The following is a 56,403-nucleotide window of genomic DNA, read 5'->3' as shown; positions in this document are numbered from 1 at the left end:
ATTCTTGCGACTTTAACCTTAGCAGCAGGTCTGTTACCAGCTGCTGTAGCTTACATAGGTAAGTTAATTGTCGATGCAGTTGTAGAGACGCAAAATTTCGCATCTCTAGATAATGTCAACAATTCTCATTTTTGGCCATTATTTAGAAGTGCGCGATCGCTAATTATCTGCTCATTTGGTCAGTAGAATCCCTGTCCTGGTGCGTTGACTTCTATCGGGGGAATGTATGAACTTTTTCCACCACCAAGACACTAAGACACTAAGTCGAATCCCAAAATTTTCACAGAATTAAAGATACAAGGTTGGAATGGCGATCGCTTTTAACACAATGCTCACGATGAACATAACTGTAATTGAGTTGCTGGTAAGTTGTACTAAACGTTTGACTATACAATCATTAATTACTACTTAAGAAGTATAAGAAGAGTAGTTGTGTTTGCTAGTTTTTTCGCAAAACCGAAATCCTTATATCCAATGAAGCAGCAAAATAAATTTAGGATTGTTTCTTAAGAAAGATGCTTTTTAAAGTATAAAATGAGCAAGCTTAAGTCATAACAGTAACTTCAATACAGGCAATGTTTTAGTGCTGTCTCATAAAGTAAAGATCTAATTTTTAACTGCTATGACTAATAATATGTCACCCAACAATGTCTGTAAATCTACTAGAAATCATCAAACTGTAGAAATTTCTCTGTTACTCGCAAACCTCAAAAATAATATTTGGTTTTGGGGTATTTTTTCTTGGATGTTTGGAGTCACCGATAGAGGTGTGGCTGCGTTTGCTGATGGTTATTTATCTCCGGTAGAGATTCTACAAATATGTGCAATCTCTTTTTTATTCTTGAGTTGGTTGTTTTTAAAGCCAGATGAAAGCTTGAATGATGATGAAGGTGTTTGTTCAAGTTATCAAACTGACTTAAGTCATTATCGCCATGAGGCATTATCCACAGTTAGAGATAGAATGCTTGAGTTGCAAAGGCAACATATGATCAGTCAGGCGTATACTCTACCTTTTCCCTATCTCTGCCAAATCTATCATCTGTTAAATTTAAAACATTTGGAAACTGTTCACAGCTTCAGTTTGAGTAATTTAAAGGTCGTTGATGTTAATTATGTTCAGGCTACAAACAATGGTGGAGTGCTAAAGTTTCAAACCGTATTAGCTGTATCAGGTGTCAATATTTTAAGAATTTGGAGACAGCCAATAGTTGAAGTAGATTTAATATTGCATACACCGTTTACTGTGGAATTGAGCATTCCAGTTTATAATAATAAAAGAATAATTGTTATGTTCAATGCTCTTCCCTTAAGTAGTAATGCCCATAAGTTTTTCGTAGATATTTACAGTGATCTAGGGTGGCCCAAGCCTGTAATGCAAATTATCTTACATTTTGCCTCTTGTCTGACACTGTATGAAGATTTACCCTATCTACGTGCACTTGCGAAAAGAAATATAGACCGTTTAATCAGCTTAAATAGGATTTCCCAACACGAAACAATGTGGCTATTTAGAAGATTCGTTGAATTGTATGGTTCGAGCATAGAACCGGCTGATAAATTAAAACTATTGAGTAGCCAAGAAGATAAATAAATAATCGTGCGATCGCGTTTTATCTGACAGGGTTAGACAGAGATGGGGGGATGGGATGATAGGGGATGGGGAGTGTGAGGAGTATGAGGAGTGTGAGGGGTATGAGGAGTAAGTATTAAACAACCGACCACTAACCACTAACAAACAACCAACAACTAACCACTATAGATACAATCGGAATGCAAGCAGAAATTGGTAAAGTTCTGCATTCTGGAGCGATCGCTAATGAAATTTATTTCCGAACCGTCGATACCTGTAAAAATTCAAAAGATGAAAGAACGGGTGCACTGGGGTAATGCAAGTATTGTCCAGCGCGGAATTGATCAAACTTGCATGGTGATCGATGATGGCAATTCGGATAATCCAGAATTTTCGTTTATGGTTATCGGCGATAGTGGGACAAAATCATATTACCAACACCACCCCCAGCGCCAAGTTGCAGAACTGATGCTACCGCACCAAGAGGAATGTAGTTTTGTCTTGCATACGGGTGATGTAATTTATATTGTTGGTTCCCACGAGTATTACCCCCGAAATTTTATCGAACCTTACCGGGAGTTTATCAAGGGTGGACAAAACTACAAGCGTATTCTCTACGATCGCATGGTTTTTAAAACTCCGATTCTACCAGTTCTGGGTAATCATGATTACTATGATGTACCGTTGATGTATCGGCTTCTAGCAGGAAGTACGTTACCACTACGCCGCTTGTTCCGCTACAAAGATATTGAAATTGGTTGGCATGGTTCCTATCAAGGAGATGCCTATGCACGGGCATTTTTGGATTATCTCAAAGCGTTCCATTCTAGAGAACAGTTAGAATTTCACCTCGACGAACACTACACCGCCAAAACAGACACGGGACGGTGTTTGCGCTACGAACCCGGACGTTTTACTCGTCTACCCAACCGTTATTACACTTTTCGCTACGGCGGGATTGACTTTTTCGCCCTTGACTCGAATACTTTTAACGCCCCATCACCGCTACCTGCAACTAAAGAAGGAGAAAGCAGTCGCCGTCAACTAGAGAAGCGCCGCCACGAGATTGAAAACGAAGAAATCCAAATTTTGGAAGCGTGCGATCGCCTCAACCCAGATAATCCTGAAGAAGCGGAAAGACTCGACGCCCTCAAAGCCAAGTTATATCAAATTGATGAAGTCAAAATAGACATCGAAAAACAACTCACATCTCACCACGAACCAGCCACCGACTTTGAACAATTGGAATGGTTTAAGCAAAGGCTAATTGCATCTTGGCATAGCCAAGAGGTACGGGGACGAGTAGTTTATTTTCACCATCCCCCCTATGTCACCGAGGCGAGTAAATGGCATCAAGCCCAAACTTTAGCAGTGCGTCGGCGTTTGCGTTGGGTATTTGATAGTGTGGCACAAACTCTTGGTTCGGCAACTCAGGGACGTCCCATTGTCGATTTAATTTTAAATGGTCATGCTCATTGCCTGGAATATCTCCGCACTGCCGACACTGGCTATGCTGACTCTCACCTCAATTGTATAGTCTGCGGTGGAAGTGGTCGTCGTCCCCGTCGTCAGCGAGAGGAAGGGACAGAGTTAATGGAGACTTTTGAGTATCTAGAAGGAAGTCCTATTCGTAAAATTGCGGATTCACTTTTATTTGTTGGTCGCAATGGATACGATATTTTCAAGCGGCTGCCATACTCATGTGTGCGAATTGACGTTAGAGGTGGCACTCCACCCAAGTTTGTTGTCAAACCACTGGTTGCTGAATGGTTTCAAGGAGAGTGGTTTAACAAGGTAATGGAACCATTTGAGATTTAACTAGAACACATGTTTATCTTCGAGGGCTAGAGTCCTTCAAAAAGCCAACTAAAATCTTGATGTTGGCGTGGCAAAAATCAAGTTTGGAAAAACGAACACCGATGAACACAGATGCACACTGATAATTCATCTGTGTACCCTGCGGGAAGCTGCGCTTGGGCGCGTCTACATCGGTGTGCATCTGTGTTCGTTATTATTAAATTTGGACACAGCCGCATTCATAACACATGCATCATCAACGAAAGTATAGTTTTTTATTTTTTATACTCCTTGCTTTAGTAATATTTTGGAGTTACTTACTTAGGCCTATAAATATAGCGATCGCAACTACGGTATCTTCTTCTGTTTACGAACAACGGCAATTACATAATCCAGATGGTATCGGTAAGTACTACATGGGTAGGGAAATCGCGAAAGTCATGGGACATACGGGTGCAGCTTGGCTAGAACGTCCCAGTCGCGAGACGGAAGAAAAGCCGAGTAAAATACTAGACGCCCTCCACCTCAAATCTACTGATGTAGTTGCCGATATTGGCGCGGGTACAGGTTATTTGAGTTTTCGCATTGCTCCCAAAGTACCACAGGGAAAAGTGCTAGCTGTAGATATTCAGCCAGAGATGCTGGATATTATCAATTTTTTCAAGCAGGAGCTAAATGTTACTAATGTGGAAGCAGTATTAGCAACTCCTACTAATCCCAACTTACCACCCGCAAGTGTTGATTTAGCTTTGATGGTGGATGCGTATCACGAATTTGAATATCCACGGGAAGTAATGCAAGCTATTGTGAAAGCGTTGAAACCTGACGGTAGGGTAGTGTTAGTTGAGTACCGGGGTGAAAATCCTTTGATTATGATTAAAGGCTTGCACAAAATGACTCAAAAGCAGGTGAAAAAAGAAATGCAAGCTGTTGGTTTGGTGTGGCGGGAGACTAAAAATTTGTTACCGCAGCAGCATTTGATGGTGTTTGCTAAGGGATGATATATTTTTTATCGAACACAGATGCACACAGATGGACACTGATGGATTTTTTGTGTGCTTTTTTGGTTGGAGAAGATGAATATATTTTTTTGTGATACCCGTTATTTGCCAGTTGCATCCTTCAAGAAGTCGGGGTTCTTGTTGTTAAGATGCAAGCATGTGTAACGCTGTCTTGTTTAAAACTGATATTTTTGTCATTATCATCTTTGATGTAACAAGAATCACCATTAAGGATAATTCATGAGAGTTTTGTGCACTCGTCCCAGAAGCGAAAACGAACCAGAACATATCAATGATATTGCTGATGAAATTCTCACGACAGAGCCTATAAAACAGCAATATCGACTTGTAAAAATTAACCCACCCCTCTATTTAGGGAACAAATTTTTCACCCTTGTCTCCCCACACTTTCCCATTCCCGTTCCTAAGACTCAATCTCCGCTAATTCTAACCACCGTTCTGTCGCTTGATCAATCGCTTGCTTGAGTGCTTCCACCTGTTCATACAACTTTTGCACCTGCGTATAATTCCCTGCGGGAACATTCGCCATTGCTTTTTCTGCTTCTGCTTTCTCGGCTTCTAATTGAGCAATTTTATCTTCCAACTGCTCAAACTCCCGCCTTTCCCAAGTTGATAAACGCTTTTTCTTAGCTGCTTCTTTGGCTTGACTCTCCGCTGGCTGTGTCTGTTGATTTTTTGGCTTTTCCTTTGGATTGATAGTAGCTTGTTGCTTTTCTTCTTCGGCTTTTTTGTAATCGAGGTAGACTGAGTAATTACCAGGATACTGGCGAATCACTCCCCCCTCTTCCAAAGCAAAGATAGTATCTACAGTCCGATCTAAAAAATAGCGATCGTGAGATACCACAATTACACAACCGTTAAAATCCTCTAAATATTCTTCTAGTACCGCCAAAGTCTGGACATCTAAATCATTAGTCGGTTCATCTAAAATCAAAACATTCGGCGCACTCATCAACACACGCAATAAGAACAACCGCCGTTTTTCCCCACCAGAAAGTTTATGAATAGGTGCATACTGCTGATTCCCCGGAAATAAAAATCTTTCCAACATTTGGGAAGCAGTGATTTTAGTACCGTCGGCTATTTTGACGTATTCCCCTTCTTCCTTAATATAATCAATCACGCGCTGATTTTCATTTAAAGCAGTCAGCAATTCTTCAGAATGCTGATCAAAATAGCCAATATGAATCGTCGCACCAATATCTACACTACCTGCATCTGGCTGCACCCGCCCAGTAATAATATCCATTAAAGTAGATTTACCCGCACCGTTACCACCAATAATACCAATCCGGTCTTCAGGACTAAATTCGTAGGTGAAATCTTTAATCAAAGTGTGATCGCCATACCCCTTTGAGATATTATTCAGTTTAATCACCTTCTTACCAATGCGACGGCTGGCTGTAGCAATATCTACTTTACCTTGAGCTTGTTTAAACTCCGTCGCTTGCATATCACGAATACGATCTATTCTCGCTTTTTGCTTTGTACTTCTAGCTTTTGGTCCCCTTTTCAGCCATTCCAACTCTCGCCGCAATATCCCTTGAAATTTACGCTGACTACTAACAGCACTTTCTTCTGCTTCGGCTTTCTTTTCCAGGTAGTATGAATAGTTGCCAGAATAGGTGTAAATATCACCTCTATCTATCTCAATAATCCGATTCGTGACCCGATCCAAAAAATAGCGATCGTGAGTTATCAATAAAAGTGCGCCACGATAACGGTGCAAATAACTTTGTAACCACTCCACCGAATTTGCATCTAGATGGTTTGTTGGTTCATCCATTAATAACAAATCTGGTTCTGATAACAAAGCTGTGGCTAAAGCAATACGCTTACGATAACCTCCAGATAAAGTCCCAACAGTAGCATTAAAATCCGTAATCCCTAATTTAGAAAGAATAATTTTAGCGTTGGTTTCCAACTCCCAAGCACCAGTCGCATCCATACGCTGCATCACCACCGAAAGACGCGACATGAGCTGATTATCTTCTGGATAGTGAGCCAGCTTATCAGATATTTCTTCATACTCACGCACCAAAGCCATATTTTCACCACTGTCAGCAAAAACTTGCTCTAAAACAGTGTGATTCTCATCTAAATCTGGCTGTTGGGGTAAATAAATAATCTTCGCACCAGAATTAACTAAAATTTGCCCTCCATCAATCGGTTCTAATCCAGCAATCATTTTTAATAGAGTTGATTTACCAGAACCATTAGTGCCAATTAAACCGACTTTATCATTAGCATCTAAACTAAAACTGGCATTCCTAAGAATCTCTTTAATACCAAAATCCTTTTGAACTGATTGTAGTGTGACTAAACTCATAATTTTTATTTCATAAACTTGGTGTCTTGGCGTCTTGGTGGTTAATAAAATTTTACTTAAACCACTAAGACACTAAGACACAAAGACAACTTGACTATTAAACAAATAAATCCAAGGGTAAATGACCGTACATCTCATTAATTCCCTCTGAAGAATATGATTGACAAGATACCAACACCCCGCGATGATGGCCAAAATAAGTATCAATATGACACACGCCATTTTTGCCGTTTAATTTGATATAAACAGACCCATCAATTTTAGGTAAATTTCTTGGTGGTTCATATCCTAACGCGAGGGAATAGGTTTTCATTGCCAGTATTCCTTCTTCTTCAGTGTCAGCGCAAATCCCTAAAATTTGATAATCAGATAATTTGGCAATTAAAAGTAAAGCCTCACGAATTAAAGATTTTTCTGATGGTTTGACTTGTGGTGCTATGTCTACACAGTTAAATTTATTGAGAACTTTTTTAGCTTCAGCAACTGTGAAATTAGTTTGATTTCTACTTGACATATATCGGTTTATTATCTGTGTTGATGTGCGCTTTCTTTGTAGGGAATTACCCTCTTGCCCAAGACAAGTTAAGGCTTAATCTTGTATATTACTCACATTGAAAAGGAAAGGAACACTATTTTGTGAGTCTTTACCAATTAACAGAACTTTCGGCATTTGAGCGCCGCTGTTCTTCCAAGTTTCAATTGCTTTTTTTTGCAAAACTAATTGCCCTCCTGGAGCTTTTAAAGTTTGCGCTAAAAGTCTTTGAGCTTCTGATTTGCCTTTAGCACGATTAATTTCTGCCTGTGCTTATTGTGCTATGTAAACAGCTTTTTCGCTCTTTGTTTAGCAATTTGTTTTTCCTCTAGTGTTATTGCAAATTCCGGAGAAAAAGTTAAGTTAACCACGCCAGTATCCAAAACTATTATTCCATATTTTTCTGAGCGTTGACCTAATGCAGTGTCAAAATCATCCTTAAGTTAGTTTCTTCTGGTAATAGACCAGAACAACAATTGCGATCGCTCACCGTCTTTCTAATATCCGCTATGCTGATCGTATCTACGTTATGGAATACGGACGATTTCTTGAGTCTGGAACTGATGAACAACTGTTAGAGCAAAACGAAGTTTATACAAGTCTCTGGTGTGTACAATCGGGTTTGAAGTAACCTAAAATCCAATATATCCAAAATCCAAAATTGACATGATATTCGGTACTACCCAACCAGAATCACCTAACAACCAATGGCGTCGCCAACTAGATCAATTTGTCAAAGTACATCAGCTAGAATTAGCAGCACTAGCTTGGGGTTTGTGGTTAGAAAATGGTGACACTCAGGGTACTATTGGTATTGATCTACAGCCTCAACCGCGATTTGTGTATTGTCCCAAAGAGGCGATCGAAAAATTAAATGAGAGTGTGGAAAATAGACTCCAGGAAGTCTTGGGAATCATAGAACATTATCAACCAGAAGTTGAAGTTGTCATGGTTGCTATTGGCAAAGAGCAAATCAAGCTGATCCATTATGAGCCACAACCAGCACCACCAGAATGTTTTGCAGAAGTCGGGAAAGATGTGGATAGTTTATTGAATATGTTGGAACAGGGTTTAAGTGAAGAATTGCAAGGGTAGAAGGGGTGATGGGGTGTGTGAAAAGTATAGAATAACCACTAACTACTAACTACTAACCGCGATTTTTCTTTGTGTCTTGGTGGTGAATCACGTTTGTTTTGAACTACCATATTCGTAATCAAAAATAAGCCCCTACAATCTTTATGAATGTAGGGGCTTATTTTTATTTGGTGGCGGGAAGTGGATTTGAACCACTGACCTTCGGGTTATGAGCCCGACGAGCTACCAGGCTGCTCTATCCCGCGTCGCTCCTTCTTCTCTACTATAACAGCAAAGACTAAAAATTGGCAACTATAAAAGTGATAATTCTCCAATGACTTCTAGACGCTTGTATTTACCGAGGTTCATAAACTTTTCTGATAAGGCTTGGGCAACGCTAGGACTAATCCAACCCATCTGCTGAAGCAAGTGAATGGCAGCAGCATATTTTGCCCGTTTGGCTCCATCTATAACTTTTATTGCCAGTCCCATACCTTCACCGAGTCTGCCTATACACTGCACTCCTTCCGCACCGGATTTACTTACGAGTTCTCCTGGAGTTAAACGCATCAGTTCGGTGTCAAATTCTCCATCTCCTGCCACCATCGTGGGATGATGAGTCATGGCTCGGACTATCCGCTCCATATCCAAATTACTGCGAGAAGCTAGCAGAGCATACAAATACCCCATTTGCGCCAGCTGCATGAGATATGTGGGTGCGCCGCAGTCATCATGAGCGCTGATAAATTCTTCAGCTGGCATTTTTAGCAATTCTGCTATTTTGGTAATAATCAGCTGCTGTACAGGGTGTTTGCGCTGTAAGTAGTTGTTTAAAGACCAATTACACTGTTGACATACGGCTAACATTCCGGCGTGTTTCCCAGAGCAGTTATATTCTAGGGGGCTACGCTTGCCTTCAGGAGTTGGACATTGCAATGCTGAGGGATCAATATCAGCCCGCCAGAGAATATTAAATACCTGACGGACTTGCTGAATTGTGCCTTTGTGGGAACTAGTGATGATTGCTAAGTCGCGATCGCTCAAATCATAGCGCTCTAGTGTCCCTGTAGTGGTGACAGCCAGAGCTTGAAATGGTTTGAGGGCAGAACGGACAAAGGTGGCGGTTTCAGCATTGCCAGCAACCGACAGCACCCGTCCCCGTTCGTCGCATACGACTGCTTGGACTATATGCTTTGATTCTATAATGCCTTCGCGCAGTAATCTAACTTCTAATGTGGCGGCTTGGGTTCGTTTTCCCATTGTCATGGGTAGTTATCTATGGTGATTTTGTTATATGTCATCATTTTGTTGGTAGTTGTTTGTTGTGTGTTGTTTTTTCTAACAACTAGCAACTATCAACCACCAACCAATGACTATTTAAATTAAGTGCCAAACTATCGTACCAACAACGAAGAACACAGCCAAGCCAGCGAAGGTAATTTGTAACCGTTTGATGATTGGTTTAATTTCATAGGTGACAATTAAGCGATCGCGATTGAGTACTTCTAACGGTTTTGTCCAGGTTTGACCGTCGTACCAGCCTGATTCTTCATAAAATATAATGGGACTGGCAAGGCGATCGCGCACATAAGACCAACCCAAATATAACCGTAACAGTACCAGTACGACACCAATACTTCCTCCGGCAGCACCACAGAGAACAAACTGGAGCGTGTACTTGTGTGGAGTAAAGCTTGCTGCTGCTACTGGAGCTGCGAGTACACAAGATAAACCCCATATCCAAGCTATTTTTCTGATGTAGTCACGCCAGTTTAAGGTGCAATCACTAAATAACCAAGAAGATTTCAACTCTTCGTACTCATTCAGTGGTTGTTGCTCAGTAGGAACCGGGCAGTTTGAGACTGAAGACTTGATCATGTTGATTTACCCCCCACCATCGTTGGATGTTGGAAACTCGACACGTTCTGCATGACCCCAAAAGGCTTCTAAATTATAAAACTCACGCTCTTTTGGCATCATAATGTGGACGATGACATCGCCGTAGTCTAGCACTACCCAAGTCCCTTCTGCTTTTCCTTCTACCCGTAAGGGACGTTTTTGCCACTCTTGTTGTACTTGATCTTCTACTGCTTCGGCGATCGCCCTGACTTGCACCCTGGAATAGCCGGTCATGAATGCAAAGTAGTCTGCTAGATAAGATACATCTGCTACTCTCAGTATTAAAATATCACCTGCTTTCCGGTCTGATGCTGCTTCAGCAATGGTTGCGACTACATTTTCACTGGTGTCATTAGTGTCAATTTGTGGGCTTGTGAGCGCACTTTTTTGGACAGTAAGTGATTGTAATGGAAAGTTGGCTTGGAAATAATCAGACATTAAACCTCAGCTGCTTCTTTGTTTATTGGCAAATTTTTACAATTACTGACAAATGAGCATTGAACTGCAACTGTATGAGCTGGTTTTTTTGAATACTAACAAAAAAAACGGCGGTCTATACAGTTGTTGTTATCACTGGCTGTTTAGTTTTCGACTTTTGTAAAAACCAATTGCGAGTGGCGACCGCGCGTGGATGAATCAGACTAGGACTTTCTAGCAAGAATTTGATTGTGTAATCGCAGGTTAACCAAACAGCCCGTTCGAGATTTGCAAAACTTGTTTTTCTTAAAGCTTGTAATTCAGCAGAGTCACCCCGTCCCGGCTCGAGAGTATCTGCTAAAAATACGATACAAGAGAGTGGACTCATGCCTGGTCTACCCAAAGTGTGATTGGCGATCGCTTGTAATACTTCTTCATCTTGTACACCAAAACTCTCTCTGGCGATGATGGCGCTGACATCTGCATGTAACAGATGGGGTGATGCTACCATCACCTCGTCTATTTCCAACCCAGCCAACTCTGCCATCTGCAAAAGTTTTTTGGATGGAAAATATTTTGCCAAATCATGCATTAGCCCAGCTGTGGCAGCTTTTTCTCTATCTAATTGATAATGTTGAGCTAATTCCACCGCCATCTGTTCGACTCTGAGAATGTGATTAATCCGTGAACTCGGAACGTTCTCAGCTAACCAGGCTAAGACTTTTTGGCGCATAATTCCTTGACACCTGAATCAGAATTGTGGCAATCAGACGAAGACTTGTGATCATATTGTAGCGAATCACGCCAGCCTCCACTTTCAGCACCAATAAGGCTAAGTGGCGCGCTATAAAAATAGACAAAAATAAATTGTCTGCAAAACTTGCTTACAGCAAAAAAATTATGTTATACTAGCGAAAGTGCGGACGTATAGCTCAGTTGGTTAGAGCGCTACGTTGACATCGTAGAGGTCACTGGTTCGAATCCAGTTACGTCCATATATTGTTTAGACATCCTCCCACTTACATAAGAAGTGGACTTACTGTAAATATTGGCGCGACTGCCTTAAGATGGTGCATTAATAGACCGCATGAGGCAAGAAAGAACACACAGATAAAAGAAGAGATTGATTTATTGCACTATTTTTGCTGTGTCGTTTCACTACGCATTCCTCACTTCTCCCAGCAATCAGAGATATTGTTTTCATTAACCCATATCTCAAGTTTTTACACAATTCATCTTGACTTTGATTCTTGAAAACTCTAAAGTTTTAACAAAAACAATTGCAATAAATTCGCATAATTACTGATAAAAATTCCTGGTGGAGAAAGATAATGAGACTCATGACAAAGGGTGTTTTGGGTGTAAGTGTCGCATCTGTTGCCCTTGCAGGTATGATTGCCAGTACATTTGGAGAGAAATCAGCGATCGCCAATCTAATTCCTGACCAAAAAGAGCAAACCTTACTTGCCCAAGGAAAAACCAATGAATTAGTGGTTATTTTTCCTAGTCGCTCTGACTCTACAGATTTGCAAAATAAAGCTAATGCCGTAGCTGCGTTTTTATCTAAACAATTAGGAGTTCCGGTCAAAGCACAGATCGGTGATGACACCGCAGCAGTAGAAGCTTTAAGAGCTAATCGTGCTGATATAGCTTTCTTGAGTAGCCGTCCAGCGTTGAAAGCAGAACAATTGGCAAATGCTCGGTTGTATTTAGCGGAAGTCCGCCCCACTTATTCAGGGAAATATACGTATAACTCCGTATTTGTTGTTCCCAAAAATAGCCCGCTGAAAACACAGTCTACAGCTAAAGCCACTTTGACACAATTGCGCGGCAAAAGAATGGCTTTCACTTCCCCCACTTCTGGCTCTGGGTTTATTTTCCCAACTGCTGAACTTGTGAAACAGGGACTTGTACCAAACCGCGATCGCTTAAATGATTTCTTCGGACAAGTTACCTACGGTGGTAACTACAGCAAAGCAATACAAGCTGTATTACGTGGTCAAGCGGATGTGGCTGCTGTCTCAGAGTATGCTCTTAACCCCCCCATATATTACAGAAGCAGAAAAGAATCAACTGCGAATTTTGCACAAAATCCCCGGTGTTCCTGCTCACGGCGTCGCTATTGATGATGATGTTCCCGTCGCTACCCGCAACAAAATCATCAATGCTATGCTGTTGTTGAATCAGCCACAAAACAACCAGTTGCTGCGTAATTTATATAACTCGACAGAATTGGTCAAAATTGACCACAACCAACACCTAGCACCTCTGCGTAATGCCCTGCAACTAGCAGGAATTCAACCGTAACAGAGTTAGTAGTTAGTAGTGAGTGGTTAGTAGTTTACTACTCCCCCCTCCCCACCTCCCCACCTCCTTCAACATGTCTCCTGCCATTGAGTGTCACAACTTAAAAACAGCATATTCACCATCATTACAACGTCCCATCCTAAATGGGATTAGTTGTCAGATTCATCATGGTGAGTTTGTGGCTTTGCTAGGACTTAATGGTGCGGGTAAGTCTACATTGCTGCGATCGCTTGTTGGACTAGTACCATTAGAACGAGGAAACATAAATATCAATGGTGTACAAGTTAATCCCCGCACTCTACCGCAAATCCGGCAGGATATTGGGATGTTATTTCAAGGTGGGGGGCTAATTCGTCAACTTCCGGCGATTGATAATGTTTTGTGTGGCAAGCTTGGTACACGTACAACTTGGCAAACATTATTTGGCTTTCCCAAACATGATCGCCGTCAAGCTTTGGAGATATTAGAACAGCTCGGTTTAAGAGCGCAAGCCTATCAAAAAACTAGTCAACTTAGCGGTGGACAACAACAACGGATAGCGATCGCTCGGGCTTTAATTCAATCTCCCCAGATACTCCTAGCCGATGAACCGATTACAGGTTTAGATGTCATGGCCTGTAAACAGGTGATGGATACTTTATCTCAATTACATTCCCAACAAGGCATAACCATTGTCACAGTTTTGCATGATTTGGGCATAGCAGCAGAATATGCCCAACGAGCGATCGTTTTGGATGCTGGACGTATTGTTTATGACGGTGTTTGTGAAAATTTGCAAGCCCAGTTTTCTGGGATGAGAGGGTAGGAGAGGAAGGAAGTAAGAGTTACATCTGTACTTGAAAATGGGTGTAGGGGTGTAGGAGAAGTCAAATTTTCATGTTTGGTTGTGTACCAACATTCGTGAATAGCTGATTTGAATTGAGACTATGGACGAGATTATTTTTTAGAAATCGAACACCGATAAACACAGATGAACACGGATGAACACAGACAGATTAACCGTTGGTGGCTGAGTGGTTGATGATGAAGAATTTTGCAAGTTTCCGGAAGCGTTTTGCTTGGCTGAGTCGCCTACTGATATTCTGCCTGGTGGTAGCAATTTATGCTTGGGCATTACAGGGTTTGAAGGTAGATTTTGAACTCCTCAAGAATAGTTGGCCTTACATTACTGATTTTATTTCCAGATTATTTCCACCAGATCCAGCTGTATTAGATATTGCTATTCAAGCATTAGTTGAAACAATACAGATGTCTTTGTGGGGAACTACTTTAGGGGCTATTCTTTCTTTACCAATTGCGATCGCTAGCGCCCGTAATGTCGCCCCTGTTTGGTTGCAATGGTTGGCTAATTTCCTCCAAAATATAGTGCGTTCGGTTCCTTCGATTATTTTGGGCTTAATTTTTGTCGCAGCAACTGGATTGGGCGCACCTGCTGGGACTTTGGCTTTAAGTATCTATACAATTGGCTATCTGGCAAAGTTTTATCAACAAGCGATCGAAGCAGTGGACTCTCGTTCTATAGAATTTTTGCAAGTAACGGGAGCATCAAGATTACAAGTAGCGCAATACGGCATTTTACCCCAAGTCTTGCCCTTGGGTTTAGGGTATACATTGTGGATGTTTGAGTACAATATCCGCGCTGCTTCTGTGTTAGGTGTCGTGGGAGCAGGGGGTATTGGCTTTCAGTTGAAAAGTTATATAGATGGCTTTGAATACAACAAAGCAACAACGATGATGTTGGTGTTGTTGGTAGTTGTTACTGTTATAGATTTGTTAAGTAGTCAGTTACGTAAACGCCTTGATTCAATGTAGATAGTAGTTGGTGGTTGGTTGTTGATTGTTGGTTGTGTGAGCGCTCCCAAAGGTCAGAGTCGGTAAATGGGAATTTATCGAGTGATCGCACAGCCATTCCTAGTAACAAACGTAAAATTTGAGGTTCAAAACCCGAACATTCTCGCTTCAAGTCTAAACCTTCTCATTTTCAACCTCAAAGTTCTCACTTCATACCCGAACATTCTCATTTCAAATTATTTTCCTATTCCCTGATCCCCTAATAGAAGTGTCAAATTATCGGAACACTAACTGAAATCACTGAATCTGTGGTTACTATTGGTTACGATTATTTGGATTTCATTATATAAATTGGCTCAGGTGTAAATGTTTGTCGGCTTTCGTAAAAATAATATTATTGTTTCTGTGGGTGTCAGCCTCACTTTACTGCTGATTGGTTGTAATGACAGCAAAGCCTCTCAATGTCAGCGACTAATCAAGACTGTGAATGACGGAAATTCTTTAGTAGAGATAAATAAGGGTACTCAGGTTGCAACAAGCTTAAAACTGGCTAAGGATTTGCAAGCAGCCACCGAAAAAATTGAGCAACTAAATTTACAAGACCCTAAACTGAAAGAATACCAAACTCGGTTTGTCAAAGTATTTACAACACTTAGTCAAAATATCAACAAAGCAGGTAAAGCACTTAACACTGCAAAGTCAGCAGAAGCTTCAACATCTGGTAGAAAACAAATACAAACAGCAAGAAGTGAAATTGACAATGCGCTGAAAGCAGCTGAGATTGCTGCTAAACAATTAGATGTGTTAGGGACACAGGTAAATAAATATTGTAGTCAGCCTGAATAAGGAACTTCTAAATAAAAATATCTAATTGCAGGGGCCAACATTGAGCCGCGTCAAGCAAAGAACGGTACAAGTAAACGCCCGGATTTAGTACAGCGTACTCGCACGCCAGATGTGCTGTTCCAAGCTCATTCAGCTACCTTGGGTTTGCAATTTTACAACGGACAAACTTTTCCTGAAAAATATCGCAATGGCGCTTTTGTTGCGTTTCGTGGTTCTTGGAATCGCGATCGCAGCACTAGTTACAAAGTTGTTTTTGTTCCCTTTAATACTCAAGGGCGACCTCGGTGAGTTCCCCGATCCCCGATTAGAACCATCCCTCTTGTTCCAGGGTTTCAATCAGCTGCAAACCTCGCGGGTCGCCTACTCCCAAAAGCGCTGCTTTAGAATCTTCCCGGACTCCTAAATCTTTGTCTTCGGCAAAAGCTTGAATTAAAGCATCAATGGCAGTGGCATAGACTATATTAGAAGGTAGTTCGCGACATAACTGTCCGATCGCCCAAGCACTGTTACTCCGTACTGGTGCTACAGGGTCTTGTACCAAAGCTTCAATTAATGGTGGTATTGCTCCAACCACAGCTTCATAACCAATTTGTGCCATCTGGGCTAAAGAACTCGCAGCCCATAATCTAACTGCGGAAATATCAGTTCTCAGGGCATTTGCTAGGGGTGCTAAACAACGGCGATCGCGGCAATTACCCAATGCCCAAACTACGCCTTTGCGTACATAGCCATTCCAATCTCGGCCTAATTGGTTAATTAACGGTTCTACAGCATCGGGACTAGGGTTGCGTCCGAGTCCATAGGCAGCACTGACCCGCACTAGGGGACAAGTATCAGTGAGCAAGCGAATTAAATGGGGAGTGGCACGTGCATCTTCAATGTCACAGAAAGCACGTGCTGCCAGCATTCTTTGCTGTGGTTGGGGATGCTCTAGTAGCGGTAGCATTTCCTCTGGATCGGGTTTTGGCACTTCTGACTCTGCGGTCAGGGGCCCTATTTTATCTAGAGGACTTTCTAGCTCCACTTCAGCATCAAGTAGGCTGAGGTCGTCTTCGTCATACATACATCAAAAGTACCATTCCCTAATACCACTTACCAATTAATTCAATATTTAAAATTGAAAGTTCAAAAAAATTAGAATTATAAAAGTTTCTTGAGCCACAAAGACTGAGTTTGATAACCCAAGCCACTATAAAGATTTAATGCAGCTTGGTTAGATTGAAACACCTGCAACCCCATTTGCCGATCACCTCTGTTTCTTGCCCAGTCCTCTGCATATCGCATCAAAGCTGTAGCAATACCCCGTCGCCGGTGTTTTGGTACAACATACAGTAAAAAGATGTGAGCATGGCGATCGCCTGTAACTTGGTCAATAGCGTTTCCCATCCAGAGACAGGCTATTGGATGATTGGGTGGTGTGGTGAAATCTTCCCCATCTCCCAATCTTCCCATCTCCCCATCTTCTTCGACCCACCACAAAGGAGTTTGGCTAGAGAAGTATTGTTCTACTGTTTGTGCGAGATGAGAAAAATCTTGGTTAGGAAACATTTCTTGGTAAGTCAATTGCATGAACTTAACAAGTAATGCCCGATCTAGACTGGAGCCATGGCGGATACAGTAACCTGGTAGCAGTTCCACAATTAAAACTTTAGTAGTTGCTCCTATGACAATGAGTTAGGAGAAATTGAAGGAGTAGAGAAAGATACGGAGAAATTATTCTCTTTGTTAGCAAACGTCTCCCCATCACCCCGCCTTCCTGTCTCCCCATTTTCCTCAATGGGTGCAGGTGCTGCCATGTCCGCAGGTAAAAATATACGGGCACTGACTGCCACTAGCGCAATTAAAAATAGCAATACTACGAGTAGGGGGGCAATGTATTGACGAAATATAGCCATTTTTTTAGATATGAAGTTTGACTGAAGATTTATGAAGTTAACATGATTTATTCTAGCGATGTTCCTGATAACTGTTCACTGATTTCATCTGCGATCGCGTTCCAAGTCAGCGATCGCTCTTTCCCAATACCAGCTTTCTGGCATTCCTGGATAATTCTGTCTTGCTTGTGCAACAAGGCGTTCTGCTGCGGCTATGTCGCCGTCTAACATTGCAATTAGCTTGTTTTGGAGACGGCTGTCAGCACCGCGTGGAGTCGTTGGTCTGAGTGTGGGTTGGGTTGTTGACTCGGTTGCAGGTTGGGTTGCAGGCTGTGGTCTATTGCCTTTGATTTGGTTAGACTGCCTACGCAATTCCCAAAATAAAACGTAATAAAGCGTACCAAAAATTACAATTAAACTGAATGTCCCCAAAAAAGTCAGGAGATTAAGTGCAAGAAATCCTAAAACTAACTGGGAAAGCACATAGCCAAGTAGGAGTCCTGTAAATAACAGGATTGTTGTGGCAATAATAATGATTAGTTTTTGCCCCATAAATCTTCTTCCTCATCATCTAGTCCTGGTCTGGGCATTGCTATGGGTTGAGGGTTCCAAGGAGCGAAAACAGGCAACAGAAGTAACCCTGGCACGGCGGCAATGATAGTAATTATGAAAAATGTAGGCCAACCTGTGCTTTTGGCGATCGCGCCAGCTGGGGCTGCCAAAATATCCCGGCTGACAGCCATTAAGCTGGAAAGCAATGCATACTGAGTGGCGGAAAATCGCTGGTTACAAAGACTCATTAAAAAAGCAACAAAGGCAGCTGTTCCCAGTCCACCACAAAAGTTTTCGATGTTAATAGTCAATACTAATAATTGGTAATTTTGAGAAAACTGCGGTTGGGCCAGTATAAAGTAAGCAATGTTACTTAAGGCTTGCAACGCACCAAATACCCATAGGGAACGATTGATACCTATTCTGCTTAAAACAGCACCACCAACAAGGGCGCCCACAATAGTAGCAATTAATCCCATTCCTACCTGTATGGCTCCAATATCAGTTTTAGTGAAGCCAATAGTAAGTAAAAAGGGTGTCGCCATATTACTCAATAAAGCATCACCAAGTTTATATAAGGTAATAAACACCAAAATCAATAAGCCTTGGATTACTCCTTGGCGCTGAAAAAATTCCCCAAATGGTAAAACGACGGCTTCAGCCAAAGAAGCTGGCGGGCTAATTTGTCGTGGTTCTGGCGCAATTAAGACACCAAAAATTCCAAGCACCATTATTCCTGCCATGAACAAATACACTGAAGACCAAGGCATTCGATCAGCCAGTATTAATCCTAAAGAACCAGCAACTAATAGCGCAATACGATAACCTAAAATAAAAACTGCCGCTCCAGCCCCCATTTCTAATTTTGTCAAAACATCCGTACGGTAGGCATCAGCAGCAATATCTTGAGTCGCACTCAAAAAAGCGATGATTATAGCGTTGATGGCTAAAAGCTGTAAGGCTTGTTTGGGTTGTTGAAAAGCCATAAAGGCGATCGCTACTATCAAAGCGATTTGCGTCACAATCAACCAACCCCGCCGCCGACCGAAAAATGGAGGTGTAAACCGATCTAGAAACGGCGACCAAAGAAACTTCAATGAGTAGGGCAGACTAGCGAGGCTAAACCAGCCGATCGCTGCTAAATCAACCTGTTCTTGAGTCATCCAGGCTTTGAGGTTATTCCCAATTAATAATAAGGGCAAACCTGAGGCAAAACCTAGCAATAACAAAGCCGCCATTTTGCGGCTTACAAATAACTTCAGCAGAGATTGGATTTGTCGCACAATATTTTAAGTTCCTTGTATGACTTAATCAGGAATCAGAATTACATCAAGGTTTTTTGGCAATTCTTTAGTTGATTTTGATTAGCGAACACAGATGCACACCGATGTAGACGCCCCTAAGGGCGGCTTCGGTGCAGGGTACACAGATAGATTATCGGTGTTCGATTTTAAAAACAGGATTTTTATCATAGTTTTAATTCACATTAGGCGTGAATTTAATTTACTTTTAATAATGAGAATTTAAGGATAAAATTTTGTATTTCTTTATTGTTAACTATGACTTGTGTACATCTGTGTTTATCCTGATCAGGCATTGAAATATATTGCCATAACTCGTGTGTAATTTCGTGCCAATTTGGCGCGAGGAACATCGCGTCTGTACAATAGTGGTTAGTGGTGAGTTATTGGTTATTAATGATCAATGATCATTTGTCAGTATTTCTTCTCCCCACACTCCACGCCAGTCGCTCTTTGTTGGAAACCAACAAGACCGCGCTGGCTCCCCCACTCCCCACACTCCTCACACTTACTCCATCCCCAATTGATAAACCTGATGTCCTCTAATTTCTACTCCATGTTCAGCAAGGCATTTTGTCCAACCATCGCGAGTACCAATATTACTTTTGTCTTTGAGTAATCCTAATTCAACTTCTTTTTGAGTGAGTTGATAAAATTCTTCATATAGATAATAATTAGGAGTCACAAATGTTTCTTTGCGGTGGAGTATGGGTGGATTGGCTCTGTTGGCATAGTCTCTGTGAGTGATGTATAAAGTTTTTAAATCAATCACAACACTTGCTTTTAAGGCTGGATGAGGGTCAGTATCAAATTCTGGGTAAAGCAAATAAGAAATTTGCGATTTCTCAGTATCAAATTTGATCAGCGTTGCATCATCAACACGTCCGATTGTACGACTAGCACAACCTTCATAAATTCGCAGCAAAGCATCCATTTCACACAAAGCAGACACATGAACGTATAAAGCGCCACGAGTACGTTTACCAATTTTACTTTTTTCACAAGCAGCTTTTACTACCCCTGGTTTTCCTAAGCTAAACAGCTTGGCGTCAGCAACTTCACAAGCTTCTTCGTAGGAACCAAAAAAAGCCTTGATATCATGACGCATTTCTGGGGCTAGCTTGTGCCATGAGGGACGACCCTCAAAATGAGTCAAAGCCAGGTAAACTTGAATATCAAGAGAACGACGGTAAGCGATCGCATCCCATTCTTCCTCATTGGTAGCTTGCAAAACCACCGCAAAAGCCCGGCGGAAGTTACCAAATTCTTTGAGTAATTCCTGTTCGTTTTCCAATTCACCTTTGACTGGTAGTCTCCCACGCTTGGTATAAAAATTCATCAACGGCTGAAGCATTTCTTGGTAGTCTTCAAACCGCTTGGTGGGGATGCGGACTCTGGGTGTGGAGGTTTTGGAAAAGAAGCGTAGGGCTTTATATGCTTCTTTTTCAGCTTCATCTTGAAACACAAAGTAAATGCCCAGTGCTACAGGCACAGCATCGACGTTCAGTGTTTCATCAATGTATTTTTTTAACTCATCTTGCTGGTAATATTTCTGAAATGTGTTGTGGCGAGTGACAACGCCGTCGCCATAAGGTATGAGATTGCGACTAGGAGCGTTAACTAGGACTTGAGCAGCAACAATTAATACTTTCCGGGTAAGTGACCAAGCTTCTGCGAGGGCTTGACGACGTTCCTCGGGGTCTTCAATCACATTGAGGACATAACCTAAATTGACAATATCAGCAGGAATGCGATCGCGATCGGGAAAATAGTAAGGATCCCAACCTGCACTAGTGTAGCCTAAATTTGCCAGGCGATCGACATCACCACCATAGCCACAGCCATAGTCAAAAAACGTGGTATCTTTGTTGAGGATTGACCACTCTATTGCCAATCGCACAGGGCGAGACAAGTCAATACGAAAAATTGCTGCTCTGTGACGTTCAATTTCTACGTAGCTCTCGGACATAAGAGCAAATAGGAGTTTGGTAATTGGTAATTGGTAATTGGTAATTGGTTAGAGTTTTCCCATTACCTATTACCCATTACCGATTACCATATGCTTTCAATTCTTCGTCGCTAATTCAATCAAATCTTCAATTTTCTTGATATTTGGATCACCAGCTAAATATCCAATACCACGATGTAAATGCAGACGGAACTGTGTAGCCAGGGTTTCTTTGTCAGTACCTAAACCGTCATTGTAGCAACGTTGTTTTAGTGCTAGCAGCAAAATATCAGACATTTCCCCACCAAACACGCGCCAACTCATTTCGAGGTTACTATCTTGGGGAATTGGTACTGGAGAAGGTGCAGTTGGTTCGGCGAGGGAACGACAAAACGCCCAGCGACATAGGATATTCCATTGGTCGATTTTTGTCAGACGTTTGAGTTTGGTGAGTTGGTCTTTGGCTGTTTGAGATAATTTGATGCGTTCGATAGGGGTTTCCATAATATTTTGATTAGTCTGCACAAGGCGACTTTGCTTGTGTTATTGCGAATTATATTCGTCTACAAGATTGTATATTGTTGGCTAGTGGTTCAGCTGTCAAAACTTGTGTGTTGTTGGTTATTGTTAGTTGGTGGTTAGTAGTTAGTGGTTAGTAATTATTCCCCTACTCCCCACACTCCCCAATCTCCGATCGCTTTCATTACCAAAAATAACCCGGTTGTACAGTCGTCTGACGTGTAGATGAGTCGTATTTGAGAAGATACTCACGCGCGATCGCTTCGTTTTTTCTCAGTGTTTCTACTTCTTTTTTGCCAATTTCTGTATCGGTGGAAAGTAAAATTACTTGATGGGAAGCACAGGGAAAATAACGTTCAACTAAGTTACTGCGGTGCGAAGAATCTAATCTTCCCAGTGGTGTATCAATCGCGACTGGTAAACGACGACCAGAGATTCGTGCTAGTCCCCACAGAAAAGCGATCGCCAAAAGTTGTTTTTCCCCTGCGGAAAGCCGATGCTTGGGAACTGGTTTACCTTGTAAGTCATACAAAGATAAGCTAAAAGTATTGGTATCAATGGCGATGCGATGCACTAAATCTGATTTGTGCAGCAGATAGCGAAAACATTCAGTGACTTCATTTTCTAATTTATTCAATTTTCTCAAAGTCAAGCGTTCCCGGAATAACTTCAGCGTTTCTTGAACTCTGGCAGAAGCGGTAATAATATGTTCTCTATTCTTGCGATCGATAGTTTGTTCTGTATATTCTTTTAAGTTCTTTTTAGCCTTTTCAATACCTGCTTCTAATTCAACCAAACGACGACGCGCTGTTTCGCAATTAGCTTTAGCTTCAGTCACTTGTTTTTGGGCTTTTTGCATAGTATCACGCAGGCGATCGTATGCTTCTGGTGATGCTGCTGTCTGTATTTGTCTTTCAATAGTGAGAATTTCTTCTTCTTTATTTTTCAGAGAAGCTAGTAGTTGTTTAGCAGAGATTTTAGCATTGTGTAAGTAATAAATCACATTACCCAGTTGACTTAAAGCTTCATCATCAGCTAATAACCAAGGTTGTTCTGGAAGAGCAGATGAATTTCGCCTGTATTCATCTTCTTCTAAAAATACTTTGATTTTATTTAAACTTTCTTTAGCAATATCTAACTTTCCAATTAAATCCAATAAACGTTGATCTCGCTCTAACAAAATATCTTGTACTATTTGTGCTTGGCGTGCGTGAAATTCTTTTTCTCCTTGTGTTTGTACCTGCGTGAGTAACGGTTGAATTAACACAAGTGGTAAAACATTGCTAGCCAATTGAGTCATTTTTTGGCGAATTTGCTCAGCTTCTGCTGTTTTTTCTTGTTTTTGTTTATCTAAATAGCTTCTTTCTGCCGCAATTTTTCCTCCTTCAGAAATAAATTTATTCTCAGCTTCTTGATATTGCTGTTCAAATAATTTTAATTCTTCTTGTAAATTTGCATAACTTAATTTATTAACTTCAAACTCTTCTTGTATCTGCTTTAACTCATTTTCAATATCTTCTAAATTTGCCAAATCATCTTTTTCGGCAATTTCCTTGCGTTTACGATTGACTAAAATTTCTATATCAACTGCTAAACGTTCAGCCAATTCTAATCCTAAAAGAGCGCGAATTGCATCTACTACAAGAGATGGTGGTACTTCTTGTTCTGCTAGCTCTTTAACTTGTTCTCCATCAAATAGAAATAAATTAGAAATTCCTAAAGGCAAAATATTTTCAATATAATCATCCCAAGTATTAACTAAAGCCTCAATAGACCATGTATCATCATCCCCAAAAATTCCTAAAGAATCTTTGCCCTCTTTAGGATTTTTTTCCCAAGCTCTGACGATTTTATATTTGACTGGTTTATCATTTTCAATATGTTCAAAAACTAATTCAACACGAGTTTGTTCATGAGGTGAAGCCTTACTATTAACGCACTGAGTCAAAAAATCAGCATAACTTAAATTTCCACGAGTAGAACATTCAGCACGATGTCCATAAAGTGCAAGGCGAATGGCGTCCATGAGTGTAGTTTTACCGCCTCCATTCATTCCGCCTAAAAGAAGAATTGGACGAGTACAATCGTTCAGTTTTGGGTCAAGTTTTATTACCTGACGCCCATTGTAGGGGCCAAAATTTTGCAGAACAAGTTCCAGAAAAATCATAGCGATATTTTATATTTAATTCTCATACAAATAAGTAAATTCACGTTGGATTTAGATCCCCGACTGGGGATCTAGGCGGTAATTTTTACTTCTGTTGATCTCAAGAGGTTGTTTCCCTATTTTGAAACTTCATACTCGCCCAAGTCTTAGGTTTAGCAGCAGAAGACGCATCTGTTATTTCTTCTTTTACAACATCACCCAAAGTTAGCTGCTTCACCTTCGCCACATCACCTTGATTAACTGCTGCTTTTAAATCTCTTTTCAAGTAAGCATTTTTAACTGCTTCCTCAAGGGAGCGAGAACTAGTTTCAAAACATTTCTCTAGCGCATCGTATATTCCTGTGCGGCGGGCTTTTTTACGAAATTGACGTTCTGTATCTAATAATTTTGCCATTAATTCTAAGTGCATGGCGTCACCTTCACAGATTTCTTCTAGCACTGCCCATTCATCACTACCCAAGAGACTATAATCAGCACCAGGGCGTGGGTCTTGAAATTCTTCTCCTGTCACTTCTTTATATATGCGGGGTAAACTATCATCAAATTCGTGTCTTTCTTCTAGCCAAATGCGACGAATTTCGCTCATCTCTTCTAGGGTAATTAAAGTGATATCGCGCATGTTTTCTGGCGCTGTGCTACGGAGTTGTTGTTGAAGCCTCAGGAGTTTTCTGAGCCAGTCTTCCCGTGCTTCTTTAATATATGGACCAGGAATAGGTTCTACCGAAATTGTTTCATCTAAGTTACGTTCATAAAGTTGCACATCACCATTTCTACGGCGAAAATCTCGACGATCGCGGTTTATTGGTGCATCTAATTCTTTACGGAAATCAAGTAGAGGTTGTAACCACTCTTTTTCTTCATCATTTTGAATCATTGCAGCCATTGATTTATCCTGGCTTACCAGCGTACAGACCCAGCAACCAAAACGAGAAGCTCCACAACTAGGTGTAGATGTATCAACAACTAAGGGACATTCATTATCAGCGCTAGCACCTCTGTACATTGCAAATAAATCCTTGTTACTGCATCCCCAAGGATTTTCCCACTGCATTAGATAAAGCCAAACTTCATCATTTCGCCAATCTTCAATAGGGCTATAAACTAGAGAATTTGGCAAGTTCATGTTCGGACTGAGGTGATCGCGTACTCGTTTTGCTTCCCACTGTTTCATCCTATAAGCACGTTTTGTACTTTCAGCTTTGCGAGTACCTAAAACCAGAATAGCTTCACCGTTATCGCGGATCACATCACGAATAAAGCGGTTAGATGGCTTAATTTTCAGACGTTCTGTACACCAACGGAATTTTCCTTTTGGTGCTGGATAACCTTTACCGATTAAACCTACCCAGAATGTTTCTTTAAATTCTGGCTGTAATAAATGTGGTTCAAATGGCAAGTTTTGTTCTTGAGTAGCCAATTTCATCTGTTTGAGGGAATTGCGCACCCAAAGAGAAACATAAGGATTTTCTACTAGCGTGTCTGTTGTAATAACGTGAATGGTCTTTGTTCGCTTGGAGGGTGGAAGGGCTGCGATCGCATTCCAAACAAGTTGCAGTACGCACGAACTATCTTTTCCACCTGAATAGCCCACAACCCAGGGTATTTCGTCTAAGCAATACAATTGCTGTATTTCAGTGGTGAGAGCTTGGACATCTTCTACCAATTCTGCTACAGTACGCGGTTGCTGACTTTTGTTTTCTGGCTGTTGTGCGATGACCATTTCTCCTTTCCTCTGAACTCCACCTTCAATATCTCCCCACCAGCGAGCAGGTAAAAACCTTTAAGGTTTTTAAAAACTTTATCAGTAAATCCAATTTTTGTACAAAAATAATCTGGACTATTATTTAAGGTGTTAAAAATTAACATGAATACAAATGCAGCTAAGCTGACTGCTGACATCAAAAATGGAGATATCGAACTAGATAATAAAGATAAACAAGCACTAGCAATTCTGCTAGAAAAATTCACAAATCAGAAAAACTATATTCTAGTTCAAAAAACCGAAATGGGTGGTAACGAAGCTTATATAGGCTCTGTTACCTTAGAATGGTTTGCACAGCGGGTTCACTTTGCTTCTGCTTTACCACTGCTGCAACAAAAATATAATCCTCACACAGATAATATTGAAATTGATGCTGAGAGTATTGACGAAATTCAACAGCGTCCTCTTGATTGGTCGCGTCAATTACCTCTAGCTCAGTATCTAGCATCTCGTAAAAATCATAAGTTTCCTCCGGTACTGGTGGTAATTAATCAACCTTGGGTGGATAATCCCAAGGCTACCGAATGGAATAATCACGCGATCGCTCTAAAATCTACCACAGTTTTTACACCATTAGATCAAGAAGGTAATGTTGGTCTGCTTAGTATTGCTGAGAAAGATGTCACCATTTATGCACTGGACGGTCAACATCGACTCATGGGGGTACAGGGGTTAATGGAGTTGCTACAAACTGGTAAACTTCAACGTTACAAGAAAGATAAAACTCCTGACGACACTTGTATTACAGTAGATGATTTAATAGAGCAGTACAATGTTCAGCCAGCTGATCTGCAAAGTTTACCCAAAGAAAAAATCGGTATTGAGTTTATCTGTGCGGTTGAGAAAGGAGAAACTCGCGAACAAGCAAGACGACGGGTGAGATCGATCTTTGTTCATGTCAATTTGATGGCTGCACCTTTGACTAAAGGTCAACTAGCACAGTTGAATGAAGATGATGGTTTTTCGATTGTTGCAAGAAAAATTGCTGTGATCCATCCGCTTTTGGAACAGCGTGAGGGTCGAAAACCTCGTGTAAATTGGAACAGTGCTACAGTTGCAGCTAAATCAACAGTTTTGACAACACTACAAGCTCTTACAGATATGTCTGAGCGATATTTAGGGCAAAAATTTCCCCATTGGAAACCCTTAGACAAAGGTTTGATTCCTATTCGTCCAGAGGACGAGGAACTTGAGAAGGGACTACAGGAGTTTCACAAGCTGTTTGATTATTTAGCAAGCCTACCCAGTTATAAGATTTTAGAAGATGAAGATACACCAGCTTTGCGACGCTTCAGCTTTGAAAAGGATGGAGGCGAAGGAAATATGCTTTTCCGTCCTGTTGCTCAAGTAGCTTTAGCACAAGCTTTGGGTATCCTGGTTTTCCGAAAAGGATTCAACCTGGAAGATATTTTTAAAAAGCTACGAAAATTTGACCAGCAAGGCGGTTTTAGTGGGATGGAATATCCGCAATCTCTGTGGTATGGCGTTTTGTACGATCCAAATAAAAAGCGAGTGCAGGTGGCTGGAAGGGATTTGGCGGCGAAGTTATTGATTTATATTTTGGGTGGAATTCAAGATCAGATGGAACTTGCTGGACTTCGTAAGGATTTGGCTAATGCTAGAACAATTGAGAATAAAACTGTGGGTTTCGATGGTAAGTTTGTTGAACCCAAGGCTGTAGGACTTCCAAGGATTATATCTTAAATCTAATTAGTGATGGCTTAAACCACTGGCAAATGCTTCGGCTACAGTAATTTGAATAGCCCTACTGCTGTTATGGATGCAGTTAGAATTGGAAAAGCCGGATTAGGATGGATATAAATATTTGTTGTTTAGCAGAAATAAAATTAAGGCAGGAATTTGCTTAAATCAAATTCCTCGTCTTGCTGCTCGTTATTTATTCGTTCATAACTCAGCAATAATAAAATTCTTTCTGAATAGTCTACTGCTCCACGTAACTCACTTTGTAGAATTTCTAATCCTCCATTCGCATATTCTTCAAAAATATGGTTGCGTTGAGCTTCGTATTCTTCTTCATTAGTTGATAGGATTTTGATGTCTTGAGTTTCGGTAACTCCTAGTAATTTAATTACCCAATCATTACCAAAATACTCTAGTCTGATTGGTGACGGTTCTCTTTTAGAAATTTCGCCTAAAGGTACTCGCTTTTTATGCTTTGCACCCAAAGCAGCAGCAAACACAACTACATCAGCAAAGGTTTGAAAAGGTCCCGTACCACCATCTGCCGATGTTAAAGCCTTTACCAATTCAGCTTTATCTTTTGCAACTCTAATTCTCCCAGTTTCAGCCATTGTTTTGATATCTAGTTTGTTGCAATTTTAACTGAAATACAAATAGAATGCGATATCAAACCCCGCCAGCAGCAAACAATGGTGACTGTTTACGGGAAGAGACAAGCAGGACAGGGGAGAGAGTGTAGGCTGTATAGGCGTAACTTCGTATTACTTATCATTCAAATCTCTCTGCATTCCCGTGTCCCTACCTCCCTTGCATTTGCGCATCTCTACATTTTTTTTGACAAAGGCTTGACTGGTGATGATTTATATAGTATATATGTACTATAAGAATTTACTCTTGCATAAAAATCTACCAAAAATAAAAACTGTTTTGCCAATAGGAGAGCAAATTATAGATGAAGCTATCGAAACTGGACTTGGGTAATGTAGTAGCGATCGCTCACTCTCAGGGACATTTACAGTTATTACTTGATTTAGGTAATGAGTTAGAGTTTATAGAAATTCCTGCACCAGTCGCAGCCTTTGAAGGACTGCAACATTTAAACGAAATCGTTGCGGAAGCGAAAGATTTGCCTGCATATGAGCAATCAATTCCAATGTTGCCAATGAATTCATCAATGGCGAATGCTATAGGCTATGACAGCGACAGAAATATTTTACAGATTGAGTTTCACAACGGTGCTGTATATCAATATTCAGACATAGACCAAGATACTTGGCAAGATTTGCATCAAGCTGATTCTATTGGTAAATTTTTCAATGAAAATGTGAGAGGTAAATATCAGTATGAACGTATAGATGATGATTATTGCTGATCATTACCTCATTTAAATGTTCCTGGTGCTTCTGGCTAATTGCTGATAGTGAATTACTGTTGGCGATTAGCCTTTACTTTTTTTAATGTTAGTAGTTGATATTTCAATACTCACAACTTCCTCAAATTCTTTCTTTAAATTTAAGATCAAAACCTATCTATTTCCGATCTCTGGTCATACCTCTATCGGCAATAAATTTGATAAACAGAAAGATTACAAGCTGAGGGTTGATAAATCATGACTAAAACTATTTTTAATTTAACATTGCCAGTAGTTGTCAGCTGTATAGAGGATGTTTTAGAAACTTATCCTCATCATCCTTATCAGCAAGCTTTCTCTATTCCCGATCTCCGCCAAGAACTAATTGCACATGTTCTTAGTCAAGTCTCCAATTGCTATGTGGTTGCTGAAGAAGGTCAACAACCATGTCTGAACTTAGGGTCTTTGATGTGTTCGCTCAAAGACAAGTATTGCATAGAAGATTTAATCCACCAAGGTATTGAGAACATTATGTACAAGCGGGAAAAACAGTTAAGTTTACAAATACCCGAAGAAGTTGACCCTGGTTTAGCTCCTTCACACTGGTTTGGTTAGACTTATCTGCTTTGCTGCATAAAGTCAACAGCCCAAAGAAAAGAGAAATTTTTCGTCCAAAAAATTTACCCACTTTGACAAAGGTAGTAGTAAACTACTAACCATTTACGACCAAAATTTTGGAAACCGAAAAATCTCTCACTATGGCTTGTTCTGCCACTTTAAGTCAACTCATAGATATTCTTGCAGCTAAAGGAGCTAATTTATCGGATGCAGCCTTAGCAAAATTAAGTCATGGTATACAAACAGACACCCGTATTCTCAAACCGGGTGAAGTTTTTTTAGCTTTACGCGGTGAAAAGTTTGATGGACACGAATTTGTGCCAATGGCGATCGCCAAAGGTGCGTTAGCAGCAATTGTTGATTTTGCCTACCCAAATCCGCAGTTTCCCGTACTACAGGTAAAAGACACTCTCCAGGCTTATCAAAAAATTGGTAGATGGTGGCGCGATCGCTTTGAGATCCCGGTAATTGGAGTCACTGGTTCTGTAGGTAAAACCACTACAAAAGAACTAATCGCCGCAGTTCTAGCAACTCAAGGAAAGGTTCACAAGACTCATGCTAATTTCAACAACGAAATTGGTGTCCCCAAAACTCTATTGGAGTTGAATGCAGAACATGATTTCGCCGTGGTAGAAATGGCGATGCGGGGTAAGGGACAAATTGCTGAACTCACACAAATAGCACGTCCGACAATTGGCGTCATTACCAACGTCGGGACAGCGCATATAGAATTACTCGGTTCCGAAGCAGCGATCGCTGCTGCTAAGTGTGAGTTATTGGCGCAAATGCCCAAAGATAGTGTGGCAATTCTCAACTATGACAATCCCTTGTTAATTGAAACAGCAGCAAAAGTCTGGTCAGGAAAGGTAATAACTTTCGGCTTCACTGGTGGAGACATTCAAGGAGAGTTAATTGATAACAATACCTTGGCAGTTGCAGATATGCAATTACCTCTACCAATGCCCGGTCGTCACATCGCCGCTAACTACATGGCAGCTTTGGCAGTGGCGCAGGTATTAGATATTGATTGGTCATGCCTGAAATCTGGGGTAACAGTAGATATGCCAACTGGGCGATCGCAACGGTTCGCATTACCCAATGATGTGGTAATCTTAGATGAGACTTATAATGCTGCACCAGAAGCTATGCTAGCAGCATTAAATTTATTAGCACAAACCCCAGGCAAACGACACATCGCTGTGTTGGGTGCAATGAAAGAATTAGGAGAGCGATCGCGCCAATTGCATCAACGAGTCGGCGAAACTGTGCAGAAATTGAATTTAGATGCTTTGTTAGTTTTAGTTGATGGACAAGACGCCGAAGCGATCGCTACTAGTGCCAAAGGTGTCCCCTCCGAGTGTTTTACAACTCATGCAGATTTGACGGCTAGATTGAAAACGTTAATCAAGGAAGGCGATCGCATTCTTTTTAAAGCAGCGCATTCCGTAGGACTAGATCGGGTTGTGAGTCAATTGCGCGCCGAATTTTCCAATTCTTAGAAATATGACTGTAACATTCGCTATTTACAAGAGAAATTAATATTTTTTAGGGATGGACAATAAAAACCGTCCCTAAATCAAATATGAATCTACTTCAACAGTATCATCAAAGCTTATTCACAATAAATTCAGAAAATTTAGATTATACATATTTGCAGAATGATTTTATCTTATCCTGAAACAATAAAACAATTTCTTGGCGTTCTTGGCGTCATGGCGGTTAATTTTTCATACCTACTTTATCCAATGTCGTGAATTTTCTATACCTCAAGTTAGATAATGTTTTTTTGAAAAATTTTTATTATCAATTGTTGCAAATTCTACCTTTTTCCCGGAAAATAGAGCAATTGCCAAGAGGTCAATGGGGTAATTAAGAACGACTCTGGATAATTCTTCAATCAATTTTGTGTAGAATTGAACAACAAAAAATAGTTAAGAGTTATGAATAGTGAGTCATATTCTTAACTCCTAACTATTAATGTCTAATTGTATGAGCAGCATCCATCCACTTTTAGAAACCCAACGTTTAATCCTCCGAGATTTTGTAGAATCAGATTTGCCAGCAGTACACGCCTACGCTGCTGATCTAGAAGTTGTTCGCTATTTGCCATTCGGTCCTAATAGCGAAGAAGAGACTCAAAACTATTTGCATACAGAGATTAAAATGCGGCGGAAGAAAATACGTGAGCATTTTGCATTTGCGATCGCATTAAAAGCAGATAAACAAGTCATCGGTTCCTGTCGCATTTCCATCACTGATCGCACCAAGCAAGAAGGTTCGATAGGATACTGCTTGGCTAGGGAATTTTGGGGACAAGGCTATGCAACGGAAGTAGCACAGAAGTTATTAGAGTTTGGTTTTAAGCAACTAAGTCTACACCGCATTTTTGCACTTTGTCATCCCAAAAATAAAGCTTCGATGCGAGTTTTAATTAAAATTGGGATGCGACAGGAGGGTTATCTGCGAGAGTACGAATGGAGTAAAGGAGAATGGCAAGATAGGTTACTATTTGCCATGTTGGATCGGGAAATGATGCAGATGCAATTTCTCAGTATGGAGGCGGAAAAAGTGTAGGATGAATTTTGTTCTCTTACAACAATAAAAGAGGCGATTGTCGCCCCTTGAACGCAAAACCTCACCCCGCCGCCCTATCGGGTACCCCTCTCCGAACTCGCGGAGAGGGGCTGTTCTTGTGAGGTCTAAATTTAACAACCCCTACTTAATTTGTTGCCCCAGAAGCAGCAAGTTCTGCTAGGCGTTCTTGCTGGTCTTGAGAGATACAAGACTGAATCAGTTGTTCTAAATCACCTTCTAGAACTGGGCTGAGGGAGAAGTTTTGACCAAGACGATGGTCAGTAACTCGGTTATCTTTATAATTGTAAGTGCGGATTTTTTCGGAACGTGACCCTGTACCTACTTGCGATCGCCGCATAGAAGTTACTGCTTCTTGTTGTTCGCGTAACTTCATTTCATACAGCTTTGCCCGCAAAATCTGCATCGCCCGTTCTTTGTTTTGTAACTGGCTGCGTTCTTCAGTACAAAAAATCCGAATTCCCGTTGGTTTGTGGAACAAGTCAACAGCAGTTTCTACTTTGTTGACGTTTTGCCCACCAGCACCACCGGATCGTGCTGTAGTCATTTCAATATCTTTGGGATCAATGTGGACTTCCACATCATCGACTTCTGGCATTACCGCCACCGTGGCTGTGGAAGTGTGAACTCTCCCTCCCGCCTCAGTGACTGGTACACGCTGAACACGATGCACCCCAGCTTCAAATTTTAATTTGCTGTAAACATTATCTCCCTGAATTTCCAGGATTGCTTCTTTGAAGCCACCCATCTCTGCCAGGGATTCACTGACTAACTTGACTCGCCAACCTTGAGTGTCAGCATAGCGGGAATACATGCGTACTAGATCCCCTGCCCAGATACTGGCCTCTTCACCGCCAGTCCCTGCCCGAATTTCCAACATGATATTTTTATCATCGTTGGGGTCGCGGGGTAGCAGCAATATCTTTAGGCGGTTTTCTAAGTATTCTATTTTCTCTTCTAATTCTTGAACTTCCAGGGCTGCCATTTCTTGCAGTTCGGCATCTCCCTGAGATTCTTTCAGTATTTGCCGCGCCCCTATTAGTTCTTCTTGGGCTGTTTTCCAAGTTTCATAGGTATTAACTACTTCTTCTAACCCTGAGCGCGCCTTTGCCACTTTCTGATACTCATCAGGATTTTTGGCGGTATCGGGATCAGCAAGACGACGGGTTAATTCATTAAAAGTTTGTTCAACAGATCTAAGTTTCTCCAGTAAGTATTGTTCTGCCATGATGAGTGCGATCGCTCCTTAAAATAACCAAGTTGGCCTGAGCATTTATGACAAGCGACCCAGCAGATGCAGGGTCGTCATTACCAGCAACAGAGCCAACCCGCTACTTTTTCTTTTTGCCGCCAGAAGCTTGATCGCCCTTCATGCCATACTTGCGCATGAAGCGCTCAACACGACCTTCAGTGTCAATAATCTTTTGAGTGCCGGTGTAGAAGGGGTGGTTTCCAGACCAAACATCTACGTGCAGTTCTGGCTTGGTGGAGCCGACGGTCATTACAACCTGACCGTTGCAGTAAACTTTAGCTTCTGGATACCACTCAGGATGAATACCAGGTTTAGCCATTGTTCCTTTTGTGGTGAATATACTACAATTATAGCTTTGATGTTTGATTAGGAATAGGCAATGGAAGGGAGACAAGGGGGACGACTTGGAGGAGCATAAACACCAATACCCGATCCCCGATCACCAATTCCTTACCGCTTCGAGTACTGAGGTGCTTTGCGAGCTTTGTGCAAGCCGTACTTTTTCCGTTCTTTGGCACGGGGATCGCGGGTGAGATAGCCTTCAACCTTTAGAGGTGAGCGATTATCAGGATCAAGTTGGCATAAAGCACGAGCCACTCCTAAACGAATTGAATTGGCTTGGCCAGTCAAGCCACCGCCTTCGGCTTTCACCAAAATATCATATTCGTTTTCCAGTCCTAAAGTTTCCAGAGGTGCTTTGATGCCTCCGAGATAATTAGGATTGAATTGGAAATACAAATCTCCAGGTCTGCCATTGACAATCAATTGTCCAGTACCTGGAACTAGGCGTACTCGTGCGACCGCAGACTTACGACGACCAGTACCCCAGTACATAGCGCGACCGCTAGTGTTATCTGTTGCTTGCATTAATCTTGTTCTCCTGGAATAGTATTAATTTTCAGCTCTTTTGGTTTTTGAGCATCATGGGGATGAGTTGGCCCTGCATATACTTTTAATTTAGTGAACAACTGCCGTCCCAAGCTATTTTTCGGTAGCATTCCTTTGACAGCCTGTTCAATAATGCGTTCAGGTAAACGTCCTTGGAGTTTGGCAAAAGTTTCCGTTTTCATCCCGCCAGGACGACCGGAGTGACGACGGTAAATCTTTTGGGTACGCTTTTTACCAGTTACGGCTACTTTATCGGCATTGACTACTATTACGAAGTCACCTGTATCCATGTGAGGCGTATAGTGAGGTTTATTTTTGCCTCGTAGGACCATAGCAATTTCGCTAGCTAGGCGTCCAAGACGCTTGTCGGTAGCGTCTACGACGTACCAATCACGCGTTATGGAATCAGTAGGAGGAAGATATGTTTTGTTCATCGTTAATTGTTGATTGTTGATTGTTGGTTGTTGATTGTTGGTGATTGAATGACAAAAAGTGGCTGAGTGTCAAACCAGACTGTTTTGGGAAAGGGAAAATCTGGATAACCGACTCGCAATAAGCATAAGCCGTGGGCAGGTGCAGCATATTTTACTTCTTCCCGGCGTTCATTTTTCCAGAGATCAGTAAAGCTAGCAAGCGATCGCTCTCCTGTTCCTACCTGCACCAACATTCCTACTAACAGCCGCATCATTCCATACAAAAATCCATTGGCTTGTATTTCTATGTGGAGAAACGGCCCATTTCGATAACACTCTACTGCTTGCACCTCGACCCAAGAATGCTTACGTGCTGAGTTGCTACGGTGAAATGCAGCTAAATGATGATGTCCGAGTAACGGTTTTAATGCTGCCTGAATTAAAAATTCATCTAGGGGTGCATGGTAGTAATGCCAACTGAAGCGCCTCACAAACAAGTTCGGCTGTTCTCCAGTGTATATAGTGTAGCGATAACGCCGATACACTGCGCTAAAGCGAGCGTGCCAAGTTTCGCTGACACTTGCTGAAGCTAAAATTAATATGTCTTCGGGCAGGTAACTATTCAGAATGGTTGCCCATTTGTGAGCTGGAATTTTACCAGTCGCATCAAAATGAGCTACTTGAGCTGCGGCGTGGACTCCGCTATCAGTACGTCCCGCTCCGTGTAGTGTAACAGAATAACCTAGTAAATTGGCTAAAACTTTCTCTACTTCTTCCTGTACACTACGGTGATGTGGTTGCCTCTGCCAGCCATGAAAATGAGTGCCCAGGTATTGAATTACCAGGGCGACTCGTTGTTTTGGTGTAGGCTGGTGGCTTTCTAACATAGAATCAACTCAAGGCTGAAGTGTGAAGTATGAAGTATAAAATCTAATTTTTTACCTTCTGCCTCCAGCATAGCTGCCTTCTTTATACTAGTTCAATGATTGCCATCTCAGCATTATCACCACGACGAGGCACGGTATGTAGGATACGAGTATAGCCGCCTTGACGATTACCGTAACGAGTGGGAGCTTGCTCAAATAGAGCATGAACTAATTGTTTATCATAAATGTAGCCAAGGGCTTGACGGCGTGCCGACAGGGAACCGTTTTTAGCTAAAGTGATCATTTTATCTACTTCGGCTCTCACTACCTTAGCTCGCTGTAGGGTGGTGGTAATTCGACCATGACGAATTAACTCAGTGGTGAGCGCACGCAACAGGGCGCGACGTTGATCAGCTGGTTTGCTGAGTTTTTTGACACGACAACGATGACGCATAACTATGAACCATTTAAAGATAACGCTTACTAAGAAAGTTATTAGTTAGTCCATGGTCTAATCATTAATTGACTCTTGACTACTGACAAATGACTAACCGTGTTTAGAAGACCGTTCAGTTGGTAGGGTAATGCCCAAGCGTCGCTGTAGTGCTTCAACGACTTCTTCCGCTGACTTCTGACCAAAGTTTTTAATTTCCAATAGGTCTTCTTGGGTATAATCCAACAAATCTGCTACCGAGTTAACTTGCGCCCGCTTGAGACAGTTATAAGCTCTTACAGAAAGCTGCAACTCTTCAATCGGAATTTGAGCGGTAGGATCATCTGGGATATCAGAATCTGTATCTGTTTGTCTGATATCAATATCTTTTAAGGGATTGAATAAGTCTACCAAAATTCCGGCTGCGGAAGAGAGAGCTTCTTGAGGGCTAAGACTGCCATTCGTCCAAACTTCTAGAAGCAATCTATCTCTTGGCATTCCGTTATCGCCACGAGTCTCTTCAACACTGTAGTTAACTTTTCTGACTGGCATAAATACCGAGTCAATTTGCAGGAAATCTAGAGATGTGGCTTCTTCACGACCTCTTTCTACGGTGCGATACCCTTTGCCTTTTTCAATCCGAAATTCCATTTCTAGCTTTCCCCCTTCGGCAAGGGTAGCTATGTACTGGGTCGGATCTATGACTTCTACTTCACTCGGTAAATCGAAGTGTGCTGATGTGACTGTAGCCGGACCGTTGACGAGTAAACGACCTATTTGGGGTTGAGAGGAATAACTTTTGAGAATTACTTCCTTCATTCTCATGAGGATTTCTAGTACATCCTCTCTGACACCAGGAACGGTGGCAAATTCATGTGTTACTCCTGCAATTCGTACTGCTGTCACAGCCGTACCTTCTAAATTTGACAACAATACCCGTCTAAGGGCGTTGCCAACGGTTGTTCCTTGACCCCGTTCTAGAGGTTCTAGGATAAATTTACTGTAGTGGCTCCGACTTTCCTCTGTACTAGACTCTACACATTCAATTTGAAACTGCGCCACGGAGTAGCCTCCCTTGCTCTAAGGTCTTAGTAGTAGACAGAATATAGACTACCTACAAATTTGGATTTTTGCCTTGTGTTTGAGGTTGAGCAAACTAAATACTTTGCTTAATGAGCAATTAAGTTTAATACTCTACCAACTTACAGGCGCTACTATTTTTTAGGTTTTCCGAAGTTTAGCAGCCCTCTGTACCAACTAGGGCTTACGAACTTCGGACGGCCACTATACGTGTGAGGGAAACAGGTAAGTTTAACAGTTATTCAGTTATCAATGATTAATTAATTGCTGTTCACTGTTCACTGGTTACTGTCAACTGACTATCTTTACCACCCAAAAAGTCGTATTTAGACTCGACGGCGTTTGGGAGGGCGGCAGCCGTTGTGAGGAATTGGGGTAATATCTCGAATGAGCGTTATTTCGAGTCCTGCTCCTTGCAGCGCCCGGATGGCTGTTTCCCGACCTGCTCCTGGCCCACTCACCATTACCTCAATTTGGCGCATCCCCTGATCGATCGCTCGGCGTGCTGCACTTTCAGCTGCGGTCTGAGCTGCAAAGGGAGTTCCTTTTTTTGCTCCTTTAAAACCGCTAGAACCAGCACTTGCCCAAGAGATCACATCTCCGTTTTGATCGGTAATGGTGACAATGCTATTGTTGAAAGTAGATTGGATGTAAGCAACACCATTTGGTACGTTGCGTTTCTGTTTTTTGCTCCCGGTCTTTTTGCTTGGTTGTCGCGCCATATGGTTGTGATTCGATGAATGTAAAACTTGCTAACAGCAAGCGTTGCCAAAAATTTATTTCCCTGGTGCTTTCTTCTTACCAGCGACTGTTTGTCGTCTTCCCCGTCGGGTGCGGGCATTGGTGCGAGTTCTCTGTCCTCTCACTGGTAAGCCCATGCGATGACGACGCCCTCTGTATGTACCAATATCAATTAGGCGCTTGATGTTCATCGCTTCCCAGCGCCTCAAGTCACCTTCGACTTGATAGTTTTCTTCTACTTCTCCCCGTAGAGCTGCTACATCAGCATCACTGAGATCCTTGACACGAGTATCAGGATTTACACCCGTAGCCTTTAAAATCTCCTGCGATCGCGATAGACCAATTCCATAAATATAAGTTAGACCGATTTCAACACGCTTATCGCGTGGTAGGTCTACTCCGGCAATACGTGCCACAACAATTGTCTCCCTAATTTGCTTGCTAGTGATGTAAGTTAGTGTTTAACGATGGTACCAAGTCTTAAAAGTTGTACCTTAATTCCCTTTAACCTTGGCGCTGTTTATGCTTCGGATTGGAACAGATCACCATAACGCGACCCCGACGGCGGATCACGTTACACTTTTCACACATTTTTTTGACTGAGGCTCTGACTTTCATGCTTGCTAATTGACTCCAAATATTAAATTATAGCATTTTTTTGATAAATGTTCAGTTAAATTACAGGAAGAAAACTTATTGTTTTGAACGTGTGGTATATTAACTTACATAGAGCTATTTCTTCCGTAATCGATAAGTAATTCTACCTTTGGTCAAGTCGTAGGGAGTTAGCTCCACCTTGACGCGATCGCCAGGTAAAATTTTGATATAGTTACGGCGAATCTTGCCAGAGATATGAGCTAAGACGTTGAAGCCATTGTCTAAATCAACGCGAAACATAGCATTGGGCAATGACTCAGTAACTGTACCTTCCATTTCAATCAAATCTTGCTTAGACAATTTATTTTTCCCTCAATTCAACACTTCTTTATTCATTTACAGCCATTTCATAGTCTGGAAATGAACATATTTTTAGAAAAATATCAACATTTTATTAATATATCTTATCCAAGTTTTACATGTATCTGCTTAGGTAATGGGTAATTGTTAGTGGTTGCTGGTTGGTGGTTAGTTGTTGTTTGTCTACTACTCCCCACACTCCACCCTTACGGGAAGCCGAAGAAGGTGGGTCTACACACTCCTCAATACCCAATACCCAACCCCTTTTTTGGTTTGTTGATTCAGGAGGCTATAGCCTTTTTCAGTTCGGCGGTGACTTCTTCTAGGGACTGATTGCCGTTGATAGTGATCAATTGGTGGCGATCGCCATAGTAGTCAATCAAGGGAGCAGTTTCAGAGCGGTATACTTCCAAGCGACGGCGAATTACCTCTTCTGTATCATCAGCACGCCCTCGTTGTAGCAGACGATCAACAACCACATCATCTGGCACATCTAAATTGACTACTCTTTCCCCTTGCTGTTCAAGTTTTTGCAGTAATTCTCCCAGAAAAGCTGCTTGTTTTACAGTCCGAGGAAAGCCATCCAAAATCCAACCTGACTTGGTATCCGGTTTACAGAGGCGTTCTTCCACCATTTCCTGTACAAGCTGGTCGGGAACTAGCTCACCCCTATCCATATAACTCTGAGCTTTTATACCCAAAGGAGTTTGCTCTTTCAATGCTTGCCGTAAGATGTCACCCGTGGAAATATGGGGTATATCACAGTCATGGGCCAATGCTTTAGCTTGAGTTCCTTTACCAGCACCCGGCGGTCCCAAGAAGATTAATCGTGTCACTATTACTTCACCATTCCTTCATAGCGCTGAGAGATCACATAAGTTTGGACTTGTTTAGCTGTTTCAATCGCCACACCTACTAGAATCAGCAAAGAGGTAGCACCCAAACCTCTAAAAGTTGGTACTCCTAAAGCAGTTTCTACAGCGGTGGGGATGATCGCAATTAAGCCCAAAAAGATAGCACCCAAAAAAGTTAGTCGATTCAAAATGCGCTCTATATACTCACTAGTGGCTTTACCAGGACGTATTCCAGGAATACTAGAACCCATTTTCTTCAGGTTCTGGGCCACATCAACTGGGTTTACTATCAAAGATGAATAGAAGTAGCTAAAAAAGATAATTGAAACTAGGTAAACAAGGGCATAGACCCAAGACTGAGATCCACCAGGACTGAGATAGGTGTTGATGATATTTGCTAGTTCTGGATTTTTGGTGAAATTAGCTATAAACAGTGGCAAACTGAGGATTGCAGCTGCAAAAATGATTGGCATAACTCCACCTTGGTTAAGACGTAAGGGGAGATAGCTACGCTGCTCAGCAAAAATGCGCCGACCGACTTGGCGACGAGCGGAAATAATTGGAATACGGCGAATTGCTTCCTGAACAAAGACGATACCAACAATTGTGAATAGAAACACTAGAACCAATACAATTACTGGACCAACTCTTTCTCGAACTATCTCTTGACCACTACCTTGGATATAAGCAATGGTATCGCTCAGGGATTTAGGTAGCGTTGCCACAATGTTGACAAAAATTAACAAAGATGCTCCGTTACCAACGCCGCGCTCTGTAATTACTTCTGATGCCCACATTACAAACATCGAACCAGCTACAAGAGCAACAGCTGTCTCAATAACGAAAACGGGACCAAAATTCAAGGCAAAAGGTCTTAACCAAAATGCGGCCAAGAAAACACTTTGTAAAATTGCCCAACCTAAAGATACATAGCGGGTAATTTGCGAAATCCTCCGCCTTCCTGCTTCCCCTTCGTTTTTTTGTAAATTTTCTAAATATGGAATCGCAGCAGTGAGCAATTGGATGATAATCGAAGCATTGATATAAGGCAGAATACCTAAGGCAAAGACTCCCAATGCAGAAAGACCGCCTCCGGAGAATATATCCAAAAAGCTGAATACCTGATTATTACTATTAATTGCTGCGGCAAATGCCTGTCGATCAATTCCTGGTATAGGTATATGTATACCTAGACGAATCAAAATGAGAATACCGACAGTAACAAGCAGCCGACCTCTTAATCCGGCGGCTTGCGCCATCTGCATAAAAGTTTCTTGAGCGGTTGGGGGTTTATCTCGACTGATCATAGAGGGCTACCTTATGAAGTATGAAGTATGAAGTCAGAAGTGTGAAGAATGTGGAAGTGTGAAGCACGAAATTTGAAGTATTAAGTTTTTCATCTTTTATCCTTCATTCTTCATCCTACCCTGTGGAAAGCCGCCCTATAGGGCGTCTACAACCTTCACACAACTTCACAACTTCCGCCTGCTGCCTCAATTTTGCTACGAGCTGTACCTGTAAAAGCTGCGGCCTTCACTTTGAGCGGAACATTTAATTCCCCATCTCCCAAAATTTTCAATGGCCCCTTGGCAGCAGTCAGAATACCTGCTTCTTGTAAAGAAGTCAAAGTAACTTCTGTGTTAGCTGGAAGTGAGGCTAGCTTCTCTACATTAATCGTAGTGTAATTTTTACGGTTAACTAAAGGAAAGCCTTTCAGCTTGGGTATACGACGGTACAATGGCTGTTGACCACCTTCAAAACCGGGTCTGGTACTGCCACCAGAGCGAGCTTTTTGACCCCGCATACCTTTACCAGCACTTGCGCCTTGACCAGCAGAGACACCTCTACCTAAACGCCGACCGCGTTTTTTAGATCCTTTTTGGGGGCGAACATCGTTGAGTCTCATAAGCAATAAACTAAGCAAAAGTTGTTTTTTGTCATTTGTCATTTGCTAAGGACAAATGACTTTTTAGATGTAAAGATTCTCCACAGTAATACCCCTATCCTCGGCTACCTCAGAGAAGGTACGTAAGGTAGTGAGGGCATTGATCGCAGCTCTGGCATTATTTAGCGGATTGTTGGAACCAAGTTGCTTAGCTAAAACATTACGCACACCTGCCAACTCTAGTACGGTACGAACCGCACCACCAGCAATTACACCGGTACCAGGAGCTGCTGGTCGCATAATTACTTTTGCACCACCGCCAGTACCATCAATGGGATGAGGTATAGAGTTGGATTTTGTAATAGGAATCTCAATCAGATGTTTTTTACCATCGGCTACACCTTTTTTCACCGCACCAATTACATCTGAGGCTTTACCTACTCCTACACCAACTTGACCACGTTCATTGCCAACAACTACGATCGCGCGGAAGCTGAGTTTTTTACCACCTTTGACTACCTTACTGACACGTCGGATCTGAATGACCCGCTCTTGCCAGTTAGTTTCTTCTTTTTTAACGCGGTTAGTTTTACGACGATTTGTTGCCATTGTCTAATTTCCTTTGTCATTTATTTATCATTTGTCATTTGTCATTTATCATTTGTTGTTTGTTGTTTTTTGTTGGAAGCAACCAACTACTAACCACTAACTACCAACTACTCACCATTGACTAATGACCATTGACTCTTGACAAATTTAGAAATCTAACCCAGCTTCACGTGCTGCATCAGCTAGTGCTTTGACGCGACCGTGATAAAGATTACCACCGCGATCAAACACGACTTTGGTTATGCCTTTTTCTAAGGCTCGCGTTGCAATTAGTTTGCCAACTTCAGTAGAGGCTTGAATATTGCCTCCAAAGGTGAGCTTGGATTTGAGTTCTGGTTCTACAGTGGAAGCTGCCACTATGGTGTGATGTTGAGTATCATCAATCACCTGAGCATAGATGTGTTGGTGGGAGCGAAATATTGCTAACCGTGGACGTTCTGGAGAACCGCTTACTTTCCCACGAATGCGCCGATGACGACGCTGTTTTGATTCTCTACGAGTAAGTTTCATATTTACTTCTTACCACTCTTACCAGTCTTACCAGCTTTACGTCTAACTGCTTCGCCAGCGTAGCGAATACCTTTTCCTTTGTAAGGTTCGGGTGGACGGACAGCACGAATTTTTGCTGCTGTGTTCCCGACTAATTCTTTGTCGTAACCGCTGACAATTACGTTAGTATTATTTTCAACTGCAAACTGAATTCCCTCTGGTGGGGCTATCTGTACCTGATGACTGTAGCCCATATTCAGTACTAGGTTACGACCTTGGACTTGCGCCCGATAGCCAACCCCTTGAATTTCCAAACGCCGTTCAAATCCTTTGGAAACTCCTTCAACCATGTTGGCAACCAAGGTACGGAATAAGCCGTGTAACTGCCTAGAAGTACGTGACTCATCTCGGCGACTAACCGTGAGTGTTTCCCCATCTTGGGACAAAATCACATTGGCGGGAAGTTCGCGCGAAAGCTCACCTTTTGGACCTTTGACAGTCACCTTGGCGTTATCAAAATTTACTTGGACTTTTGCGGGAACTGTAATTGGGCGTTTACCAATTCGAGACATAACTTTATCTTTGTTGTTAGTTGTTTGTTGTTTGTTGGTTGTTAGTTGTGAGTCAGCGCGCTGAACAGGGGGTTCCCCCCATGAGCGACTGCGAACCCGGAGGGTTGGTTATTACTACTAACTATTAACTACTAACCACTAACCAATGACTACCAAACGTAGCAAAGTACTTCACCACCCAAGTTCTGACGCCGTGCTTCTCTGTCGGTCATGATGCCACTAGATGTAGAAATAATGGCGATGCCTATGCCACCTAATACCCGTGGTAATTCTTTTTTATTGGAATAAACGCGTAAACCTGGTTTACTTACCCGTTTGAGAGTGGTGATGATAGGTTGGCGATTTTTACCCTTGTATTTCAGTGAAATTACTAAGTTTCGCTTACTTCCTTCTCCAACATCTTCGTAATCACCAATGTATCCTTCTTCTCGAAGCACTTTAGCGATATTACGGGTCATTTTTGTGGATGGCACTTGTGTAGTTTGATGCCGCGCCAGATTGGCATTGCGGATGCGCGTCAACATGTCAGCAATTGTGTCGTTAGTCGCCATCGTCTCCTCGTTTAATTGAACTTATTGTTCCCGAAAGGGCATTCCCATTTCTTTTAGTAAGGCACGACCTTCTTCATCACTCTTAGCTGTGGTGATGATGGAGATATCCATCCCTCGGATTTGGTCAATGCTGTCGTACTCAACCTCTGGAAAAATCAACTGTTCTCTAACGCCAAGGGTATAGTTACCACGACCATCAAAGCTTTTAGGACTAACACCACGAAAGTCGCGAATTCTGGGTAGAGCCAGGTTGATTAATCTGTCGAGAAAGGAATACATGCGTTCGCCTCTCAAGGTAACCATGATCCCTACAGGCATACCTTGACGAATTTTAAAACCTGCGATCGCTTTTTTCGCTCTTGTCACTACAGGCTTTTGCCCTGTGATCAAGGCAATTTCACTTAAAGATGCTTCTAGGGCTTTAGCGTTTTGTGCTGCTTCTCCCAACCCTCGATTGACAGTTACTTTCACCAATTTTGGTACTTGATGAACGTTGGTATACCCAAACTGTTTGGTGAGGTTGGGGACTATTGTTTCTTGGTATAAACTTTTAAGTCTTGTTGGCATAGTTTGTTTTTGTCCTGGTTGTCCCTGGGCTTGGTCAGGGAAATAGCATTTTGTTGTTTGTTGCTTGTTGGTTGTTGTTTGTTAATTTTTTTCGATCAACTACTAACTACCAACTGACAACCAATAACTATTTATCGATAATCTCACCTGTTTTCTTGAGCATCCGTACCTTCTTACCTTCTTCGGTAAAGGTGTAGCAGATGCGACTAGCGACGTTCTGCTTAGTGGAGTAAAGCATGACGTTGGAACTGTGAATTGGGTATTCCTGGGTGACAATGCGCCCGGATTCACCTTCCGCTTGGGGCTTGACGTGCTTGGTTTTGATATTGACGCCTTTGACAATGACTTTGCTTTCTTGAGGCAGGGCTTTGATAATCTCGCCAACTTTGCCTTTGTCTTTACCGGCAATTACCTGGACGGTATCTCCAGCTTTGACATGCATTTTGTAGAACTTTGGCTTTTGTTTTTTGCTTGCCATTACAGCACCTCCGGAGCCAAAGAAACGATTTTGGTAAAGTTTTTATCACGCAGTTCTCGAGCAACGGGGCCAAAGACGCGAGTGCCTTTAGGATTGCCGTCTTTATTAATGATGACTGCGGCATTGTCGTCAAAACGGATGCTCATACCGCTATCCCGCTTAATATTGTGGCGGGTACGAACAATCACTGCTTCTACAACATCTGATTTTTTGATAGCCATATTTGGCTGGGCATCTTTGACAACAGCAATAATTCTATCGCCCACAAAACCGTAGCGACAGTTACCTGCTCCTAAAACACGGATACACATGAGTTTACGAGCGCCGCTGTTGTCTGCAACATTCAGGTAAGTCTGGGGTTGGATCACAATAACTCTCCTTGTGGTTGGTAATTGCTAATTGATAATTGCTAATTGGTAATTACTAGTTGTCTTACCTATTACCCATTACCCATTACCCATTACCCATTAAGTATTTTTCGTAGTCAGAATTTCTGTGACTTGCCAGCGCTTGGTTTTGCTCAGGGGTCTGGTTTCTTGAATACGGACGCGATCGCCTATCTTACAGCGATTTTCTTCGTCATGAGCCTTATAACGCCGGGTATTCACCACAATTTTGCCGTACTTGGGATGAGGAGCGCGGTTTTCAACAGCGACTACAACTGTTTTTTGCATTTTGTCGCTCACTACCAAGCCAACTCGTTCTTTAACTGCCATAATCTCCTACTCTTGTTCTTTTGCGGCTTGATTTGCAGCCCGTTTGCGTTCTGACTCTACCGTTAGCAATTGGGCTAAGCGGTGTCGGGCATGTCGAAACAGGTGTGGTTTTTCTAGCTGTCTGGTTGCTTTTTGCAAGCGCAATTGAAATAACTCTTTTTTGACGGCAAGAATTTCCTCAGCCAGCTTTTCGTCACTTAATTCTCTTGCTTCCGAAATCTTGGGAAGAGGCATAACTTACTCCTACTCCTGTGGTTCTATTTCAGAGCGTGAAATGAATTTAGTCTTAATTGGTAGCTTGTATGCTGCTAAGCGCATTGCTTCGCGGGCGGTAGCTTCAGGTACACCAGCAATTTCAAATAAAATTCGTCCTGGCTTGACTACTGCTACCCAATATTCGGGAGAACCCTTACCAGAACCCATCCGGGTTTCGGCGGGACGCATTGTTACAGGCTTATCAGGGAAAATGCGAATCCAGATTTTACCACCCCGACGGATGTAACGGGTCATGGCTCGACGGGATGCCTCTATTTGTCGAGCGGTGATCCAAGCTGGTTCTTGAGCTTGGAGAGCAAAATCACCAAAGTTCAGGGAACTACCAGCAGTGGCTAGACCTTTCATGCGTCCGCGCTGCTGTTTGCGGAATTTCGTTCTTCTTGGACTTAACATGGTTTGCTAATTGGTAATTGCTAATTGGTAATTGCTAATTGGTAATTGCTGGTTTTCTTTCCCATTACCTATTACCCATTACCCATTACCCCTCGTTAGAGCGGTCTTCAAATTGCTGACGACGGCGTTGTTGACGACGACGCGGTTCACGTTCCCGTGTTGTTGGGGGGGCAGGTGCTTCTTCTTGTCCAGGAATAATTTCTCCTTTGAATACCCAGACTTTGATGCCAAGAATACCGTAGATGGTTTTTGCTGTGCAGTAAGCGTAGTCAATGTCAGCCCGTAGGGTATGTAAAGGTACTCTACCTTCACGTGTCCATTCTGTGCGAGCGATCTCCGCACCATTGAGACGACCACTAACCTGGACTTTGATCCCTTGTACGCCAGCACGTTGGGCGCGCTGAATGGCTTGACGCACAACTCGTCGGAAGGAAACGCGGCGCTCTAGCTGTTGAGCGATGTATTCAGCAATTAGGTAAGCATCAGCATCAACACGTTGTACTTCCACAACGTTGATGCGGATTTGACGATTGCTGCCCAACAGGTCTTGAAGTCCGGTACGCAATGATTCAATGCCTTGCCCACCCCGACCTACAACTACACCAGGGCGTGCGGTGCGTACTTCCAGATCAATTTGATCGGCTTTACGCTCAATCCGTACTTCCGAAATGCCTGCATTATTCTGAGCGTATCTACCCAGTTTTTCCTCAATAAAGTTACGAAGTTTGTGGTCTTCTTGTAAGAGTTCTGGATAACGGCTAGGGTCAGCAAACCAACGAGATTGATGCTCTTGGGTAATTCCTAGACGAAAACCAACTGGATGTATTTTCTGTCCCACGAATGCTTTCCTCTAAAATTTCTTTCAGCTATGGGTGTAAGTAGTTATTCAGCTGAGGCTCCAGGAGCAACAGCGACTGTAATATGACACGTTGGTTTGCGAATCTGGTACGCTCGACCTTGCGCCCTTGGTTGAAACCGTTTCAGAACTGGCCCTTGATCTGCATAGGCCTTAGTAATTACTAAATCTGCCCGATCCAATCCTTCGTTATGTTCTGCATTGGCAGCAGCGCTTCTGAGAACCTTCAATACTGGTTCACAAGCCCGATAGGGCATAAATTCTAGAATGATCAGCGCTTCTCGATAAGACCGTCCACGAATTTGATCGAGTACCCGACGCACTTTATAAGGGGACATGCGTATATAACGGGCGATCGCTTTTACTTCATTAGTAGTATCAACAGCCATAGTTTTCTCCGTTTTAGTTAGTGGTTAGTAGTTATTGGTTAGTAGTTACTGTCCACTAACTACGTTCTACCTTCCTGCTTTTTTGTCTTTGGCATGACCTCTAAAAGTGCGTGTGGGAGCAAATTCGCCCAGCTTATGTCCCACCATTTGGTCACTGATGAAAACAGGTACGTGCTGCCGTCCGTTATGAACAGCAATGGTATGACCAACCATTTCCGGCAGAATTGTGGAAGCTCGTGACCAGGTTTTGATCACTTCTTTTCTATTGCTTTCGTTAAGCTTCTCAATTTTGCTGAGCAAGTGATCTGCTACGAAAGGACCTTTTTTCAGAGAACGACCCATAATTTTGGTAATTGGTAATTGGTAATTGGTAATAGGTAATTGGTAATTAACCCATTACCTATTACCCGTTAGCATTAACTTTCACGACCACCGCGACCGCGTTTAGAGGACTTACGGCGACGGCGTACAATTAACTTGCTACTTGGCTTTTTAGGTTTGCGTGTCTTCAGACCCAAGGCTGGTTTACCCCAAGGAGTAACAGGGCCGGAGCGACCGATGGGCGCACGACCTTCACCACCGCCGTGGGGGTGATCAACCGGGTTCATGACGCTACCTCTAACATGAGGACGGCGGCCTTTCCAGCGATTTCTACCGGCTTTACCTGCACTCAAGTTTCGGGCATCAATGTTACCCACTTGTCCAATGGTGGCATAGCATTCCCGGCGGATCATGCGGACTTCTCCTGAAGGCAACTTCAGGGTGACATAATTACCTTCTTTGGCTACGACTTGAGCTGTTGCACCAGCAGAACGAACGATTTGACCACCTTTACCTGGAGTCAGTTCAACGTTATGAACGCTCGTACCCAAGGGAATGTTTGACAAAGGTAAGGCGTTGCCATCTTCAATGGGAGCATTGACACCAGCGATTACTGTTGTTCCAACTTTTAATCCGTTGGGCTGGAGAATATAACGTTTCTCGCCGTCTTGGTACTGTAAAAGGGCGATGCGGGCATTACGGTTGGGATCGTATTCAATGGCAATGACTTCAGCAGGGATATCACGTTTATTACGTTTGAAGTCGATGATCCGGTAAAGCCGCTTGTGTCCGCCTCCCCGAAAGCGGCTGGTGATCCGACCTTGGTTGTTGCGGCCTTTGGCACGATGTACATATTTGGTTAAAGACTTTTCCGGCTCAGTTTTGGTAATTTCTGAAAAGTCGGAAATAGTTACCTGGCGAGTACTGGGGGTATAAGGGCGAAAAGAACGAGTACCCATAATTTTATTTGTTAGTTGTTGGTTGTTGTAGAGACGTGCCATGGCACGTCTGTACATTGGTTAGTTGTTAGTTGTTAGTTGTTAGGTTGTTTGGTTGTCATCCCTAACGACTTATAGGCCAAAGTCTTCCTTACTATCCACTAACTACTACTAACTACTAACCAATAACTAGTTACACTTCAGGGAATAGAACTTGTCTGATCTTGTTTTCATCCCCAGTCGCCACTGTGACAATGGCTCGTTTGTATTGGGGTTTGTAACCAATAAATCTACCGACACGACGCTTTTTGCGTGGACGATTGCTGGTATTTACTTGTACTACTTTGACGTCAAACAGACTTTCTATTGCCGCTTTGATTTCTGGTTTTGTTGCTTTGGGAGAGACTTCAAATGTATATTTATTCTGCTCCATGAGGATGGTCGCCTTTTCGGTAATAATTGGGCGACGCACTAGGTCAGGGAGGTTGCGGGGGTCGAAGTTAGGCACTGTAGACCTCCTGAATTTTTTCTAGGGCTGATGCGGTAACGACGATTTTGTCTGCGTGGAGCAAATCGTAAACGTTGAGATTATCAGCGGCGATGAGTTTGAGATTCTCAACGTTACGGGCTGACAAAAGTACGTTTTCGTTTTTTTCGGACAAGACTAACAGTGTCTTACTTTCTGGGTCAGCACCCCAACGGGCGATCGCTGACACTAATTCTTTGGTTTTGGGACGCTGTAGCTGTTCGCTAAATTCTTCTACCACAATTAAGTCATCAACACGGCTAGCAAACGCTGTCCGCAATGCTAACTTCCGCTCTTTGCGGTTCATCTTGATTTCATAATCTCTGGGTTTGGGCCCGAAGATGACACCGCCACCACGCCACAGTGGAGAACGAATAGAACCTGCACGCGCCCGACCTGTACCTTTTTGCCGCCAAGGTTTGCGACCGCCGCCTCTGACTTCAGAGCGGGTTTTTGTACTGGCGGTTCCTTGACGAGCATTGGCCATTTGTCTAATCAAGGCTCTATACACAATATGAGCCGCTGTTTGTTCTTTGGCAACCCGCAAGTCAAAGCTTTTTTGCCCGACTTGTTCTCCCTGCCAATTTTTGACTACACATTCAAACATTGTTTATGTCCTTTGTCATCTGTTTGATGTTGCTTGTTGCTTGTTGTTTGTTGTTTGTTGTTTGGAAGTACAACCAACAATCAACTACCAACAAATAACCAATGTGACTATTGACTACTACTTACCAACTACCTTGGCAGGCAAAATATTTAGCAATGACCCGGGTTTACCAGGGACAGCTCCCTTGACTAGCAATAAGTTACGTTCCGAGTCTACTCGTACCACTGTTAATTTCCGAACTGTGGTGCGGCTACCTCCTAAACGACCTGGCGCGCGCTTACCTGGATAAACACGACCGGGCGTCGTACCAGCACCGGTGGAACCAGGCGCTCTATGGTTTTTGGAACCATGCGACATGGGCCCACGACCGAAGTTGTTGCGTTTTTGGTTGCCTGCAAAACCGCGACCGATGCTTGTACCTATGACATCTACTTGTTGACCTGCGCTAAATATATCCGCTTTTATCTGTTGACCTAAGGCATAATCACCAGAGTTATCGAGGCGATATTCTTTTAAATGACGTAATGCTGGGGCAGAGGATTTTGCTAGATGACCTAATAAGGGTTTGTTTAGCGCTTTTGGCTTTACTTCGCCATAGCCTACTTGGATGGCGGAGTAACCGTCGGTCTGTTTTGTTTTAACTTGAGTTACTGTGCATGGCCCCGCTTGAATGACAGTCACAGGAATGGCTACTCCTGCATCGTCAAAGATTTGGGTCATGCCCAGTTTGGTGCCGAGAATACCTACAGACACAGTTACTGGCTCTCCTTTCTACTTTTTTCTTGGGAAATTGGATTCTTCAGGACACTGGTACAGTAGCTGTTGCGGCTACTTTCCGCTTGTGAGCGGCGCCTATTGAAGTCAGGAGCGGCTTAGGTATGGCGGCTCCAACTTCCCCGGTCTTTCACCAAGTATCCATACTAATTACGTGAATCCGTTTGCTGTCACTCAGATGTGATTAGAACAACCAAAAAACCTTTCCACTGGGGAAAGTATACTGTTTGGGTTCAATACAAGGCTTTGGAGCTTTGTGCAACAATGCTTCTATCTAAGCAATTGCTCTGGCACTTTACTTGCTTGTAGCAGGACTTAGGCAGCAAGCTACCCAGTATCCTTGTAACTGAGACTTACGCCATGCTACAAACCGACATCGCTGCTCAGTTTCTACCCCTCCAATTACCTTAAACCATAATCTTTAAGGTTTTGCCTGTTTTTGGCTCTATTACAAGAGTGAACCTGTTTTACTGACTGGTGTGAGTTTGAGTTTTTGACTCTACTCTTTTACCTTGACCTGAAAGTTTTTATAGTTTACCAGTCTCTTGTCTATTCTAGCCAGCTAATTCTGTTGAGAATTTAGCTATTAGCTTTAAATAGCTAATTTGTGGCTAGTAATAACAATGAAGGGGTATCCTAAATTTGGTCACGATCTAAGAGTATAGATCAAATATTTACTTTTGTCTATTAACTTTTTTAGAGAAATGAGAAATAGGAAGATGAAAAACAAAGCGATCGCCTAATCAAACCACTTTTTTAACTCAATTCCAGGAAAGGAATCTTAAAAAGTGCGATCGCTTTTGGCTATCTGCCAGCTTGTTATCTAAACCTACGATCAAGCTAGTGGTCTGGCTATCTAACTTTGAACATCCTGATTTCGCTATTACATTTGAAGAAAATTATGCTATCTGCTTTATCCTGTCGATAAGATAATCGTTTAACGTAATTTCATAACAAAAAGTAAATAATAGAGATATCTAAGTCGGACAATACAAAAACCTATGGCACTAATTACCACTGGTAACACTTTAATTCGCGATCTAGAAAAAAATGGCGCTCTTGGCGTATACGTACCTCTAGAAGGAGGTTTTGAAGGTCGTTACAGACGCCGACTACGTGCAGCAGGCTATATCACTCTTCATATCACTGCTAGAGGACTAGGTGACCTAGCTGCTTATCTCACAGGTGTACATGGAGTTAGACCTCCCCACCTTGGCAAAAAAAGCACTGGTAGCGGGGCGGCAGTTGGTTACGTGTATTATGTGCCACCTATCGTTAACTATCAGCTAGAGCAGTTACCACCAAAATCCAAGGGATTGGTATTGTGGATTATTGAAGGGCATATTCTTTCTGATCAAGAAATTGAGTACTTAGCGAACTTGCCCAAGCTGGAACCACGGGTCAAAGTCGTAATCGAACGAGGTGGCGATCGCGCCTTCCGCTGGATGGCTCTGGAAAAAACTCTGTTAGCTAGCTAAATCTAGGGTATCGGGTATTGTTGGCAAAATCAAAAAATTAATGGCGTTGCATAAAATCGGGATGGATTCTTGAACCGCGTTAGACGCGAAGTGCGCGAAGAAGTTAGATTTTTTCGTTTACAAAATTTCAAAAACATCCCGCTTTCTCTGCAACGCTAAATTAATTGTTTCCAAAACGGAATTAATGCAGATGTCTTTATCAAACGCACATTACATCCTGTTCTGTTGAATACTTATACTGTCGCCTAGGCTGGTAATTGGTAATAGGTAATTGGTGAGACTACTTGCCGTCTTGGCTTATGCCGAGATGGCAAAGTAGCGAACCCGAAGGGTAATGGGAAAAACCAATGACCAAAAGCGAAGCATAATATCGTAAGCAATTAGCCGAACTTGATATTACATCTGCTTGAACCCATGGTTCACAAGTACATTAGTATTAAATAAAAATCAAAACTGAGCTATTTTTACACCATTAAAACTGTATATTTCTTTATACTGAACATATATCTGTATAAAATTTCATAAAATATAGAATTTTAACCGTAAAAACCACAGTGAAGATATCTTTGTAAACCATGACCAAGACATTAGGTTTGTTGAAGATGAACTGCGACTATAAACAGACAAACACCAAGAACTAATACTAATGTTTCTACGAAAAATCATCGAGAGAAATCGGCTAGTAGTGGCAACTTTGCTCTTGTGTGCTGCGTTGGTTGTGATGATTGGAATTTCTTTATCATTGGGGGCTGTGTCAATAACGCCAATCCAGTTATGGAAAGCAATTTGGCGTCAAGGAGATCCACTTTACCAAACAATTCTATGGGATTTACGGCTACCGAGAACTTTGGCTGCAATGCTTGTGGGTGCAGCTTTAGGCACAGCAGGCGCATTGTTACAGGGAATGTTGCGTAACGGTTTAGCTGATCCGTTTCTTCTTGGTATCTCAGCAGGTGCAGGTTTAGTTGCTGTGGCAATGTTTAGTTTTGGGGTATTACAGGCTTGGGTTCCTCTAGCGGCTTGGATTGGAGGCTTATTCACAACTATCATTATTTATTTTTTAGCTCGTAGAGGTGATGGTATTTCAGTTGAAAGATTAATTTTAGGTGGGGTGGCGGTCAGTTCTCTATTTGGTGCGATTCAATCGGTATTGTTACTAATGGCTGAAGATGGACAAGTGCAAGCAGCGTTGAATTGGTTGATTGGTAGTTTGAATGGACGAGGATGGACTGAGGTCAAAACTGGGGGAATTTATATTTGCGTATCTTTGCTATTAGGGTGTTTGCTAGCTCGTACCTTGAATTTGTTGAATTTGGGTGACGAATTAGCGGTGGGGTTGGGAGTTTCCCTGGTGCGATCGCGGATTTTGATTGGTGGTATCGCTTCATTATTGGCTGCGGGTGCGGTGAGTATCGGCGGATTAATTGGTTTTGTCGGCTTGATTGTACCGCATGGCATCCGTTTACTTGTAGGTGCAGATTATCGTGCTGTTCTGCCACTTAGTGCTGTTGGTGGCGCTGTTGTCCTCACTCTTGCCGATGTAGTTTCTCGCTCAGCAGTTGTAGAGTTACCAGTGGGTGCAGTTACTGCTTTGTTAGGTTCACCTCTATTTATTTGGTTGCTTTATGGCCGCCAAACAAGTATTTAATATCATGTCGGCTTGAACAGTTATATTATCCGTTGGGGTCGGTAATTGGTAATGGGTAATTGGTAATTGGTTATAGTTGGTTATTTTTTTCACCATGCCTGAGACCCAATACCCAAGCTTTATATCGTAAGCAATTAGTCGGACTGATATAAAATCCAAAATCTAAAATTAATGTTATGCCTATAGAAACTCACAACCTTACTGGTGGTTATGCAAATCAACAAATAGTTAAAGATATCAACATTACTATTGCCAAAGGAGAATGGTTGAGTTTAGTAGGTGCTAATGGTTCAGGGAAAACTACACTGCTAAAACTCCTCAGTCGCCTCATAAAACCACAGCAGGGGACTGTGTTGCTCGATGGTAAGGCAATTCACACACAACCTAGTAAAGTAGTGGCACAAAAATTAGCTTTTTTACCACAACAGCAAACAATCCCGACTGGTTTAACAGTGGAACAGTTAGTTAGTTTAGGACGTACATCTCATCAAGCGTGGTGGCAATGGGAATTAAATACAGAAGATCGCAGCAAAGTAGAGATGGCTTTGCAGCTAACACAAATGGAAAACTTTCGCGATCGCACTATCGAAAAACTCTCAGGTGGAGAACGTCAACGGGCTTTTTTAGCATTAGCCATAGCACAAAATCCTCAAACTTTATTGTTAGATGAACCGACTACCTATTTGGATATTCGTTATCAACTAGAATTATTAGAATTACTTAAAAAACTTAATCAACAGCAATATTTAACTATAGTAACTGTTTTACATGATGTTAATTTAGCTGCCAGATATAGTTCTCGAATTGCTCTGTTGTCCCACGGAAAAATATTTGCTCTTGGAACTCCAGAATTTGTTCTAAAACCCGCCTATTTAGCTGAAGTTTTAGGTGTACACGTTGCAGTTATTGAAACACCTGTTGGATTACAAATTTGTCCACTAACATCAATTCATCCATAAAAAATTAGAGCCAAAGTATTCTTTTCTAATCTATAGATACTTAATCATTTGCTATGAGGAAATTTAAAATGCGTCGCTCTTGGATAATATTCTGTTTGCAAGCATTCTTGATTGTGAATATAGTTGCATGTGCCACGACGATTAATCAGCAGCCCCAAAAATCTCTTCCTACTCCTGCCCAAGTAGTGACAAAAGAATCAGCCAAAAGAGTTGTCGCTCTCTCTACAATTGCGGCTGATATTATCTCCCAACTTGATCAATCTAAATTGGTAGGAATGACTGGTAGTAACCTTTTTAACAACAATAGCAGATTTCAAAATATTCCCCGTATTAATGAAGGAAGAACACCACTAAATCTAGAAAAAGTTATTGCACTTAAACCAGATTTAGTTGTTGCTCCAACTGGTTTTTATGTACAAGAAATGGGAAAATTACAACAGCTAGGAATTGCTACTTATACTTATAATCTTAATAGTTGGGAAGCTTTACAAAAACTGACTCAATCTCTTGCTCAATTAATTGCTGCCGATCCACTACCTTTAATAAACCGTTATCAATCATTTTTAGCAAATAAACCTAATCAGCAATATTCAACTTTGGTGTTAGTGAGTGTTAAACCAATTTTGTCACCAAATAAAAATAGTTGGGCTGGTGATTTGCTCACAAAATTTCAAGCCAAAAATGTCACAGCAGACTTACAAGGGCAAAGTCAATTCCGAGGTTATGTAACTCTTTCCCCGGAAAAAATTTTACAGGAAAACCCAGAAGTATTAATTTTGGTTAATACTCCCCAACCTCAGTCTAAAACAGAACTCTTAGAGTCTTGGCAAAAAGAACCTTTTTGGCAGCAATTACAAGCTATCAAAAACGACCGTGTTTATATTTTTGACTATCATGGACTCGTGAATGCAGGTAGCATAGATGCGATAGAAGCAACTTGTAAACGGTTACGCTTGGCTTTATCTGGGCAATAATTAAGTTAGAAGTACTGTTTGTATTTTGAAAATAGGGATTGGGCATCAAGAAAGAGAAATGAAATCTGTAGCAATAGGGAAGAGACTACTGTATGTGCTGTTGACGCTGTACGCTATCATTACGCTCATCCCGTTTTTGTGGGCACTTTCGGCATCCTTTAAACCCCTCTCGGAAATAGTCAGTGGCGAACCTAATTTTTTGCCCAAAAACTTTACTTTTGACAACTATAAACAAATTTTTTTGCAAGAACCGCTATTTCTGCGTTGGTTATTCAACAGTCTAGTGATTGCGGTTTGCGTCACTATTTTAAATTTATTGTTTAACTCAATGGCTGGTTATGCTTTGGCAAGACTGCGGTTTTGGGGCAGACATTTCTGGTTCTTACTGATTTTGGCAGTACTAGCAGTGCCAGCACAAATTACTCTGATTCCAACATTTTTGATCTTAAAAGCGTTCGGCTGGCTGAATTCTTACCAAGGTATGATCGTCCCCAGTATGGTGAATGCCACTTTTATTTTTATGATGCGGCAGTTTTTTATTAATTTTCCTAAAGAATTAGAGGAAGCTGCTGCACTTGACGGTTTAACTCCTTTGGGCATTTTTTGGCGTATTGTTTTACCTTTGGCAAAACCAGCATTAGCAGCGCAGGCAGTTTTTGTGTTTATGGGCAGTTGGAATAATTTTTTGCTGCCCATAGTGATACTGTTTGATCCAGAAATGTTTACTTTGCCTTTGGGGTTGAATTCTTTTAAAGGTCAATATATCAGCTACTGGAACTACATCATGGCAGCTTCCATGGTGTTTACTCTGCCAGCTTTAGCAATTTATGCCTTTTTCAACCGATATTTTATTCAAAGTGTGACTTTTACGGGAGGCAAAGGGTAAGAATTGAGGACAAGGGGGACAAGGATGAAAATAAATCTTTCCTTTGCCCTTTCCCCTA

The 56,403-nt window shown here is 42.0% G+C and carries 64 protein-coding genes, 2 tRNA genes and 4 pseudogenes (1 of these 70 only partly in view); 21 read left to right on the top strand and 49 right to left on the bottom strand.

Annotation, left to right across the window (positions count from 1 at the left end):
• From UYK_RS24765 to UYK_RS0102455, 4 genes and pseudogenes are all read left to right on the top strand, one after another.
• Window positions 1–126, top strand: a pseudogene (locus UYK_RS24765) (ABC transporter ATP-binding protein); its annotated part reaches 112 nt to the left of the window's first position; the annotation flags it as partial.
• A gap of 496 nt (window positions 127–622) precedes the next feature.
• The gene (locus UYK_RS0102465) at window positions 623–1,591 is read left to right on the top strand and encodes a hypothetical protein (RefSeq protein ID WP_026086339.1); all 969 of its coding nucleotides are present in this window, start codon (window positions 623–625) and stop codon (window positions 1,589–1,591) included.
• Between the two features lie 225 nt (window positions 1,592–1,816).
• The gene (locus UYK_RS0102460) at window positions 1,817–3,388 is read left to right on the top strand and encodes a metallophosphoesterase family protein (RefSeq protein WP_009455618.1); all 1,572 of its coding nucleotides are present in this window, start codon (window positions 1,817–1,819) and stop codon (window positions 3,386–3,388) included.
• A 227-nt stretch (window positions 3,389–3,615) separates the two neighbouring features.
• On the top strand, window positions 3,616–4,368 hold the full coding sequence (locus tag UYK_RS0102455) for a class I SAM-dependent methyltransferase (protein ID WP_009455617.1): 753 nt from the start codon (window positions 3,616–3,618) through the stop codon (window positions 4,366–4,368).
• Window positions 4,369–4,792: 424 nt separating this feature from the next.
• On the opposite strand, the gene UYK_RS0102450 is transcribed toward UYK_RS0102455, so the two are convergent.
• The 3 genes and pseudogenes from UYK_RS0102450 to UYK_RS27090 all read right to left on the bottom strand — a co-directional run.
• Window positions 4,793–6,718, bottom strand: coding sequence for an ABC transporter ATP-binding protein (locus UYK_RS0102450; protein ID WP_009455615.1), 1,926 nt, complete (start codon window positions 6,716–6,718; stop codon window positions 4,793–4,795).
• Window positions 6,719–6,815: 97 nt separating this feature from the next.
• Entirely contained in the window at window positions 6,816–7,232 is a 417-nt protein-coding gene (locus UYK_RS0102445) for a DUF1824 family protein (protein WP_009455614.1), read from the bottom strand.
• Window positions 7,233–7,307: 75 nt separating this feature from the next.
• Window positions 7,308–7,693, bottom strand: a pseudogene (locus tag UYK_RS27090) (SPFH domain-containing protein); the annotation flags it as partial.
• Between the two features lie 223 nt (window positions 7,694–7,916).
• Here UYK_RS27090 and ccmS point away from each other — a divergent pair.
• Window positions 7,917–8,345, top strand: a complete 429-nt coding sequence (gene ccmS, locus UYK_RS0102440; protein WP_009455613.1) for a beta-carboxysome assembly chaperone CcmS — start codon at window positions 7,917–7,919, stop codon at window positions 8,343–8,345.
• Window positions 8,346–8,513: 168 nt separating this feature from the next.
• Here the strand turns inward: ccmS and UYK_RS0102435 are convergent.
• The 5 genes from UYK_RS0102435 to yqeK all read right to left on the bottom strand — a co-directional run bounded on the left by UYK_RS0102435 (window position 8,514) and on the right by yqeK (window position 11,373).
• Window positions 8,514–8,590 (bottom strand) — tRNA-Met (locus UYK_RS0102435).
• A 46-nt stretch (window positions 8,591–8,636) separates the two neighbouring features.
• Window positions 8,637–9,590: an asparaginase gene (locus UYK_RS0102430; RefSeq protein ID WP_009455612.1), complete on the bottom strand. Its 954-nt coding sequence runs from the start codon at window positions 9,588–9,590 to the stop codon at window positions 8,637–8,639.
• 111 nt (window positions 9,591–9,701) lie between these two features.
• Complete coding sequence (locus tag UYK_RS0102425) at window positions 9,702–10,202, bottom strand: CGLD27 family protein (protein WP_009455607.1); 501 nt, start codon at window positions 10,200–10,202, stop codon at window positions 9,702–9,704.
• Between the two features lie 6 nt (window positions 10,203–10,208).
• Window positions 10,209–10,661: a ribosome silencing factor gene (gene rsfS / locus UYK_RS0102420; protein WP_016870846.1), complete on the bottom strand. Its 453-nt coding sequence runs from the start codon at window positions 10,659–10,661 to the stop codon at window positions 10,209–10,211.
• A 115-nt stretch (window positions 10,662–10,776) separates the two neighbouring features.
• Entirely contained in the window at window positions 10,777–11,373 is a 597-nt protein-coding gene (yqeK, locus tag UYK_RS0102415; RefSeq protein ID WP_009455592.1) for a bis(5'-nucleosyl)-tetraphosphatase (symmetrical) YqeK, read from the bottom strand.
• 188 nt (window positions 11,374–11,561) lie between these two features.
• On the opposite strand from yqeK, the gene UYK_RS0102410 reads away from it, so the two are divergent.
• The 6 genes and pseudogenes from UYK_RS0102410 to UYK_RS24755 all read left to right on the top strand — a co-directional run.
• Window positions 11,562–11,635: transfer RNA gene (locus UYK_RS0102410), tRNA-Val, on the top strand.
• Between the two features lie 336 nt (window positions 11,636–11,971).
• Window positions 11,972–12,947 (top strand): annotated as a pseudogene (locus UYK_RS23975) (phosphate/phosphite/phosphonate ABC transporter substrate-binding protein).
• A 73-nt stretch (window positions 12,948–13,020) separates the two neighbouring features.
• A complete protein-coding gene (locus UYK_RS0102400) occupies window positions 13,021–13,752 on the top strand; it encodes a phosphonate ABC transporter ATP-binding protein (protein WP_016870845.1) in 732 nt (243 codons plus the stop codon).
• A 218-nt stretch (window positions 13,753–13,970) separates the two neighbouring features.
• A complete protein-coding gene (phnE, locus tag UYK_RS0102395) occupies window positions 13,971–14,759 on the top strand; it encodes a phosphonate ABC transporter, permease protein PhnE (RefSeq protein WP_016870844.1) in 789 nt (262 codons plus the stop codon).
• Window positions 14,760–15,104: 345 nt separating this feature from the next.
• Window positions 15,105–15,584: a hypothetical protein gene (locus tag UYK_RS0102390; protein ID WP_009455585.1), complete on the top strand. Its 480-nt coding sequence runs from the start codon at window positions 15,105–15,107 to the stop codon at window positions 15,582–15,584.
• 36 nt (window positions 15,585–15,620) lie between these two features.
• A pseudogene (locus tag UYK_RS24755) lies at window positions 15,621–15,869 on the top strand (PQQ-dependent sugar dehydrogenase); the annotation flags it as partial.
• Between the two features lie 19 nt (window positions 15,870–15,888).
• Here UYK_RS24755 and UYK_RS0102380 read toward each other — a convergent pair.
• The 9 genes from UYK_RS0102380 to dndC form a co-directional block, all read right to left on the bottom strand.
• On the bottom strand, window positions 15,889–16,647 hold the full coding sequence (locus UYK_RS0102380) for a HEAT repeat domain-containing protein (protein ID WP_016870842.1): 759 nt from the start codon (window positions 16,645–16,647) through the stop codon (window positions 15,889–15,891).
• A 77-nt stretch (window positions 16,648–16,724) separates the two neighbouring features.
• Window positions 16,725–17,222 carry a GNAT family N-acetyltransferase gene (locus UYK_RS0102375; RefSeq protein WP_009455581.1) on the bottom strand — a complete coding sequence of 166 codons (498 nt, stop codon included), beginning with the start codon at window positions 17,220–17,222 and terminating at the stop codon, window positions 16,725–16,727.
• Between the two features lie 23 nt (window positions 17,223–17,245).
• Window positions 17,246–17,479, bottom strand: a complete 234-nt coding sequence (locus tag UYK_RS0102370) for a hypothetical protein (RefSeq protein WP_016870841.1) — start codon at window positions 17,477–17,479, stop codon at window positions 17,246–17,248.
• Between the two features lie 84 nt (window positions 17,480–17,563).
• On the bottom strand, window positions 17,564–18,010 hold the full coding sequence (locus UYK_RS0102365) for a hypothetical protein (RefSeq protein WP_009455577.1): 447 nt from the start codon (window positions 18,008–18,010) through the stop codon (window positions 17,564–17,566).
• Window positions 17,995–19,293: an AmpG family muropeptide MFS transporter gene (locus tag UYK_RS0102360; RefSeq protein ID WP_009455575.1), complete on the bottom strand. Its 1,299-nt coding sequence runs from the start codon at window positions 19,291–19,293 to the stop codon at window positions 17,995–17,997. The genes UYK_RS0102365 and UYK_RS0102360 overlap by 16 nt, the downstream gene beginning before the upstream one ends.
• A 526-nt stretch (window positions 19,294–19,819) precedes the next feature.
• Window positions 19,820–21,280: a DNA phosphorothioation-associated putative methyltransferase gene (locus UYK_RS0102355; RefSeq protein ID WP_009455573.1), complete on the bottom strand. Its 1,461-nt coding sequence runs from the start codon at window positions 21,278–21,280 to the stop codon at window positions 19,820–19,822.
• A 96-nt stretch (window positions 21,281–21,376) separates the two neighbouring features.
• Window positions 21,377–21,763: a DNA sulfur modification protein DndE gene (gene dndE / locus UYK_RS0102350; RefSeq protein ID WP_009455571.1), complete on the bottom strand. Its 387-nt coding sequence runs from the start codon at window positions 21,761–21,763 to the stop codon at window positions 21,377–21,379.
• Window positions 21,764–21,962: 199 nt separating this feature from the next.
• The gene (gene dndD, locus UYK_RS0102345) at window positions 21,963–23,945 is read right to left on the bottom strand and encodes a DNA sulfur modification protein DndD (RefSeq protein ID WP_009455570.1); all 1,983 of its coding nucleotides are present in this window, start codon (window positions 23,943–23,945) and stop codon (window positions 21,963–21,965) included.
• A gap of 100 nt (window positions 23,946–24,045) precedes the next feature.
• Entirely contained in the window at window positions 24,046–25,665 is a 1,620-nt protein-coding gene (gene dndC / locus UYK_RS0102340; RefSeq protein ID WP_016870839.1) for a DNA phosphorothioation system sulfurtransferase DndC, read from the bottom strand.
• A gap of 144 nt (window positions 25,666–25,809) precedes the next feature.
• Here dndC and UYK_RS0102335 point away from each other — a divergent pair, with 144 nt between their 5' ends.
• On the top strand, window positions 25,810–27,411 hold the full coding sequence (locus UYK_RS0102335) for a DGQHR domain-containing protein (RefSeq protein ID WP_009455568.1): 1,602 nt from the start codon (window positions 25,810–25,812) through the stop codon (window positions 27,409–27,411).
• 143 nt (window positions 27,412–27,554) lie between these two features.
• Here the strand turns inward: UYK_RS0102335 and UYK_RS0102330 are convergent, their stop codons facing one another.
• Complete coding sequence (locus UYK_RS0102330) at window positions 27,555–28,019, bottom strand: DNA phosphorothioation-associated protein 4 (RefSeq protein WP_009455567.1); 465 nt, start codon at window positions 28,017–28,019, stop codon at window positions 27,555–27,557.
• Window positions 28,020–28,360: 341 nt separating this feature from the next.
• On the opposite strand from UYK_RS0102330, the gene UYK_RS0102325 reads away from it, so the two are divergent.
• From UYK_RS0102325 to UYK_RS0102310, 4 genes are all read left to right on the top strand, one after another.
• Window positions 28,361–28,780 (top strand): KTSC domain-containing protein, encoded by a 420-nt coding sequence (locus UYK_RS0102325; RefSeq protein WP_009455564.1) that lies wholly within the window; start codon window positions 28,361–28,363, stop codon window positions 28,778–28,780.
• Between the two features lie 237 nt (window positions 28,781–29,017).
• Window positions 29,018–29,374 carry a hypothetical protein gene (locus tag UYK_RS0102320; RefSeq protein WP_009455563.1) on the top strand — a complete coding sequence of 119 codons (357 nt, stop codon included), beginning with the start codon at window positions 29,018–29,020 and terminating at the stop codon, window positions 29,372–29,374.
• Window positions 29,375–29,517: 143 nt separating this feature from the next.
• Window positions 29,518–30,876 (top strand): UDP-N-acetylmuramoyl-tripeptide--D-alanyl-D-alanine ligase, encoded by a 1,359-nt coding sequence (locus UYK_RS0102315; RefSeq protein WP_009455562.1) that lies wholly within the window; start codon window positions 29,518–29,520, stop codon window positions 30,874–30,876.
• 490 nt (window positions 30,877–31,366) lie between these two features.
• On the top strand, window positions 31,367–31,951 hold the full coding sequence (locus tag UYK_RS0102310; protein ID WP_016870838.1) for a GNAT family N-acetyltransferase: 585 nt from the start codon (window positions 31,367–31,369) through the stop codon (window positions 31,949–31,951).
• Between the two features lie 145 nt (window positions 31,952–32,096).
• On the opposite strand, the gene prfA is transcribed toward UYK_RS0102310, so the two are convergent.
• The 31 genes from prfA to rplC all read right to left on the bottom strand — a co-directional run bounded on the left by prfA (window position 32,097) and on the right by rplC (window position 50,379).
• Complete coding sequence (gene prfA / locus UYK_RS0102305; RefSeq protein ID WP_009455560.1) at window positions 32,097–33,197, bottom strand: peptide chain release factor 1; 1,101 nt, start codon at window positions 33,195–33,197, stop codon at window positions 32,097–32,099.
• A gap of 103 nt (window positions 33,198–33,300) precedes the next feature.
• Window positions 33,301–33,540, bottom strand: coding sequence for a 50S ribosomal protein L31 (rpmE, locus tag UYK_RS0102300; protein WP_009455559.1), 240 nt, complete (start codon window positions 33,538–33,540; stop codon window positions 33,301–33,303).
• Window positions 33,541–33,671: 131 nt separating this feature from the next.
• Window positions 33,672–34,088: a 30S ribosomal protein S9 gene (gene rpsI / locus UYK_RS0102295; RefSeq protein WP_009455558.1), complete on the bottom strand. Its 417-nt coding sequence runs from the start codon at window positions 34,086–34,088 to the stop codon at window positions 33,672–33,674.
• Complete coding sequence (rplM, locus tag UYK_RS0102290; protein ID WP_009455557.1) at window positions 34,088–34,543, bottom strand: 50S ribosomal protein L13; 456 nt, start codon at window positions 34,541–34,543, stop codon at window positions 34,088–34,090. Before rplM ends, rpsI begins: the two co-directional genes overlap by 1 nt.
• A 2-nt stretch (window positions 34,544–34,545) precedes the next feature.
• Window positions 34,546–35,409 (bottom strand): tRNA pseudouridine(38-40) synthase TruA, encoded by an 864-nt coding sequence (gene truA, locus UYK_RS0102285; protein WP_009455556.1) that lies wholly within the window; start codon window positions 35,407–35,409, stop codon window positions 34,546–34,548.
• A gap of 82 nt (window positions 35,410–35,491) precedes the next feature.
• Complete coding sequence (gene rplQ, locus UYK_RS0102280; RefSeq protein ID WP_009455555.1) at window positions 35,492–35,842, bottom strand: 50S ribosomal protein L17; 351 nt, start codon at window positions 35,840–35,842, stop codon at window positions 35,492–35,494.
• 93 nt (window positions 35,843–35,935) lie between these two features.
• On the bottom strand, window positions 35,936–36,883 hold the full coding sequence (locus UYK_RS0102275) for a DNA-directed RNA polymerase subunit alpha (RefSeq protein ID WP_009455553.1): 948 nt from the start codon (window positions 36,881–36,883) through the stop codon (window positions 35,936–35,938).
• A 344-nt stretch (window positions 36,884–37,227) separates the two neighbouring features.
• On the bottom strand, window positions 37,228–37,623 hold the full coding sequence (gene rpsK, locus UYK_RS0102270; protein WP_009455552.1) for a 30S ribosomal protein S11: 396 nt from the start codon (window positions 37,621–37,623) through the stop codon (window positions 37,228–37,230).
• Window positions 37,624–37,677: 54 nt separating this feature from the next.
• Window positions 37,678–38,058: a 30S ribosomal protein S13 gene (gene rpsM / locus UYK_RS0102265; RefSeq protein WP_009455551.1), complete on the bottom strand. Its 381-nt coding sequence runs from the start codon at window positions 38,056–38,058 to the stop codon at window positions 37,678–37,680.
• An 88-nt stretch (window positions 38,059–38,146) separates the two neighbouring features.
• Complete coding sequence (gene rpmJ / locus UYK_RS24750) at window positions 38,147–38,260, bottom strand: 50S ribosomal protein L36 (protein ID WP_071588098.1); 114 nt, start codon at window positions 38,258–38,260, stop codon at window positions 38,147–38,149.
• A gap of 114 nt (window positions 38,261–38,374) precedes the next feature.
• The gene (gene infA / locus UYK_RS0102260; RefSeq protein WP_006276978.1) at window positions 38,375–38,599 is read right to left on the bottom strand and encodes a translation initiation factor IF-1; all 225 of its coding nucleotides are present in this window, start codon (window positions 38,597–38,599) and stop codon (window positions 38,375–38,377) included.
• A 281-nt stretch (window positions 38,600–38,880) separates the two neighbouring features.
• A complete protein-coding gene (locus UYK_RS0102255) occupies window positions 38,881–39,435 on the bottom strand; it encodes an adenylate kinase (protein ID WP_009455546.1) in 555 nt (184 codons plus the stop codon).
• 2 nt (window positions 39,436–39,437) lie between these two features.
• The gene (gene secY, locus UYK_RS0102250; RefSeq protein ID WP_009455545.1) at window positions 39,438–40,760 is read right to left on the bottom strand and encodes a preprotein translocase subunit SecY; all 1,323 of its coding nucleotides are present in this window, start codon (window positions 40,758–40,760) and stop codon (window positions 39,438–39,440) included.
• A 155-nt stretch (window positions 40,761–40,915) separates the two neighbouring features.
• A complete protein-coding gene (gene rplO / locus UYK_RS0102245) occupies window positions 40,916–41,359 on the bottom strand; it encodes a 50S ribosomal protein L15 (protein ID WP_026086338.1) in 444 nt (147 codons plus the stop codon).
• Between the two features lie 63 nt (window positions 41,360–41,422).
• Window positions 41,423–41,947: a 30S ribosomal protein S5 gene (gene rpsE / locus UYK_RS0102240; protein ID WP_009455542.1), complete on the bottom strand. Its 525-nt coding sequence runs from the start codon at window positions 41,945–41,947 to the stop codon at window positions 41,423–41,425.
• 147 nt (window positions 41,948–42,094) lie between these two features.
• Window positions 42,095–42,457, bottom strand: a complete 363-nt coding sequence (gene rplR, locus UYK_RS0102235) for a 50S ribosomal protein L18 (protein WP_009455540.1) — start codon at window positions 42,455–42,457, stop codon at window positions 42,095–42,097.
• A 2-nt stretch (window positions 42,458–42,459) separates the two neighbouring features.
• Complete coding sequence (gene rplF / locus UYK_RS0102230) at window positions 42,460–43,008, bottom strand: 50S ribosomal protein L6 (RefSeq protein WP_009455538.1); 549 nt, start codon at window positions 43,006–43,008, stop codon at window positions 42,460–42,462.
• Between the two features lie 149 nt (window positions 43,009–43,157).
• Window positions 43,158–43,559 carry a 30S ribosomal protein S8 gene (gene rpsH / locus UYK_RS0102225; RefSeq protein WP_009455535.1) on the bottom strand — a complete coding sequence of 134 codons (402 nt, stop codon included), beginning with the start codon at window positions 43,557–43,559 and terminating at the stop codon, window positions 43,158–43,160.
• A 21-nt stretch (window positions 43,560–43,580) separates the two neighbouring features.
• Window positions 43,581–44,126 carry a 50S ribosomal protein L5 gene (rplE, locus tag UYK_RS0102220; protein WP_009455534.1) on the bottom strand — a complete coding sequence of 182 codons (546 nt, stop codon included), beginning with the start codon at window positions 44,124–44,126 and terminating at the stop codon, window positions 43,581–43,583.
• Between the two features lie 127 nt (window positions 44,127–44,253).
• Window positions 44,254–44,604: a 50S ribosomal protein L24 gene (gene rplX, locus UYK_RS0102215; protein WP_009455533.1), complete on the bottom strand. Its 351-nt coding sequence runs from the start codon at window positions 44,602–44,604 to the stop codon at window positions 44,254–44,256.
• Window positions 44,604–44,972 carry a 50S ribosomal protein L14 gene (gene rplN, locus UYK_RS0102210; RefSeq protein ID WP_009455531.1) on the bottom strand — a complete coding sequence of 123 codons (369 nt, stop codon included), beginning with the start codon at window positions 44,970–44,972 and terminating at the stop codon, window positions 44,604–44,606. The genes rplX and rplN overlap by 1 nt, the downstream gene beginning before the upstream one ends.
• A gap of 99 nt (window positions 44,973–45,071) precedes the next feature.
• The gene (rpsQ, locus tag UYK_RS0102205; RefSeq protein WP_009455529.1) at window positions 45,072–45,320 is read right to left on the bottom strand and encodes a 30S ribosomal protein S17; all 249 of its coding nucleotides are present in this window, start codon (window positions 45,318–45,320) and stop codon (window positions 45,072–45,074) included.
• Window positions 45,321–45,326: 6 nt separating this feature from the next.
• Complete coding sequence (gene rpmC / locus UYK_RS0102200) at window positions 45,327–45,554, bottom strand: 50S ribosomal protein L29 (RefSeq protein WP_016870837.1); 228 nt, start codon at window positions 45,552–45,554, stop codon at window positions 45,327–45,329.
• 9 nt (window positions 45,555–45,563) lie between these two features.
• Complete coding sequence (gene rplP / locus UYK_RS0102195) at window positions 45,564–45,989, bottom strand: 50S ribosomal protein L16 (RefSeq protein ID WP_009455525.1); 426 nt, start codon at window positions 45,987–45,989, stop codon at window positions 45,564–45,566.
• Window positions 45,990–46,074: 85 nt separating this feature from the next.
• Window positions 46,075–46,827, bottom strand: a complete 753-nt coding sequence (rpsC, locus tag UYK_RS0102190) for a 30S ribosomal protein S3 (protein WP_009455520.1) — start codon at window positions 46,825–46,827, stop codon at window positions 46,075–46,077.
• Window positions 46,828–46,871: 44 nt separating this feature from the next.
• Window positions 46,872–47,234 carry a 50S ribosomal protein L22 gene (gene rplV, locus UYK_RS0102185; protein ID WP_009455518.1) on the bottom strand — a complete coding sequence of 121 codons (363 nt, stop codon included), beginning with the start codon at window positions 47,232–47,234 and terminating at the stop codon, window positions 46,872–46,874.
• 66 nt (window positions 47,235–47,300) lie between these two features.
• On the bottom strand, window positions 47,301–47,576 hold the full coding sequence (gene rpsS, locus UYK_RS0102180) for a 30S ribosomal protein S19 (RefSeq protein ID WP_009455516.1): 276 nt from the start codon (window positions 47,574–47,576) through the stop codon (window positions 47,301–47,303).
• A gap of 74 nt (window positions 47,577–47,650) precedes the next feature.
• Window positions 47,651–48,514 (bottom strand): 50S ribosomal protein L2, encoded by an 864-nt coding sequence (rplB, locus tag UYK_RS0102175; RefSeq protein WP_026086337.1) that lies wholly within the window; start codon window positions 48,512–48,514, stop codon window positions 47,651–47,653.
• 172 nt (window positions 48,515–48,686) lie between these two features.
• Complete coding sequence (locus UYK_RS0102170) at window positions 48,687–49,001, bottom strand: 50S ribosomal protein L23 (RefSeq protein ID WP_009455511.1); 315 nt, start codon at window positions 48,999–49,001, stop codon at window positions 48,687–48,689.
• Window positions 48,994–49,626, bottom strand: coding sequence for a 50S ribosomal protein L4 (gene rplD, locus UYK_RS0102165; RefSeq protein WP_009455509.1), 633 nt, complete (start codon window positions 49,624–49,626; stop codon window positions 48,994–48,996). The genes UYK_RS0102170 and rplD overlap by 8 nt, the downstream gene beginning before the upstream one ends.
• A 117-nt stretch (window positions 49,627–49,743) precedes the next feature.
• Window positions 49,744–50,379, bottom strand: a complete 636-nt coding sequence (gene rplC, locus UYK_RS0102160; protein WP_009455507.1) for a 50S ribosomal protein L3 — start codon at window positions 50,377–50,379, stop codon at window positions 49,744–49,746.
• A gap of 1,022 nt (window positions 50,380–51,401) precedes the next feature.
• Here rplC and ndhN point away from each other — a divergent pair.
• The 5 genes from ndhN to UYK_RS0102135 all read left to right on the top strand — a co-directional run bounded on the left by ndhN (window position 51,402) and on the right by UYK_RS0102135 (window position 56,345).
• Window positions 51,402–51,878 (top strand): NAD(P)H-quinone oxidoreductase subunit N, encoded by a 477-nt coding sequence (gene ndhN, locus UYK_RS0102155; protein ID WP_009455505.1) that lies wholly within the window; start codon window positions 51,402–51,404, stop codon window positions 51,876–51,878.
• A 646-nt stretch (window positions 51,879–52,524) separates the two neighbouring features.
• Window positions 52,525–53,526, top strand: a complete 1,002-nt coding sequence (locus tag UYK_RS0102150) for a FecCD family ABC transporter permease (RefSeq protein ID WP_009455503.1) — start codon at window positions 52,525–52,527, stop codon at window positions 53,524–53,526.
• 176 nt (window positions 53,527–53,702) lie between these two features.
• Window positions 53,703–54,485: an ABC transporter ATP-binding protein gene (locus tag UYK_RS0102145; protein ID WP_009455502.1), complete on the top strand. Its 783-nt coding sequence runs from the start codon at window positions 53,703–53,705 to the stop codon at window positions 54,483–54,485.
• Between the two features lie 68 nt (window positions 54,486–54,553).
• Window positions 54,554–55,459, top strand: coding sequence for an ABC transporter substrate-binding protein (locus UYK_RS0102140; RefSeq protein ID WP_016870835.1), 906 nt, complete (start codon window positions 54,554–54,556; stop codon window positions 55,457–55,459).
• Window positions 55,460–55,517: 58 nt separating this feature from the next.
• Window positions 55,518–56,345, top strand: a complete 828-nt coding sequence (locus tag UYK_RS0102135) for a carbohydrate ABC transporter permease (protein ID WP_009455500.1) — start codon at window positions 55,518–55,520, stop codon at window positions 56,343–56,345.
• The last annotated feature ends 58 nt before the right edge of the window (window positions 56,346–56,403 follow it).

It is taken from the genome of Fischerella thermalis PCC 7521 (assembly GCF_000317225.1).
In the GTDB taxonomy this organism is placed as follows: Bacteria; Cyanobacteriota; Cyanobacteriia; order Cyanobacteriales; family Nostocaceae; genus Fischerella; species Fischerella thermalis.
This window is presented reverse-complemented; position numbering and strand designations above follow the sequence as displayed.

Coding starts and splice junctions, on each gene's coding strand:
- UYK_RS0102145 (WP_009455502.1), top strand. CDS start 53,703: ATGCCTATAGAAACTCACAACCTTACTGGTGGTTATGCAAATCAACAA.
- rpmJ (WP_071588098.1), bottom strand. CDS start 38,260: ATGAAAGTCAGAGCCTCAGTCAAAAAAATGTGTGAAAAGTGTAACGTG.
- UYK_RS0102455 (WP_009455617.1), top strand. CDS start 3,616: ATGCATCATCAACGAAAGTATAGTTTTTTATTTTTTATACTCCTTGCT.
- rplM (WP_009455557.1), bottom strand. CDS start 34,543: ATGAACAAAACATATCTTCCTCCTACTGATTCCATAACGCGTGATTGG.
- phnE (WP_016870844.1), top strand. CDS start 13,971: ATGAAGAATTTTGCAAGTTTCCGGAAGCGTTTTGCTTGGCTGAGTCGC.
- UYK_RS0102150 (WP_009455503.1), top strand. CDS start 52,525: ATGTTTCTACGAAAAATCATCGAGAGAAATCGGCTAGTAGTGGCAACT.
- rpmC (WP_016870837.1), bottom strand. CDS start 45,554: ATGCCTCTTCCCAAGATTTCGGAAGCAAGAGAATTAAGTGACGAAAAG.
- UYK_RS0102365 (WP_009455577.1), bottom strand. CDS start 18,010: ATGGGGCAAAAACTAATCATTATTATTGCCACAACAATCCTGTTATTT.
- UYK_RS0102465 (WP_026086339.1), top strand. CDS start 623: ATGACTAATAATATGTCACCCAACAATGTCTGTAAATCTACTAGAAAT.
- UYK_RS0102335 (WP_009455568.1), top strand. CDS start 25,810: ATGAATACAAATGCAGCTAAGCTGACTGCTGACATCAAAAATGGAGAT.
- UYK_RS0102370 (WP_016870841.1), bottom strand. CDS start 17,479: ATGGCTATATTTCGTCAATACATTGCCCCCCTACTCGTAGTATTGCTA.
- secY (WP_009455545.1), bottom strand. CDS start 40,760: ATGATCAGTCGAGATAAACCCCCAACCGCTCAAGAAACTTTTATGCAG.
- rpsH (WP_009455535.1), bottom strand. CDS start 43,559: ATGGCGACTAACGACACAATTGCTGACATGTTGACGCGCATCCGCAAT.
- UYK_RS0102320 (WP_009455563.1), top strand. CDS start 29,018: ATGACTAAAACTATTTTTAATTTAACATTGCCAGTAGTTGTCAGCTGT.
- rpsI (WP_009455558.1), bottom strand. CDS start 34,088: ATGCAAGCAACAGATAACACTAGCGGTCGCGCTATGTACTGGGGTACT.
- dndE (WP_009455571.1), bottom strand. CDS start 21,763: ATGGAAACCCCTATCGAACGCATCAAATTATCTCAAACAGCCAAAGAC.
- rplB (WP_026086337.1), bottom strand. CDS start 48,514: ATGGGTACTCGTTCTTTTCGCCCTTATACCCCCAGTACTCGCCAGGTA.
- UYK_RS0102330 (WP_009455567.1), bottom strand. CDS start 28,019: ATGGCTGAAACTGGGAGAATTAGAGTTGCAAAAGATAAAGCTGAATTG.
- UYK_RS0102430 (WP_009455612.1), bottom strand. CDS start 9,590: ATGACAATGGGAAAACGAACCCAAGCCGCCACATTAGAAGTTAGATTA.
- UYK_RS0102310 (WP_016870838.1), top strand. CDS start 31,367: ATGAGCAGCATCCATCCACTTTTAGAAACCCAACGTTTAATCCTCCGA.
- UYK_RS0102140 (WP_016870835.1), top strand. CDS start 54,554: ATGCGTCGCTCTTGGATAATATTCTGTTTGCAAGCATTCTTGATTGTG.
- UYK_RS0102325 (WP_009455564.1), top strand. CDS start 28,361: ATGAAGCTATCGAAACTGGACTTGGGTAATGTAGTAGCGATCGCTCAC.
- rplO (WP_026086338.1), bottom strand. CDS start 41,359: ATGAGACTCAACGATGTTCGCCCCCAAAAAGGATCTAAAAAACGCGGT.
- rplD (WP_009455509.1), bottom strand. CDS start 49,626: ATGTTTGAATGTGTAGTCAAAAATTGGCAGGGAGAACAAGTCGGGCAA.
- rsfS (WP_016870846.1), bottom strand. CDS start 10,661: ATGTCTGATTATTTCCAAGCCAACTTTCCATTACAATCACTTACTGTC.
- prfA (WP_009455560.1), bottom strand. CDS start 33,197: ATGGCAGAACAATACTTACTGGAGAAACTTAGATCTGTTGAACAAACT.
- rplP (WP_009455525.1), bottom strand. CDS start 45,989: ATGTTAAGTCCAAGAAGAACGAAATTCCGCAAACAGCAGCGCGGACGC.
- UYK_RS0102355 (WP_009455573.1), bottom strand. CDS start 21,280: ATGTCCGAGAGCTACGTAGAAATTGAACGTCACAGAGCAGCAATTTTT.
- rpsS (WP_009455516.1), bottom strand. CDS start 47,576: ATGGGTCGTTCTCTGAAAAAAGGTCCTTTCGTAGCAGATCACTTGCTC.
- rplR (WP_009455540.1), bottom strand. CDS start 42,457: ATGAAACTTACTCGTAGAGAATCAAAACAGCGTCGTCATCGGCGCATT.
- rplX (WP_009455533.1), bottom strand. CDS start 44,604: ATGGCAAGCAAAAAACAAAAGCCAAAGTTCTACAAAATGCATGTCAAA.
- rpsK (WP_009455552.1), bottom strand. CDS start 37,623: ATGGCGCGACAACCAAGCAAAAAGACCGGGAGCAAAAAACAGAAACGC.
- ndhN (WP_009455505.1), top strand. CDS start 51,402: ATGGCACTAATTACCACTGGTAACACTTTAATTCGCGATCTAGAAAAA.
- truA (WP_009455556.1), bottom strand. CDS start 35,409: ATGTTAGAAAGCCACCAGCCTACACCAAAACAACGAGTCGCCCTGGTA.
- rplV (WP_009455518.1), bottom strand. CDS start 47,234: ATGGCTGTTGATACTACTAATGAAGTAAAAGCGATCGCCCGTTATATA.
- dndD (WP_009455570.1), bottom strand. CDS start 23,945: ATGATTTTTCTGGAACTTGTTCTGCAAAATTTTGGCCCCTACAATGGG.
- UYK_RS0102400 (WP_016870845.1), top strand. CDS start 13,021: ATGTCTCCTGCCATTGAGTGTCACAACTTAAAAACAGCATATTCACCA.
- rpsE (WP_009455542.1), bottom strand. CDS start 41,947: ATGGCAACAAATCGTCGTAAAACTAACCGCGTTAAAAAAGAAGAAACT.
- UYK_RS0102315 (WP_009455562.1), top strand. CDS start 29,518: ATGGCTTGTTCTGCCACTTTAAGTCAACTCATAGATATTCTTGCAGCT.
- UYK_RS0102425 (WP_009455607.1), bottom strand. CDS start 10,202: ATGATCAAGTCTTCAGTCTCAAACTGCCCGGTTCCTACTGAGCAACAA.
- UYK_RS0102380 (WP_016870842.1), bottom strand. CDS start 16,647: ATGTATGACGAAGACGACCTCAGCCTACTTGATGCTGAAGTGGAGCTA.
- ccmS (WP_009455613.1), top strand. CDS start 7,917: ATGATATTCGGTACTACCCAACCAGAATCACCTAACAACCAATGGCGT.
- rpsQ (WP_009455529.1), bottom strand. CDS start 45,320: ATGGCAGTTAAAGAACGAGTTGGCTTGGTAGTGAGCGACAAAATGCAA.
- rplE (WP_009455534.1), bottom strand. CDS start 44,126: ATGCCAACAAGACTTAAAAGTTTATACCAAGAAACAATAGTCCCCAAC.
- rplF (WP_009455538.1), bottom strand. CDS start 43,008: ATGTCTCGAATTGGTAAACGCCCAATTACAGTTCCCGCAAAAGTCCAA.
- yqeK (WP_009455592.1), bottom strand. CDS start 11,373: ATGCGCCAAAAAGTCTTAGCCTGGTTAGCTGAGAACGTTCCGAGTTCA.
- rpmE (WP_009455559.1), bottom strand. CDS start 33,540: ATGGCTAAACCTGGTATTCATCCTGAGTGGTATCCAGAAGCTAAAGTT.
- UYK_RS0102445 (WP_009455614.1), bottom strand. CDS start 7,232: ATGTCAAGTAGAAATCAAACTAATTTCACAGTTGCTGAAGCTAAAAAA.
- UYK_RS0102450 (WP_009455615.1), bottom strand. CDS start 6,718: ATGAGTTTAGTCACACTACAATCAGTTCAAAAGGATTTTGGTATTAAA.
- UYK_RS0102390 (WP_009455585.1), top strand. CDS start 15,105: ATGTTTGTCGGCTTTCGTAAAAATAATATTATTGTTTCTGTGGGTGTC.
- rplQ (WP_009455555.1), bottom strand. CDS start 35,842: ATGCGTCATCGTTGTCGTGTCAAAAAACTCAGCAAACCAGCTGATCAA.
- UYK_RS0102135 (WP_009455500.1), top strand. CDS start 55,518: ATGAAATCTGTAGCAATAGGGAAGAGACTACTGTATGTGCTGTTGACG.
- UYK_RS0102460 (WP_009455618.1), top strand. CDS start 1,817: ATGAAATTTATTTCCGAACCGTCGATACCTGTAAAAATTCAAAAGATG.
- dndC (WP_016870839.1), bottom strand. CDS start 25,665: ATGGTCATCGCACAACAGCCAGAAAACAAAAGTCAGCAACCGCGTACT.